At 68.8% G+C, this 57,517-nt stretch carries 54 protein-coding genes (1 of these 54 running past the window's edge); 25 read left to right on the top strand and 29 right to left on the bottom strand.

The window, feature by feature from the left end; all coding sequences use genetic code 11:
- Positions 1-35 precede the first annotated feature (35 nt).
- The 6 genes from EV141_RS00265 (at position 36) to EV141_RS00290 (ending at position 4,517) form a co-directional block, all read left to right on the top strand.
- Positions 36-662 (top strand): superoxide dismutase, encoded by a 627-nt coding sequence (locus tag EV141_RS00265; protein WP_130483990.1) that lies wholly within the window; start codon positions 36-38, stop codon positions 660-662.
- A 103-nt stretch (positions 663-765) separates the two neighbouring features.
- The gene (gap, locus tag EV141_RS00270) at positions 766-1,770 is read left to right on the top strand and encodes a type I glyceraldehyde-3-phosphate dehydrogenase (protein ID WP_130483991.1); all 1,005 of its coding nucleotides are present in this window, start codon (positions 766-768) and stop codon (positions 1,768-1,770) included.
- A 20-nt stretch (positions 1,771-1,790) separates the two neighbouring features.
- Positions 1,791-3,002, top strand: a complete 1,212-nt coding sequence (locus EV141_RS00275) for a phosphoglycerate kinase (protein ID WP_130483992.1) — start codon at positions 1,791-1,793, stop codon at positions 3,000-3,002.
- Positions 2,996-3,787 (top strand): triose-phosphate isomerase, encoded by a 792-nt coding sequence (gene tpiA, locus EV141_RS00280; protein ID WP_130483993.1) that lies wholly within the window; start codon positions 2,996-2,998, stop codon positions 3,785-3,787. Before EV141_RS00275 ends, tpiA begins: the two co-directional genes overlap by 7 nt.
- A gap of 101 nt (positions 3,788-3,888) precedes the next feature.
- The gene (secG, locus tag EV141_RS00285) at positions 3,889-4,137 is read left to right on the top strand and encodes a preprotein translocase subunit SecG (RefSeq protein ID WP_130483994.1); all 249 of its coding nucleotides are present in this window, start codon (positions 3,889-3,891) and stop codon (positions 4,135-4,137) included.
- An 11-nt stretch (positions 4,138-4,148) separates the two neighbouring features.
- Positions 4,149-4,517 carry an RNA polymerase-binding protein RbpA gene (locus tag EV141_RS00290; RefSeq protein WP_130483995.1) on the top strand — a complete coding sequence of 123 codons (369 nt, stop codon included), beginning with the start codon at positions 4,149-4,151 and terminating at the stop codon, positions 4,515-4,517.
- Between the two features lie 81 nt (positions 4,518-4,598).
- Here EV141_RS00290 and pgl read toward each other — a convergent pair whose 3' ends face one another.
- The 6 genes from pgl to tkt are packed head-to-tail and all read right to left on the bottom strand — an operon-like array spanning position 4,599 to position 12,807.
- Positions 4,599-5,441: a 6-phosphogluconolactonase gene (pgl, locus tag EV141_RS00295; RefSeq protein WP_130483996.1), complete on the bottom strand. Its 843-nt coding sequence runs from the start codon at positions 5,439-5,441 to the stop codon at positions 4,599-4,601.
- A gap of 34 nt (positions 5,442-5,475) precedes the next feature.
- A complete protein-coding gene (locus EV141_RS00300) occupies positions 5,476-6,408 on the bottom strand; it encodes a glucose-6-phosphate dehydrogenase assembly protein OpcA (protein WP_130483997.1) in 933 nt (310 codons plus the stop codon).
- Entirely contained in the window at positions 6,405-7,949 is a 1,545-nt protein-coding gene (zwf, locus tag EV141_RS00305) for a glucose-6-phosphate dehydrogenase (RefSeq protein ID WP_130483998.1), read from the bottom strand. The genes EV141_RS00300 and zwf overlap by 4 nt, the downstream gene beginning before the upstream one ends.
- 20 nt (positions 7,950-7,969) lie before the next feature.
- Positions 7,970-9,562, bottom strand: coding sequence for a glucose-6-phosphate isomerase (locus tag EV141_RS00310; RefSeq protein WP_130483999.1), 1,593 nt, complete (start codon positions 9,560-9,562; stop codon positions 7,970-7,972).
- Positions 9,559-10,668, bottom strand: a complete 1,110-nt coding sequence (tal, locus tag EV141_RS00315; RefSeq protein WP_130484000.1) for a transaldolase — start codon at positions 10,666-10,668, stop codon at positions 9,559-9,561. The genes EV141_RS00310 and tal overlap by 4 nt, the downstream gene beginning before the upstream one ends.
- Before the next feature lie 45 nt (positions 10,669-10,713).
- Positions 10,714-12,807: a transketolase gene (gene tkt, locus EV141_RS00320; RefSeq protein ID WP_130484001.1), complete on the bottom strand. Its 2,094-nt coding sequence runs from the start codon at positions 12,805-12,807 to the stop codon at positions 10,714-10,716.
- A gap of 272 nt (positions 12,808-13,079) precedes the next feature.
- Here tkt and EV141_RS00325 point away from each other — a divergent pair, with 272 nt between their 5' ends.
- The gene (locus EV141_RS00325) at positions 13,080-14,003 is read left to right on the top strand and encodes a heme o synthase (protein WP_130484002.1); all 924 of its coding nucleotides are present in this window, start codon (positions 13,080-13,082) and stop codon (positions 14,001-14,003) included.
- Here the strand turns inward: EV141_RS00325 and EV141_RS00330 are convergent.
- A complete protein-coding gene (locus EV141_RS00330; RefSeq protein WP_241968910.1) occupies positions 14,000-14,992 on the bottom strand; it encodes a COX15/CtaA family protein in 993 nt (330 codons plus the stop codon). The two genes, EV141_RS00325 and EV141_RS00330, sit on opposite strands and share 4 nt — an antisense overlap.
- A 223-nt stretch (positions 14,993-15,215) precedes the next feature.
- Between EV141_RS00330 and sufB the strand changes: the two genes are divergently transcribed.
- The 6 genes from sufB (at position 15,216) to EV141_RS00360 (ending at position 20,193) form a co-directional block, all read left to right on the top strand.
- The gene (gene sufB, locus EV141_RS00335; protein ID WP_130484004.1) at positions 15,216-16,634 is read left to right on the top strand and encodes a Fe-S cluster assembly protein SufB; all 1,419 of its coding nucleotides are present in this window, start codon (positions 15,216-15,218) and stop codon (positions 16,632-16,634) included.
- Positions 16,635-17,819, top strand: coding sequence for a Fe-S cluster assembly protein SufD (sufD, locus tag EV141_RS00340; protein WP_130484005.1), 1,185 nt, complete (start codon positions 16,635-16,637; stop codon positions 17,817-17,819).
- Positions 17,819-18,145 (top strand): Rieske (2Fe-2S) protein, encoded by a 327-nt coding sequence (locus EV141_RS00345; protein ID WP_130484006.1) that lies wholly within the window; start codon positions 17,819-17,821, stop codon positions 18,143-18,145. The genes sufD and EV141_RS00345 overlap by 1 nt, the downstream gene beginning before the upstream one ends.
- A gap of 69 nt (positions 18,146-18,214) precedes the next feature.
- The gene (gene sufC, locus EV141_RS00350) at positions 18,215-18,973 is read left to right on the top strand and encodes a Fe-S cluster assembly ATPase SufC (RefSeq protein WP_130484007.1); all 759 of its coding nucleotides are present in this window, start codon (positions 18,215-18,217) and stop codon (positions 18,971-18,973) included.
- A 9-nt stretch (positions 18,974-18,982) separates the two neighbouring features.
- Complete coding sequence (locus tag EV141_RS00355) at positions 18,983-19,312, top strand: metal-sulfur cluster assembly factor (protein ID WP_130484008.1); 330 nt, start codon at positions 18,983-18,985, stop codon at positions 19,310-19,312.
- A gap of 158 nt (positions 19,313-19,470) precedes the next feature.
- Positions 19,471-20,193 (top strand): alpha/beta fold hydrolase, encoded by a 723-nt coding sequence (locus EV141_RS00360; protein ID WP_157985469.1) that lies wholly within the window; start codon positions 19,471-19,473, stop codon positions 20,191-20,193.
- A 66-nt stretch (positions 20,194-20,259) separates the two neighbouring features.
- On the opposite strand, the gene EV141_RS00365 is transcribed toward EV141_RS00360, so the two are convergent.
- Positions 20,260-20,868 (bottom strand): biotin transporter BioY, encoded by a 609-nt coding sequence (locus tag EV141_RS00365; protein WP_130484010.1) that lies wholly within the window; start codon positions 20,866-20,868, stop codon positions 20,260-20,262.
- 127 nt (positions 20,869-20,995) lie between these two features.
- On the opposite strand from EV141_RS00365, the gene EV141_RS00370 reads away from it, so the two are divergent.
- Positions 20,996-22,594, top strand: coding sequence for an ABC-F family ATP-binding cassette domain-containing protein (locus EV141_RS00370; protein WP_130484011.1), 1,599 nt, complete (start codon positions 20,996-20,998; stop codon positions 22,592-22,594).
- Between the two features lie 60 nt (positions 22,595-22,654).
- On the opposite strand, the gene EV141_RS00375 is transcribed toward EV141_RS00370, so the two are convergent.
- The 3 genes from EV141_RS00375 to EV141_RS00385 are packed head-to-tail and all read right to left on the bottom strand — an operon-like array spanning position 22,655 to position 24,026.
- Positions 22,655-23,488 carry an SURF1 family cytochrome oxidase biogenesis protein gene (locus EV141_RS00375; RefSeq protein WP_130484012.1) on the bottom strand — a complete coding sequence of 278 codons (834 nt, stop codon included), beginning with the start codon at positions 23,486-23,488 and terminating at the stop codon, positions 22,655-22,657.
- Positions 23,489-23,490: 2 nt separating this feature from the next.
- Positions 23,491-23,742 (bottom strand): hypothetical protein, encoded by a 252-nt coding sequence (locus tag EV141_RS00380; protein WP_375880255.1) that lies wholly within the window; start codon positions 23,740-23,742, stop codon positions 23,491-23,493.
- On the bottom strand, positions 23,739-24,026 hold the full coding sequence (locus EV141_RS00385) for a DUF3099 domain-containing protein (protein WP_130484013.1): 288 nt from the start codon (positions 24,024-24,026) through the stop codon (positions 23,739-23,741). Before EV141_RS00385 ends, EV141_RS00380 begins: the two co-directional genes overlap by 4 nt.
- Before the next feature lie 46 nt (positions 24,027-24,072).
- Here EV141_RS00385 and fabG point away from each other — a divergent pair, with 46 nt between their 5' ends.
- Complete coding sequence (gene fabG, locus EV141_RS00390; protein ID WP_130484014.1) at positions 24,073-24,783, top strand: 3-oxoacyl-ACP reductase FabG; 711 nt, start codon at positions 24,073-24,075, stop codon at positions 24,781-24,783.
- Positions 24,784-24,808: 25 nt separating this feature from the next.
- Here fabG and serB read toward each other — a convergent pair whose 3' ends face one another.
- Together serB and glgC are read right to left on the bottom strand one after the other, a co-directional pair.
- The gene (serB, locus tag EV141_RS00395; RefSeq protein ID WP_130484015.1) at positions 24,809-25,447 is read right to left on the bottom strand and encodes a phosphoserine phosphatase SerB; all 639 of its coding nucleotides are present in this window, start codon (positions 25,445-25,447) and stop codon (positions 24,809-24,811) included.
- Positions 25,448-25,489: 42 nt separating this feature from the next.
- Complete coding sequence (gene glgC, locus EV141_RS00400) at positions 25,490-26,725, bottom strand: glucose-1-phosphate adenylyltransferase (RefSeq protein ID WP_130484016.1); 1,236 nt, start codon at positions 26,723-26,725, stop codon at positions 25,490-25,492.
- Between the two features lie 47 nt (positions 26,726-26,772).
- On the opposite strand from glgC, the gene glgA reads away from it, so the two are divergent.
- From glgA to EV141_RS00415, 3 genes are all read left to right on the top strand, one after another.
- The gene (gene glgA / locus EV141_RS00405; protein WP_130484017.1) at positions 26,773-27,954 is read left to right on the top strand and encodes a glycogen synthase; all 1,182 of its coding nucleotides are present in this window, start codon (positions 26,773-26,775) and stop codon (positions 27,952-27,954) included.
- Between the two features lie 29 nt (positions 27,955-27,983).
- Positions 27,984-28,766 carry an ABC transporter ATP-binding protein gene (locus EV141_RS00410; RefSeq protein ID WP_130484018.1) on the top strand — a complete coding sequence of 261 codons (783 nt, stop codon included), beginning with the start codon at positions 27,984-27,986 and terminating at the stop codon, positions 28,764-28,766.
- Positions 28,767-28,869: 103 nt separating this feature from the next.
- On the top strand, positions 28,870-29,118 hold the full coding sequence (locus tag EV141_RS00415) for a type B 50S ribosomal protein L31 (RefSeq protein WP_130280430.1): 249 nt from the start codon (positions 28,870-28,872) through the stop codon (positions 29,116-29,118).
- 66 nt (positions 29,119-29,184) lie between these two features.
- Here EV141_RS00415 and EV141_RS00420 read toward each other — a convergent pair whose 3' ends face one another.
- The gene (locus EV141_RS00420; RefSeq protein WP_130484019.1) at positions 29,185-29,877 is read right to left on the bottom strand and encodes a 3'-5' exonuclease; all 693 of its coding nucleotides are present in this window, start codon (positions 29,875-29,877) and stop codon (positions 29,185-29,187) included.
- A gap of 9 nt (positions 29,878-29,886) precedes the next feature.
- Positions 29,887-31,626, bottom strand: a complete 1,740-nt coding sequence (gene treS, locus EV141_RS00425) for a maltose alpha-D-glucosyltransferase (protein ID WP_130484020.1) — start codon at positions 31,624-31,626, stop codon at positions 29,887-29,889.
- 130 nt (positions 31,627-31,756) lie between these two features.
- On the opposite strand from treS, the gene EV141_RS00430 reads away from it, so the two are divergent.
- Complete coding sequence (locus EV141_RS00430; protein ID WP_130484021.1) at positions 31,757-32,641, top strand: alpha/beta fold hydrolase; 885 nt, start codon at positions 31,757-31,759, stop codon at positions 32,639-32,641.
- Positions 32,638-33,717, top strand: coding sequence for a glycosyltransferase family 4 protein (locus EV141_RS00435; RefSeq protein WP_130484022.1), 1,080 nt, complete (start codon positions 32,638-32,640; stop codon positions 33,715-33,717). The genes EV141_RS00430 and EV141_RS00435 overlap by 4 nt, the downstream gene beginning before the upstream one ends.
- A 12-nt stretch (positions 33,718-33,729) precedes the next feature.
- On the opposite strand, the gene EV141_RS00440 is transcribed toward EV141_RS00435, so the two are convergent.
- From EV141_RS00440 to EV141_RS00455, 4 genes are all read right to left on the bottom strand, one after another.
- The gene (locus EV141_RS00440; protein ID WP_130484023.1) at positions 33,730-34,197 is read right to left on the bottom strand and encodes a hypothetical protein; all 468 of its coding nucleotides are present in this window, start codon (positions 34,195-34,197) and stop codon (positions 33,730-33,732) included.
- Positions 34,198-34,290: 93 nt separating this feature from the next.
- Positions 34,291-34,782, bottom strand: coding sequence for a YbaK/EbsC family protein (locus EV141_RS00445; protein WP_198675482.1), 492 nt, complete (start codon positions 34,780-34,782; stop codon positions 34,291-34,293).
- Positions 34,782-35,435, bottom strand: a complete 654-nt coding sequence (locus tag EV141_RS00450) for a histidine phosphatase family protein (protein ID WP_130484024.1) — start codon at positions 35,433-35,435, stop codon at positions 34,782-34,784. The genes EV141_RS00445 and EV141_RS00450 overlap by 1 nt, the downstream gene beginning before the upstream one ends.
- A gap of 37 nt (positions 35,436-35,472) precedes the next feature.
- Positions 35,473-36,327 carry a Sir2 family NAD-dependent protein deacetylase gene (locus tag EV141_RS00455; RefSeq protein WP_130484025.1) on the bottom strand — a complete coding sequence of 285 codons (855 nt, stop codon included), beginning with the start codon at positions 36,325-36,327 and terminating at the stop codon, positions 35,473-35,475.
- 88 nt (positions 36,328-36,415) lie between these two features.
- On the opposite strand from EV141_RS00455, the gene EV141_RS00460 reads away from it, so the two are divergent.
- Positions 36,416-37,216: a TrmH family RNA methyltransferase gene (locus EV141_RS00460; protein ID WP_130484026.1), complete on the top strand. Its 801-nt coding sequence runs from the start codon at positions 36,416-36,418 to the stop codon at positions 37,214-37,216.
- Between the two features lie 26 nt (positions 37,217-37,242).
- Here the strand turns inward: EV141_RS00460 and EV141_RS00465 are convergent, their stop codons facing one another.
- The 5 genes from EV141_RS00465 to EV141_RS00485 form a co-directional block, all read right to left on the bottom strand.
- Positions 37,243-39,303 carry an alpha-galactosidase gene (locus tag EV141_RS00465; protein ID WP_241968911.1) on the bottom strand — a complete coding sequence of 687 codons (2,061 nt, stop codon included), beginning with the start codon at positions 39,301-39,303 and terminating at the stop codon, positions 37,243-37,245.
- A 68-nt stretch (positions 39,304-39,371) separates the two neighbouring features.
- Complete coding sequence (locus EV141_RS00470; protein ID WP_130484028.1) at positions 39,372-40,697, bottom strand: ABC transporter substrate-binding protein; 1,326 nt, start codon at positions 40,695-40,697, stop codon at positions 39,372-39,374.
- Positions 40,698-40,780: 83 nt separating this feature from the next.
- Complete coding sequence (locus tag EV141_RS00475; RefSeq protein WP_130484029.1) at positions 40,781-41,674, bottom strand: carbohydrate ABC transporter permease; 894 nt, start codon at positions 41,672-41,674, stop codon at positions 40,781-40,783.
- Positions 41,671-42,609, bottom strand: coding sequence for a carbohydrate ABC transporter permease (locus EV141_RS00480; RefSeq protein ID WP_130484030.1), 939 nt, complete (start codon positions 42,607-42,609; stop codon positions 41,671-41,673). The genes EV141_RS00475 and EV141_RS00480 overlap by 4 nt, the downstream gene beginning before the upstream one ends.
- Positions 42,606-44,657, bottom strand: coding sequence for a beta-galactosidase (locus EV141_RS00485; protein ID WP_241968912.1), 2,052 nt, complete (start codon positions 44,655-44,657; stop codon positions 42,606-42,608). The genes EV141_RS00480 and EV141_RS00485 overlap by 4 nt, the downstream gene beginning before the upstream one ends.
- A 219-nt stretch (positions 44,658-44,876) precedes the next feature.
- Between EV141_RS00485 and EV141_RS00490 the strand changes: the two genes are divergently transcribed.
- A complete protein-coding gene (locus EV141_RS00490) occupies positions 44,877-45,899 on the top strand; it encodes a LacI family DNA-binding transcriptional regulator (RefSeq protein WP_130484031.1) in 1,023 nt (340 codons plus the stop codon).
- A 13-nt stretch (positions 45,900-45,912) separates the two neighbouring features.
- On the opposite strand, the gene EV141_RS00495 is transcribed toward EV141_RS00490, so the two are convergent.
- Positions 45,913-46,698 (bottom strand): SGNH/GDSL hydrolase family protein, encoded by a 786-nt coding sequence (locus tag EV141_RS00495; RefSeq protein ID WP_130484032.1) that lies wholly within the window; start codon positions 46,696-46,698, stop codon positions 45,913-45,915.
- Between the two features lie 86 nt (positions 46,699-46,784).
- Here EV141_RS00495 and EV141_RS00500 point away from each other — a divergent pair, with 86 nt between their 5' ends.
- The 3 genes from EV141_RS00500 to EV141_RS00510 are packed head-to-tail and all read left to right on the top strand — an operon-like array spanning position 46,785 to position 51,004.
- Positions 46,785-48,047 (top strand): DNA polymerase IV, encoded by a 1,263-nt coding sequence (locus tag EV141_RS00500; protein WP_130484033.1) that lies wholly within the window; start codon positions 46,785-46,787, stop codon positions 48,045-48,047.
- Between the two features lie 12 nt (positions 48,048-48,059).
- Positions 48,060-49,847 carry a DEAD/DEAH box helicase gene (locus EV141_RS00505; protein WP_198675483.1) on the top strand — a complete coding sequence of 596 codons (1,788 nt, stop codon included), beginning with the start codon at positions 48,060-48,062 and terminating at the stop codon, positions 49,845-49,847.
- A 53-nt stretch (positions 49,848-49,900) separates the two neighbouring features.
- On the top strand, positions 49,901-51,004 hold the full coding sequence (locus EV141_RS00510; protein ID WP_241968913.1) for an alanine racemase: 1,104 nt from the start codon (positions 49,901-49,903) through the stop codon (positions 51,002-51,004).
- Positions 51,005-51,034: 30 nt separating this feature from the next.
- Here the strand turns inward: EV141_RS00510 and EV141_RS00515 are convergent, their stop codons facing one another.
- The 4 genes in view from EV141_RS00515 to EV141_RS00530 are tightly spaced (at most 53 nt apart) and all read right to left on the bottom strand, a layout consistent with a single transcriptional unit that may run on beyond the window.
- On the bottom strand, positions 51,035-51,736 hold the full coding sequence (locus tag EV141_RS00515; RefSeq protein WP_130484034.1) for a type 1 glutamine amidotransferase: 702 nt from the start codon (positions 51,734-51,736) through the stop codon (positions 51,035-51,037).
- A 30-nt stretch (positions 51,737-51,766) separates the two neighbouring features.
- The gene (locus EV141_RS00520) at positions 51,767-52,588 is read right to left on the bottom strand and encodes a DUF1206 domain-containing protein (protein ID WP_130484035.1); all 822 of its coding nucleotides are present in this window, start codon (positions 52,586-52,588) and stop codon (positions 51,767-51,769) included.
- Positions 52,589-52,641: 53 nt separating this feature from the next.
- Entirely contained in the window at positions 52,642-56,154 is a 3,513-nt protein-coding gene (locus EV141_RS00525) for an error-prone DNA polymerase (protein ID WP_130484036.1), read from the bottom strand.
- Between the two features lie 16 nt (positions 56,155-56,170).
- Positions 56,171-57,517 carry the 3' portion of a DNA polymerase Y family protein gene (locus EV141_RS00530; protein ID WP_130484037.1) on the bottom strand. 228 nt of this gene lie beyond the right edge of the window, so the window shows 1,347 of its 1,575 coding nt (coding positions 229-1,575); its start codon lies off the right edge, out of view; it ends in the stop codon at positions 56,171-56,173.

Here is a 57,517-nt window from a genome sequence, read left to right on the forward strand (position 1 = left end):
ACCCCGGCATCCGTTACGGAGGAGATGACCCGTTCATGACCACCTACAGCCTTCCCGATTTGGGCTACGACTACGCAGCCCTCGAGCCGCACATCAGCGCGCGCATCATGGAGCTTCACCACTCAAAGCACCACGCGGCCTACGTCGCCGGAGCGAACGCGGCACTCGACGGTCTTGCGGCCGCTCGCGAGTCGGGTGACTTCGCGAACATTAACCGACTTGAGAAGGATCTCGCGTTCCACCTCGGCGGCCACGTGAACCACTCGATCTTCTGGACCAACCTTTCGCCCGAGGGTGGCGACAAGCCAACCGGCGAGCTGGCTGCGGCCATCGACGAGTTCTTCGGCTCGTTCGACCAGTTCGTCGCGCACTTCACCGCAGCGTCGATGGGAATCCAGGGCTCGGGCTGGGGCGTGCTGTCGTGGGACCCGATCGGGCGCCGCCTCATCATCCAGCAGCTCTTCGACCAGCAGGGCAACACCGCGCAGGCGACGGTGCCGCTGCTGCAGCTCGACATGTGGGAGCACGCGTTCTACCTCGACTATGTGAACGTCAAGGCCGACTACGTGAAGGCCTTCTGGAACATCGTCAACTGGCAGAACGTGGCGGACCGCTTCGCCGCGGCCCGGTCGACGACGGACGGCCTCCTGCTACTGTCGTAAACGACGGCGACGCGGCCGGGGCGCCTCGCGCCCCGGCCGCCCGCGTCTCACCCCACCACCACACCGCAGCTACGGCTGCCCCCGCACCCCACAGGAGTTTCTCGTGAGCGTGAAGATCGGTATCAACGGCTTCGGTCGCATCGGCCGCAACTACTTCCGGGCGGCTCTCGCCCAGGGCAGTGACCTCGAGATCGTCGCCGTCAACGACTTGACCGACAATGCCGCTCTCGCACACCTGCTGAAGTACGACTCGATCACGGGCCGCCTCGACGCCGATGTGCAGCTCGAGGGCGACACGATTGTCGTCAACGGCAAGCCGATCACCGTGCTTGCCGATCGCGACCCGGCGAACCTGCCCTGGGGCGAGCTCGGCGTTGACATCGTGATCGAGTCGACCGGCTTCTTCACGAAGGCGGAGGCGGCGAAGAAGCACCTCGACGCCGGTGCCAAGAAGGTGCTGATCTCGGCTCCCGCGACCGGTGAAGACGCCACCTTCGTCGTCGGCGTGAACCACGAAGACTACGACCCCGCGAACCACCACATCATCTCAAATGCGTCGTGCACGACGAACTGCCTTGCCCCGCTCGCCAAGGTGTTCAACGACACCTTCGGCATCGAGCGTGGCCTCATGACTACGGTGCACGCCTACACGGCTGACCAGAACCTCCAGGACGGCCCGCACAGCGACCTGCGTCGCGCTCGCGCCGCCGCCGTCAACATCGTTCCCACCTCGACGGGTGCGGCGAAGGCGATCGGCCTTGTCCTGCCCGAGCTGAAGGGCAAGCTCGACGGCTTCGCGCTGCGCGTTCCGGTTCCCACCGGCTCCATCACCGACCTCACGGTCGAGGCGAGCCGCGAGGTGTCGGCCGACGAGATTCTCGCCGCCTACAGGGCTGCCGCCGAGGGCCCCATGAAGGGCATCCTCAAGTACACCGAAGACCCGATCGTTTCGAGTGACATCGTCACCGACCCGCATTCGTCGATCTTCGACGCCGGCCTGCTTCGCGTCAACGGCAACCAGGTCAAGCTCTCGGCGTGGTACGACAACGAGTGGGGCTACTCGAACCGTCTCGTCGACCTCACCGAGTACGTCGCCGAGCGCCTCTAAGCGCGGCCGGGGCTCCTGACGTGGCTCTGCGCACGATCGAATCCCTGGGTGAGCTCGCCGGCCGGCGAGTGATCCTGCGATGCGACCTGAACGTTCCGTTGTCGGACGGCCAGGTGACCGACGACGGCCGCATTCGCGCGTCCTTACCGACGATCAACGCGCTCGTTCACCGTGGGGCGAGGGTCGTGGTGATATCCCACCTCGGCCGCCCCGACGGCGAGCCCGACTCGCGCTACAGCCTGCGTCCGGTGGCGCAGCGCATGAGCGAGCTGCTGGGCGCACCGGTGACGTTCGCGAGTGACACGGTCGGCTCGGCGGCCCGCGAGGCGGTCGACGGCCTTGAGGATGGCCAGGTCGCCGTGCTCGAGAACCTCCGGTTCTCGCCCGACGAAACCAGCAAGAACGCGGATGATCGTGCTCGGTTCGCCGGACGGCTCGCCGAGCTCGGCGACGTCGTGGTCTCGGACGGCTTCGGCGTCGTGCACCGGAAGCAGGCCAGCGTTTACGAGCTCGTTCAGTCGCTGCCGAGCGCTGCCGGATCGTTGATCGCGGCTGAGCTCGACGTGCTTGACCGGTTGACCGAGAAGCCCGAGCGGCCGTACACGGTCGTCCTCGGCGGATCAAAGGTCTCCGACAAGCTCGGCGTCATCGCCCACCTCCTGCCTCGGGTCGACCGCCTGCTCGTCGGCGGGGGCATGCTCTTCACCTTCCTAAAGGCGCAGGGCCACGAGATTGGCGCGAGCCTCCTCGAAGAGGACCAGCTCGAGACGGTGCGGGGCTACCTGGCCGAGGCCGAGCAGCGCGGCGTCGAGATCGTGCTGCCGACCGATGTGGTTGTCGCCGAAGCCTTCGCCGCCGACGCGCCGCACACGGTGCAGGCTGCCGACGCGCTGACCGCAGGCCCCGCGGGTGAGGCGGGCATCGGGCTCGACATCGGACCCGAGACCGCTGCCCGCTTCGCCGAACTCATCGCCAGCTCGAAGACGGTGTTCTGGAACGGGCCCATGGGCGTGTTCGAGTTCCCGGCTTTCGCCGCCGGAACGAAGACCGTGGCCGAGGCGCTCACCCGCGTCGACGGCCTGGGTGTTGTCGGAGGCGGCGACTCGGCCGCCGCGGTGCGCGCCCTCGGTTTCCGCGACGAGCAGTTTGGCCACGTGTCCACGGGCGGTGGCGCGAGCCTGGAATTCCTCGAAGGTAAGAAGCTCCCCGGACTGGAGGTCCTCGGATGGTGACCACGCGTATCCCGCTGATTGCGGGTAACTGGAAAATGAACCTCGACCACCTGCAGGCGATCGCCACCGTGCAGAAGCTTGCGTGGACCCTGCGCGATAAGGGGCATCCGTTCAGCGAGGTCGAGGTTGCGGTGTTTCCGCCGTTCACCGACCTGCGCAGCGTGCAGACGCTCGTAGGCGCCGACTCGCTCGACGTGCGCTACGGCGGGCAAGACCTCTCCGAGCACGACGGCGGCGCGTACACCGGCGAGATCTCGGGTCAGTTCCTCGCGAAGCTCGACTGCCACTACGTGATCGTCGGACACTCCGAGCGGCGTGAGTACCACCACGAGGACGACGGCGTGGTCGCTCGCAAGACGGCCGCAGCGCTCAAGCACGGGGTGACGCCGGTCGTGTGCGTCGGTGAGACCGCCGCCGACCTCGAAGAGCACGGCGCCTCGGCTGTTCCGGTGGGCCAGCTGAAGGCCGTACTGGACGCGGTTGACGCGGCATCCGACATCGTCGTCGCGTACGAGCCCGTGTGGGCGATCGGCAGCGGCCAGGCAGCCACGCCCGAGCAGGCTCAGCAGGTTTGTCAGGCGCTCCGCGCGACCCTCGCTGAGGCGTGGGGCGACGAGGCGGCGGCCCGCACGCGCATCCTGTACGGCGGCAGCGTGAAGTCCAGCAACATTGCTGGCTTCATGGCCCAGAAGGATGTTGACGGCGCCCTCGTCGGTGGGGCCAGCCTCGACCCCGAAGAGTTCGCGGCCATCGCCCGGTTCCGCAATCACGTCGGCACCGTTTAGCGTTTCCTATTGATCCGCAGGCGCGGGGCCCGTCCCGGCGGGCGTCGCGCGCCTGCGCTAGAGTGGGACGTTGTTCCCCACCCCCCGGAAGGTTCTCTCCCGTGCAAATCCTTCAGGTCGTGCTTCAGGTCATCCTGGGCATCACCAGCCTGCTTCTGACGCTCATGATCCTGTTGCACCGCGGTCGCGGTGGCGGGCTCTCCGACATGTTCGGTGGCGGCGTCACGTCGAACCTCGGCGCATCAGGTGTGGCGGAACGCAACCTCAACCGCATCACGATCATTCTGGCCCTCGTCTGGGTTTCGACGATTGTGGTTCTCGGTCTGATCACCCGGTTTACCGGGCTGTAAGGAGCACCACCATGGTTTCTGGAGGAAGCGCCATTCGCGGGTCCCGCGTCGGCTCAGGCCCGATGGGCGAGCAAGACCGCGGCATTCACGCGGAGCGCGTCGCCATCTCGTATTGGGATGCGCTCGGCAACGAGACGGTTCGCTATTTTGCGGCCAACCTTCCCGACGAGGAGATCCCCGAGGTCATCGACTCGCCGCAGTCGGGCCTTCCCGCCGGCCGCGACAAGGACAACCCGCCGGCGATGCAGAAAAACGAGCCGTACAAGACGCACCTGGCGTACGTGAAAGAGCGCCGCACCGACGAGGAGGCGAAGCAGATCCTTGACGAGGCGCTGCAGAAGCTCCGCGAACGGCGCGGAACCGCATCCTCGACAAAGTAGCGTCGCCCGCACCCACGCAACGACCAACGCCCCGCCAGCTTCCTGCCGGCGGGGCGTTCGTCGTTGCTGTCTGAGGGTGTCTTACGAGCGCCGGTAGTCGCTGGGCTCCCAGCTCGACGGCATCCAGTCGTGGGTCTCCATGGCACCCGTCCAGTAGCTCGGCGGCGTGCGCAGCGACTCGGGAACATCGGCGGCGGCCTCGGTGTCGACGAAGAACACCGTGCGCTTCGTGCCGAGAGCGGCAGCCGCGGGAACCGAAGCCGGGTCTGCCTCGGCGAGTGCCAGGCCCAGGGCGGGCGCCTTGTCTGCTCCCGCGAGCACCAGCCAGACGCGCTCGGTTGCGCGAATGACCGGCACCGTGAGACTGAGGCGGCCGGCAGGGGGCTTCGGCGAGTCGTGCACCGCGATGACCGTGCGGTCGCTCACGAGGGGGCCGGGGCGCTCGGGGAAGAGCGAGGCGATGTGTCCGTCGGGGCCGACGCCGAGGAACATGATGGCGAAACGCGGATGCTCGGCGCCGTCGCGCCCGAAACGCGCCAATTCGGCGGCGTAGGCCTCGGCGGCCGCATCGAGCTCGAGCCCCTCGTCGCTGGCCGGGAACGGGTGCACGTTCTCAGCGGGAATCGCGATGTGGTCGATGAGTGCCGTGCGCGCCTGCGTCTCGTTGCGGTCGGCGTCACCGCGCGGCAGCCACCGTTCGTCGCCCCACCACAGGTGCACCGCATCCCAGTCGATGCTGTCGCGGGCGGGGGAGTGCGCGATCGCGGCGAGCACTTCGATGCCGACGGAGCCGCCCGTGAGAACGACGTGCGCCTCGCCCTCGTCGTCGATCAGGTCGATGAGCTTTGTCACGAAGCGGGCGGCCACGCTGCCCGCGAGCGTGGCGCGATCGGGATGGACGAGGACGCGTCGGTCGGTGGTCACGATGCCGGGAGAGCCTTTCGGGTGCGGGGGAGCCTCAGTGAGCGGACGCCCCCAGGGCGCCGAAGCCGCTGAGGATCACGTCGCCGAAGGCGTCGTCGGGGTCGAGCCTACGCAATTCCTCGGCGAGGCACTCGCGCAGTGGGCGCCGGGGGAGAGCGATCTCGTGCACCGGCTGGCCCGGTTGGGTCAGCGTCGCGATGCCCGGTTCGCTGCGGTCGAGCGTGATCGGTCCGCTCTCGCGGTGCAGCACGACGCGGTGGATACCGGTCGACGGGTGCTCGCCCGACACGGTGACCTCGACGGGCACGTCGAGGCGCGTGCTCAGCCAGGCGGCGAGCAGCACGGTTGACGGCGAGTCCTCCGCGCCGGCGACCTCGACACGCGTGATCGGCTCGAACGGAGGCTGGTCGAGCGCGGCAGCCAGCTGCGCGCGCCACAGGGTGAGGCGCGTCCACGCGAAATCGGTGTCACCGGGCTGGTAGCCGCCGGCGACGCGGCGCAGCGCATCCAGCGGGCTGTCGCTCGAGGCGGAGTCGGTGATGCGGCGCTGCGCGAGCGAGCCGAGCGGGGTCTGCCGCACGAGCGACGGGCACTCTTCTGGCCACCACGTGACGACTGGGGCATCGGGCAGCAGCAGGCCCGTGACGAGACCGCGCTGGTCGGTCGCCGTGGCCCCGTGGGCGCGCAGAATGATGACCTCGCTCGCGCCGGCGTCGCCGCCCACGCGAATTTCTGCATCCAGGCGCGATTCGGCGTCCGCACCATTGGTCGCGACGACGATGATCCGCATCGGATGCTCGCGCGAGGCGTCGTTCGCCGCCGAGATCGCGTCTTCTTCGCGACCGATTCCGGTGGCGATGATGAGCGTGAGCACGCGTCCCAGGGCAACGGCGCCGGCTTCATCACGGATGCGCACGAGCGTCTTCGACACCGCGCTCGCGGTCGTGTCGGGCAGGGGAATGATCACGGTCGCCTCCAGACGCGCCCGTCGCGGGCGAGCAACTCGTCGGCCGACGCGGGGCCCCACGTGCCCGGAGCGTACTGCTCGGGCTGGCCCTGCGTCGCCCAGAACTCTTCGATCGGGTCGAGAATCTTCCAGCTCAGCTCGACCTCTTCGTGGCGCGGGAACAGCGGCGGGTCGCCGAGCAGCACGTCGAGAATCAGGCGCTCATACGCCTCGGGGCTCGCCTCGGTGAAGGCGTGCCCGTAACCGAAGTCCATGGTGACGTCACGCACCTGCATGCCAGCACCGGGCACCTTCGAGCCGAAGCGGATCGTGACGCCCTCATCGGGCTGTACCCGAATCACGAGCGCGTTCTGGCCGAGCGCCGAGGTTTGCGACTCCGCGAACAGGTACTGCGGTGCCCGCTTGAACACGACGGCGATCTCGGTCACCCGGCGCCCGAGGCGCTTGCCCGCCCTCAGGTAGAACGGCACGCCCGCCCAGCGGCGCGTGCTGATGTCGAGCCGCATGGCCGCGTAGGTCTCGGTGACCGATTCGGGGTTCATGCCGTCTTCTTCGAGGAAGCCCGGCACCCACTCACCGCCCTGCCAGCCGCTCGAGTACTGGCCGCGAGCCGTGCCCGTCGCCAGGTCTTTCGGCAGCCGCACCGCCGACAGCACCTTCTCTTTCTCGGTGCGCAGGTCGGCCGCATCAAACGAGACGGGCTCTTCCATGGCGGTCAGCGCGAGTAGCTGCAGCAGGTGGTTTTGAATCACGTCGCGCGCGGCGCCGATACCGTCGTAGTAGCCAGCACGCCCTCCCACGCCGATGTCTTCGGCCATGGTGATCTGCACGTGGTCGACGTAGTTCGCGTTCCAGATCGGTTCGTAGAGCATGTTCGCGAAGCGCATCGCGAGGATGTTCTGCACCGTCTCTTTGCCGAGGTAGTGGTCGATGCGGAAAACGGCGTCCGGCGGGAACACCGATTCGACGACGTCGTTCAGCTCACGAGCGGTCTGCAGGTCGCTGCCGAAGGGCTTCTCGATGACGACACGACGCCACTGGCCTTCCTTCGCCTCGGCAAGGCCGCTGCGGCGCAGCTGCTCGGTGACGATGGGAAAAGACTTCGGCGGGATCGAGAGATAGAACGCGTGGTTGCCCATCGTGCCGCGCTCACGATCGAGCGCGTCGATGGTCTCGGCGAGCCTCTCGAATGCGCTGTCGTCGTCGAAGTCACCCTGAACGAAGCGGATGCCCGCCCGCAGTTGTCGCCAGACCTCCTCATCGAAGGGGGTGCGCGCGTACTGCCGAACGGCGTCGTGCACGACCTGTTCGAAGTCTTGGTCGTCCCAGTCACGCCGAGCGAAGCCCACGAGCCCGAAGCCGGGGGGCAGCAGCCCGCGGTTCGCGAGGTCGTACACGGCCGGCATCAGCTTCTTGCGCGACAGGTCACCCGTCACGCCGAAGATGATGAGGCTGCTCGGACCGGCGATGCGGTTGAGCCGCCGGTCGTCGGGGGAGCGCAGCGGGTTGTCACCCGGCGCGATCCGGTGCGGTGCACTCACGCGGTTCTTCTTTCTCGAGGTCAGACGATCGCGGCGATCAGGGCGGCGATGGCGTCGTCGGCGACCGTCAGCGTCAGGACCGGGCGGCCGTGGTCAGCCAGCACGCGGGCATCGCCCGCGGCCTGCGCGGCGATCAATTCACCAAAGGTGAAGGGACGACCCTCGATCTCGCGATCGCTCGCCGGCGTGCCCACGATCTGCAGGAAGACGCCGTGCGCGGGGCCACCCTTGTGGTACTGGCCCGTCGAGTGCAGGAAGCGCGGGCCCCAGCCGAACGTCACGGGACGCCCCGACTGCTCGGCGAGCGCGTGACGAATCACCTCGAGCTCGGGGTGGGCCAGCCGGTCGAGGTACGCCTGCACGGCGATGTAGCCATCGGCAGGTACCGCGTCGCGGAGGCGGGCGACCGCGTCGGCGACCGACGTCGTTCCCGCGACCAGCGCATCCGGACCGGTGACCGCGATTCCGCCGTCAATGACGGCGGGGGCAACGGGCTCGGGACGGTGGTCGAGCAGCCCGCGTGCGGCGATCTTCGCGCTTTCAACGTCGGGCTGGTCGAACGGGTTGATGCCGAGCAGACGGCCGGCGACCGCCGTCGCGTACTCCCATGTCATGAGCAGGGCGCCGAGTGACCCCGACACCTCGATCTCGTTGTCGCGCACTTCGCGCGTCTCGGCGCGGCTCGCCACGTGGCGCAGCACCTGCACGTCGGCGGCACCCGAGCTCAGTTCGGGAGCGTCGACGCCGGCGACGACCGGGAGCACACCGGTGCCCTCTTTACCGGTCGACTCGGCAACAAGCTGCTCCACCCAGTCGCCGAGCCCCACGATGTGGGTTCCGTCGGCGACGATGACGAGCTTGTCGCGGCGCGGCTCGGTGCCGGCGATCGCCGCGCCCAGGCGCAGGCCGGGGTTCTCGTCGACATCGACGGCGAGGGTGATCGAGGCGGCGTCCGCCTCGTCGAGCAGCGCGTCGAGATCGACGCCCGCGAGTCCGCTCGGCACGAGGCCGAACGCGGTGAGCGCGCTGTAGCGGCCGCCCACCGTGGGGTCGGCCGTGAATACCCGGTAGCCCGCCTCGTCAGACGCCTGATGCAGCGGCGAACCGGGGTCGGTCACGATGATGATGCGCTCGGTGGGGTCGATTCCGGATGCACGGAACGCGGTCTCGAACGCGCGCTTCTGGCTGTCGGTCTCGACCGTCGACCCCGACTTCGACGACACGACGACGGCCGTGCGCTCGATGTGCTGGTCGACGGCGGACGCGACCTGGTCGGGGTCGGTCGAGTCGAGCACAACGAGCGGAACGCCCGAGGTGCGGGTGATGACTTCGGGGGCCAGTGACGAGCCGCCCATGCCGCAGAGCACGATGCGGTCGACGCCGCGCTCGTGCAGTTGCGCGCGCAGTTCACTGATCTCGTCGACCAGGGGTCGCGATACGGACACCGCCTGCGTCCATCCCAGCCGCACCGATGCCTCCGACTCGGCTGCCTCGCCCCACAGGGTCGCGTCACCGTTCGTGATGCGGCTCGCGACGCGGTCGCTCACGAGCTGCGGAACGTGCCGCTCGATCGCCTCGAGGGCCGCCCCGCGGGCCTCGACGACCGCGCTCACCGAGCAGCCTCGAGCGCCGCGCTGACGGTGTCGAGGAGCTCGTTCCAGCTGACGATGAACTTCTCAACGCCCTCCTTCTCGAGCTTCGCCGTCACCTCGTCGTACGAGATGCCGAACGCCTCGAGGGCGGCCAAGACCTCCCGCGCCTCGTCGTAGCTGCCGCTGACCGTGTCGCCCGTGATGTCGCCGTGGTCGAACGTCGCCTCCAGCGTCTTCTCGGGCATGGTGTTGACGGTGTGGGCGACGGCGAGCTGCGTCACGTACAGAGTGTCGGGCAGCGACGGGTCCTTGACGCCCGTCGACGCCCACAGGGGGCGCTGCACGGTCGCGCCGGCGGCAAGCAACGCCTGAGCGCGGTCGGAGGCGAAGAGCTCTTCGAACGCCTCATACGCGAGTCGCGCGTTCGCGATGCCCGCCTTGCTCTTGAGTGCGAGCGCCTCAGGGGTGCCGAGCGCGTTCAGGCGGCCGTCAATCTCGCTGTCGACGCGCGAGACAAAGAACGACGCGACCGAGTGGATGCTCGACAGATCGTGGCCGGCGTCCTTCGCCTTCTCGAGACCCGCCAGGTAGGCCTCGACGACCTCGCGGTAGCGCTGCAGGCTGAAGATCAGGGTCACATTGACGCTGATGCCAGCCGCGATGGTCTCGGTAATGGCCTCAAGGCCCTCAACCGTCGCGGGGATCTTGATCATGGCGTTCGCGCGGTCGACCTTGGCCCACAGCTCGCGGGCCTGCTGTGCGGTGCCCGCGGCGTCGTGCGCAAGTCCCGGCTCAACCTCGATCGACACGCGGCCATCACGACCGCCGGTCGCCCGGGAGACCTCCGCGAAGATGTCGCTGGCCCGCGCGACGTCATCGGTCGTGATCTCAAAAACCGCCGAGGTGACATCCGCTCCCGCGGCGGCCAGATCGCGAATCTGCTCGTCGTAGGTCGTGCCGGTGGCGAGCGCCGCCGCGAAGATCGTCGGGTTGGTGGTGACACCGACGACGTTGCGCTCAGCGATCAGGCGCTCGAGGCTGCCCGAGGTGATGCGGTCGCGGGAGAGGTCATCGAGCCAGATGCTGACGCCGACATCGCTGAGTCGGGCGGTGGGTGTGCTGGTCATGAGAATCCTTGGCTTGTGTGGTGGCGGTCGGGGGCGAGGGCAGGGTCAGCCGGCGGCGAGGGTCTCTCGGGCGGCGGCGACAACCGCGTCGGTGGTGATGCCGAACTCGCGGAAGAGGGTCTGGTAGTCGGCACTGGCGCCGAAGTGGTCGATCGACACGATGCGGCCGCGGTCACCGACAAAACGGTGCCAGGTAAGCCCGAGCCCGGCCTCGACGGCGACGCGCGCCGTGACCGACGACGGCAAAACGCTCTCGCGGTACTCGGCGCTTTGCTCGTCGAACCACTCGACGCTCGGCATTGACACGACGCGGGCGTGAATGCCGTCGGCGGCGAGCTGCGCGCGCGCCTCGACGGCGAGCTGCACCTCAGAACCCGTGGCGATGAGAATCACGTCGGGCGATCCGTTTGCCCCCTCGGCGAGCACGTAGCCGCCACGGGCCGTGTGGGCGGCGGAGGCGAAGGTGTCGCCGCTCGCCTCACCCTCGCCGCGCTCGAACACCGGGATGTTCTGGCGCGTCAGGGCGAGCCCCACGGGGCGGTCGAAGCGCTCGAGAACGGCGAGCCAGGCGTGCGCCGTCTCGTTGGCGTCGGCGGGGCGCACGATCTCCAGGCCCGGGATGGCGCGGAGGGCCGCGAGCTGCTCGATCGGCTGGTGCGTCGGGCCGTCTTCGCCGAGCGCGACGGAGTCGTGGGTCCAGACGTAGGTGACGGGGATGCGCATGAGCGCCGCGAGGCGAACCGCGGGACGCATGTAGTCGCTGAAGATCAGGAAGGTTCCGCCGAACACGCGCGTGCGGCCGTGCAGGGCGATGCCGTTCAAGATCGCGCCCATGGCGTGCTCGCGAATACCGAAGTGCATGATGCGGCCGTACGGGTTTGCCGTCCACTCCTTGGTGGATCGGCCTTCGGGCACGAACGAGCCACCATCGTGGATGGTGGTGAGGTTCGACTCCGCGAGGTCCGCCGAGCCGCCCCAGAATTCGGGGAGGTGCGGGGCGATCGCGTTGATGACCTTGCCGCTGGCGGCGCGCGTCGACACGCTTGTTCCGCCCTCAAAGACGGGCAGAGCATCCGCGAGGCCGGCGGGCAGCTCACCCGCCTGCATGCGGTCGAACAGCGCCTTGTGCTCGGGGTGAGCGGCGGCCCAGGCGTCGAAACGCCGCTGCCAGGCGGCGTGACGCTCGCGACCACGGTCGACAGCCTGTCGAGCGTGGGCGATGACTTCCTCGTCGACGGCGAAGGTGGCCTCCGGGTCGAAGCCCATCGCCGACTTCGTCGCGGCGAGCTCGTCGGCGCCGAGCGCCGAGCCGTGGATCTTGCCGGTGTTCTGCTTCGTGGGGGCGGGCCAGCCGATGATCGTCTTCAGGACGATGAGGCTGGGCTTCCCCGTTTCGGCCTTCGCGGCCTCGATCGCGGCGTACAGCTCGTGCACGTCTTCGACGTACTCGCCCGTCTTCTTCCAGTCGACCTCGATGACCTGCCAGCCGTAGGCGCGGTAGCGCGCGGCGACGTCTTCGGTGAAGGCGATGTCGGTGTCGTCCTCAATCGAGATCTGGTTCGAGTCGTAGATCGCGATGAGGTTGCCGAGCTGCTGGTGGCCGGCGAGCGAGCCCGCCTCGCTCGTCACGCCCTCCTGAATGTCGCCGTCGCCCGCGATGACGTACACGAAGTGATCGAACACGCTCTCGCCGGCGGGCGTTTCGGGGTCGAGCAGCCCGCGCTCGAAGCGAGCGGCGTAGGCGAAGCCGACGGCGGAGGCGAGCCCCTGGCCGAGGGGCCCGGTCGTGATCTCCACGCCGTCGGTGTGGCCGTACTCGGGGTGCCCGGGGGTCTTCGAACCCCAGGTGCGCAGGGCCTTGAGGTCGTCAAGCTCGAGGCCGTAGCCGCCGAGGTACAACTGAACGTACTGGGTCAACGAGCTGTGGCCCGCCGACAAAATGAAGCGGTCGCGCCCCACCCAGTGCGGATCGCTCGGGTCGTGCTGCATCACCTTCTGGTGCAGGAGGTACGCCACGGGGGAGAGGCTCATGGCGGTGCCCGGGTGGCCGTTACCCACCTTCTCGACAGCATCTGCGGCAAGGAGTCGGCCGGTCTCTACGGCGCGGGCATCCAGGTCGTTCCAGGTCAGTTCGGTCATCTCGGCGAAACAGCCTTTCCTCGAATCGGCCGGCGGGCAGGGGCGCTCGTCCGGCATCGTCTCAGCCGTGCCCGGTCATCGGCGACCGTAACCGCGATCCAGCCGGGCGCGTAAGCACCCCCGTTCGAGAGACGGAATTCGGCGGTCTGCAGGCTCTGCCCAGTATAGGGATGCGGAGGGTGCGCTCACGCGTGGGTGACGGTTCGCGGCGGGCCGCTCAGGTGCGCTCCCGTAGACTGGCAGTGTCTGCTGCCCATCCAGATAGAGGAGACATGGACACAGCGCTCTCGTCGGTTGCCGCCCCCGCACGCCGATCGCTCCGACGGACCGTCGCCGCCTACGTGGCGCTAACGAAGCCGCGAGTGATCGAGCTGCTGCTCGTGACGACGGCTCCGGTGATGATTCTCGCCGAGGGTGGGCTTCCCAGCATCTGGCTCGTCCTCGCGACGCTCCTCGGCGGTTCGCTCGCCGCTGGCTCGGCCAACGCCTTCAACATGGTCATCGACCGTGACATCGACCGCCTCATGCGCCGCACCAAGAACCGCCCGCTGGTCACGGGCGAGCTGACCGCGCGTCAGGCCACCGTGTTTGCCTCGGCCATCGGTGTCGGGTCGATCGTGTGGCTCTGGGTCACGACGAACGGCCTCGCTGCCGCGCTCGCGTTCGCCGCAATCCTCTTCTATGTGGTGATCTACACGCTCGTCTTGAAGCGGCGCACCGAACAGAACATCATCTGGGGCGGCATCGCCGGATGCTTCCCGGTGGTGATTGGGTGGAGCGCCGTGACGGGCTCGCTCGATTGGGCCCCGATCATCCTCTTCCTCGTCGTTTTCCTCTGGACGCCGCCGCATTACTGGCCGCTGTCGATGCGGTACGAGGCGGACTACGCTGACGCGAGCGTGCCCATGTTGGCCGTCATGCGCGGCCGCACCGCCGTCGGCGTGCAGGTGATCCTCTACGCCTGGGCCACCGTCGCGATGTCGCTCCTGCTCATCCCGGTGGCGTCGATGGGCGCGTTGTACACGGCGGTTGCGCTGCTTGCGGGCGGCTGGTTCATCATCGAAAGCCACCGCCTGTACGGTCGGGCGTTGCGCGGTCTCGACGACGTGTCACCCATGAAGGTGTTCCACGCCAGCATCACGTACCTGACGCTCGTCTTTGTGGCCGTCGGCGTCGACCCGCTGCTGCCCTTCTAGACGCGAGCGGCGTCGGCCGGGCGCGCGCCGTCGGCGTCGAGCAACTCGGCCGCCGGCACTTCCCGAGCGCCGGGGCGCTGCAGCACGAGCACCAGCGTCATCACCGCGACGAGGATGCACGCGAGCACCATGTGGACGCCGACGAGGATCACGGGAAGCCCGAGACGGGCCTGCGCGATACCGATCGCGATTTGCAGGGCCTCAACCGCCAACAGGGCCAGCGTTGCGCGACGCAGGCCAACGCGACCCGTGCTCAGAGCCCAAGCGGCGAGCGCGAGAGACAGCACAGCCGTGGCATACGCGGGCCATGAGTGGAGGTGCTGCAGGAATTCCGAGTCGAGCCCGTTGCGGGCCGCGCCTCCATCGCCCGCGTGCGGCCCTGAGCCGGTGACAAGAATGCCGATGAGCACGGTGACCCAGACGCCGACAGCGGTGACGGCCGCGATAGCGCGGAACCGTGCATCCACAACGAATGAATCGACCTTCTTGCCGCGATAGACCCGGGCGACGAAAACGGTGGCGAGCGCGACGAGTACCGCCGACACGACGAAGTGCAGGCCAACGACGTAGGGGTTCAGGTTGGTCAACACGGTGATGCCGCCGATGACCGCCTGAACCGGAATGCCGAGGCCGAGCGCCACGGTGAGGCGCAACAGCTCGGGACGCTCGCGGCGCATCCGCACTACGAACAGGAACGCGAGAATCGCGATGATGACGAGAACGAAGGTGAGGAGTCGGTTACCGAACTCGACGATGCCGTGAATGCCCATCTCGGGAGTCGCGACGAACGAGTCCTCCGTGCACCGCGGCCAGGTGGGGCAGCCGAGGCCCGAGCCGGTGAGCCGCACCGCGCCGCCCGTGCCGACGATGAGGGTCTGGCTGATGAGCGACAACCACGCGATCACGCGAACGCGACGACTGACCTCGGTCGGGAGCCACCCCACGAAGCGGCCGACGATGAACCCGACTACCTGAACCACGCGAACCACGGCGCGCACCCCTCGTTCTCAGCGGGAGCGCGGTAGACTTTCAGCGCTCCCCATCAGTGTTGATCGCGGGCGTCGCCGCCACACCGCGATGGCGTCCACCCGCCGAAGCCCAGTGTACGTGGGGCTTCTTGAGCATCAGCCCCGTGCGCGTTGGCAACCTGCCGCGCGAGGGAATGCGCCCCGCACCGCCCCGGTTTGATCGGGCGAGAGAGAGGAACGAGACATGTCTGACGTGCTCATCGACCGTCCGGAACTAGACGGGCTCGGCCAGTACGAGTTTGGCTGGTCCGACAGCGACGCCGCCGGTGCCTCCGCGAAACGCGGCATCGACGAAGAGGTCGTCACCGACATCTCGAACAAGAAGAGCGAGCCGGCCTGGATGCTGGAGCGCCGTCTGAAGGGCTACCAGCTCTTCCAGCGCAAGCCCATGCCGACCTGGGGCAGCGACCTCTCGGGCATCGACTTCGACAACATCAAGTACTTCGTCCGCTCGACCGAGAAGCAGGCGACCAGCTGGGAAGAGCTGCCCGACGACATCAAGGCCACCTACGAGAAGCTCGGCATTCCCGAGGCCGAGCGCCAGCGTCTCGTGGCGGGCGTCGCCGCCCAGTATGAGTCGGAGGTCGTGTACCACCAGATTCGGGAAGACCTCGAGCAGCAGGGTGTCATCTTCATGGACACCGACACCGCGCTCAAGGAGCACCCCGAGTTCTTCGAAGAGTACTTCGGCACCGTGATCCCCGCGGGCGACAACAAGTTCGCCGCGCTGAACACTGCCGTGTGGTCGGGTGGCTCGTTCGTCTACGTGCCGCCGGGCGTGCACGTCGAGATTCCGCTGCAGGCCTACTTCCGCATCAACACCGAGAACATGGGCCAGTTCGAGCGCACACTGATCATCGCCGACGAGGGCTCGTACGTGCACTACATCGAGGGCTGCACGGCCCCCATCTACAAGAGCGACTCGCTGCACTCGGCCGTCGTCGAGATCATCGTGAAGAAGAACGCCCGCGTTCGTTACACGACGATTCAGAACTGGTCGAACAACGTCTACAACCTCGTCACGAAGCGCGCGGTCGCCCACGAGGGCGCCACCATGGAGTGGGTTGACGGCAACATCGGCTCGAAGGTCACGATGAAGTACCCGTCGATCTTCCTCATGGGCGAGCACGCCAAGGGTGAGACCCTCTCGGTTGCCTTTGCCGGCCCGGGCCAGCACCAGGACGCGGGCGCCAAGATGATTCACATGGCGCCGCACACGACGTCGTCGATCGTCTCGAAGTCGATCGCTCGCGGCGGCGGTCGCGCGGGCTACCGCGGCGAGGTGCGCGTCGATCAGAACGCCCACCACTCGGCGAATACCGTGCGCTGTGACGCGCTGCTCGTCGACACCATTTCGCGCTCCGACACCTACCCCGCGATCGACATCCGCGTCGACGACGTGCAACTCGGTCACGAGGCGACGGTGTCGCGCGTCAGCGAGGAGCAGCTGTTCTACCTGCAGTCGCGCGGGCTTCCCGAAGACGAGGCGATGGCCATGATCGTTCGCGGTTTCATCGAGCCCATCGCCCGCGAGCTGCCCATGGAATACGCCCTCGAGCTCAACAAGCTCATCGAGATGAGCATGGAAGGATCCGTCGGCTAAATGAGTTCCGCCACCGACACTGCCCCCGTTATCCCCGGCGCGCAGGCGCACTCGCACGGCCCGGGTTCGCCCGTTCCCGTGCAGACGCGTTCCGCGCGCTTCCGATCGACCGACCCGACGGCTTTTCCGGCCGTCACGGGGCGTGAGGTCGACTGGAAGCTGACGCCGGTCGACCGCATCCGCGACCTGATCGACGGCGAGCTCGACGGCTCCCCGATCACGACGACCGTTACCGAGGCGGCCGGGGTCACGACCGAATGGGTCGGAACCGAGGATGCTCGCATCGGCTCCGCGGGAACGCCGGAAGACCGCGCATCGGCAAACGCGTGGGCGAGCACCGCGAAGGCGCTCGTCGTCACGGTCAGCTCGGAGGAGCGCGTGGAGGTGACGATCGACCGCACGGGCGCCGATCACGCACCCCGCGCATCCCACCTCGTCATCAACGCGAAGCCGAACGCCCGCGGGCTCGTCGTGATCGACAACCGCGGCAGCGCCCGCCTCAGCGAGAACGTCGAGATCGTCGTCGAAGACGGCGCCGAGCTCACGGTCGTCAGCCTGCAAGAGTGGGACGACGAGAGCGTTCACCTCTCGGCGCAGTTCGCGCGAATCGACAAGAGCGCCACGCTCAATCACTTTGTGGTCTCGCTCGGTGGCTCGATTGTGCGCGTCAACCCGTCGGCCGCACTCGCCGGCGAAGGGGCCACCGGCAAGCTGTACGGCCTGTACTTCAGTGACGCCGGCCAGCACCTCGAGCAGCAGGTTTTCGTGCACCACATCGCGCCCCACACCGTCAGCGACGTTCTCTACAAGGGCGCACTGAACGGCAAGGGTGCGCGCACCGTCTGGATCGGCGACGTGTTGATCGGACGGGACGCGACGGGCACCGATTCCTACGAAGCGAACCGCAACCTCGTGCTCAGCGACGGAACGCGCGCCGACTCGATCCCGAACCTCGAGATTGAGACGGGCGACATTGCCGGGGCCGGCCACGCCAGCGCCACCGGTCGTTTCGACGATGAGCAGCTGTTCTACCTGCGTTCGCGAGGTATCAGCGAAGAAGAGTCACGGCGCCTTGTCGTGCTGGGCTTCCTGCTTGAGATCGTGCAGAAGATCGGTCAAGAGTCGCTCGAAGAGCGCCTCATCGCCGCCGTCGAGCGTGAGCTCGAGGCTGTGGAGTCGATCTGATGGCCGCCCAGCGTGTCTGCGCCGAGGCCGAGCTGGCCGTGTCGACCGCGATGAAGGTCGTGCTTGACGGCAAGCCCATCGCCGTCGTCAAGGACTCCGCTGGCCAGGTGCACGCCATCGGCGACACATGCACCCACGGTGACATTTCGCTGAGCGAGGGTTTCGTCGAAGACTCGACCCTCGAATGCTGGGCGCACGGCTCGAAGTTTGAGCTCGCCACGGGCAAGCCTCTGAACTTTCCGGCGTACGAGCCGGTGCCGGTCTATACCGTCACCGTCGACGGTGGCGACGTCTTTGTCGACCCCGACGCCGTCATCACCCCGTAAGCGGCCACGCCGCACCCCGATTTGTGCCCCTCAGGGCCCCCACGAGACCTAAGAGAAAAGACGAGAACTATGGCCACGTTGACCATCAAGGACCTCCACGTCAGCATCGAGACCGACCAGGGCCCGAAGCCGATCCTGCGCGGCGTTGACCTCACCATCAACCAGGGTGAGATTCACGCCATCATGGGCCCCAACGGCTCGGGCAAGTCGACCCTCGCCTACACGATCGCTGGTCACCCGCGTTACACGGTCGACTCGGGCTCGATCGAGCTTGACGGCGAGAACGTGCTCGAGATGAGCGTCGACGAGCGTGCGAAAGCCGGGCTCTTCCTGGCGATGCAGTACCCGGTCGAGATTCCGGGCGTCACCGTCTCGAACTTCTTGCGCACCGCAAAGACGGCACTCGACGGCGAGGCGCCGCCCGTGCGCACCTGGATCAAGGACCTCCGCGGGTCGATGGATGCCATGCAGATGGACAAGACCTTCGCTGAGCGCAACGTCAACGAGGGCTTCTCCGGCGGTGAGAAGAAGCGTCACGAGATCGTTCAGCTCGAACTGCTGAAGCCGAAGTTCGCGGTGCTCGACGAGACCGACTCGGGCCTCGACGTCGACGCGCTGAAGGTCGTGTCGGAGGGCGTTAACCGCGTCAAGGAGAGCACGGGGCTCGGTGTCCTGCTCATCACGCACTACACCCGCATTCTTCGCTACATCACCCCCGACTTCGTGCACGTCTTCGTCGACGGCAAGATCGCCGAAGAGGGCGGCCCTGAGCTGGCCGACCGCCTCGAAGATGAGGGTTACGTGCGCTACCAGCAGGCGACGGCGTAGGCTGACGGCATGCCCACCGCACTCGAGCCGGCCCTGTTCGACGAGGTCGAAGAGGGTCTGAAGAACGTCGTTGACCCCGAACTGGGCGTCAACATCGTCGACCTGGGTCTGGTCTACGACCTGGCCTGGGACGAGGAAGCCGACGCGCTCATCCTGTCGATGACGCTGACGAGCGCCGGCTGCCCCCTGACCGATGTGATCGAAGAGTCGGTCGCCAACTCGCTGGACGGCATCGTCAAGCAGTTCCGCATCAACTGGGTCTGGATGCCCCCGTGGGGCCCCGAGCGCATCACCGACGACGGTCGCGACATGATGCGCGCATTGGGCTTTAGTATCTGACGGTCCGGTGGACCGTCAGGCCCAATGCGCCGCCGAAGGCGGTTGGGATTCAGCATCTGATTTCTTGCGCTGAGCTGCCGGTCGCCGGGCGGCTCGTTATTGAGCGCGACGGCTGTGCCGTCGTCGCTCATCGCTTCGGGGTGTCCGGATCGCCTCTCGTGATTCTCCACGGGTTGGCGGGGAGCGCAACGGAGTTCATCGCAACGGCCAACGCGTTGTCAGCGAGCCACCGTATCCTGCTGATTGATCAGCGTGGTCACGGATGCTCGACGCGCGTTCCCGATAACCTCTCTCGACGGGCGTTCGTCGACGACGTCGTTGCCCACATTGAGGGCTTTGCCGACGAACAGGTGACTCTCGTGGGCCAGTCCATGGGCGGGAACACGGCGCTGCTCGTCGCCCAGACCCGACCCGATCTTGTGCGTCACCTCGTCATGGTTGAGGCGCATCCCCATGGCGATGACGGGGGAGTGAACGGGCAGGCGCTGGAGGAATACTTTCAGTCGTGGTCGGTGCCCTTCGTCGACCGTCAGCAGGCTGTCGCTGCGCTGGGCGACTCAGCGCTGGCGCGTGCCTGGGCAGCAGATTTCGAGCATGTGGAGGCAGGCTTCTCTCCACGCTTCGACCCGGCGGTTATGCGCAAGGTGATCGAGCCCGTTCATCGACCGCACACCGCCGAGTGGCGCGAACTGAGCGTGCCCGTCACCGCCATGGTTGGCGAGCACGGGGTGCTCTCCGCTGATCGGCGAGCGTCACTGAGGGAGGAGCAACCCACCGTTGAGGTCGTGGAGATCGCGGGCGCGGGTCACGACCCGCACCTCGACGCGCCCGACGCCTGGATGGCCGAACTTCGTGCCGTGCTCATGCGCGCCGCGGGGTGAACGCACGCCCACAGAAATGAGGGCCCCGCCGATACGCCGGCGGGGCCCTTCTCCTCTGTGGCGTGACTACGCGTCGCGGCGCTTCTCGACGGCCTTCCACGCCAGCGGCAGCAGGGCCGCGGCGATCGCGGCCTTGATGAGCCCGCCAATGATGAAGGGGTAGAAGCCGCCGATGAGCACGCTCTGCGCGTCGTTCGGCAGGCCGAGCTGCCCGAGCGACAGGGCGAGCCAGGGCAGGCCGACCGCGAAGACCACCAGCGAACCACCGATGAACGTCACCGCGGGCTTGAGCCAGCCGCGGTCCCACTCGCGCTCAGCGGCCCAGCCGACGATGGCTGCCGCGAGGATGAAACCGAGAATGTAGCCGCCGGTGGGGCCGGCAATGACGGCCCAGCCGCTGGCCGCGTCGCTGAAGATCGGGAGCCCCAGGCCTCCGACGACGGCGTACAGCGCCATCGAGATCGCTCCGCGGGCCGCGCCGAGCGAGGCGCCGACGAGGAGCACGGCGAGGGTCTGTCCGGTGACGGGCACGGGCCACAGCGGAATGGCAACCTGGGCAAGCAACGCCGTGACGGCGACACCGGCCGTGACGGCACTGATGTCGGCGACGATTCCGCGAGGAAGGACGCGGTCGATGAGAACGGGGCGCGATGCGGCCAGAGAGATGCTGGACATGAAGCTCCTCGGTGGTGTCGGGAGACGGGCGGTGGCGGTCGGCGGTTCAGGCCGACCCCCGTAGACTATCCGGCTGGCCCCCGTGTGGGCCGCCTATCGAACCCCACCAAAGAAACGGACGATCGCTGTGCTCGTAGTGCAAGACCTGGAGATTCGGGTCGGTGCGCGCCTGCTCATGGAGAACGTCTCGTTCCGCGTCGCCCCCGGCGACAAGATCGGGCTCGTTGGGCGCAACGGTGCGGGCAAGACGACGCTGACGAAGGCACTCGCGGGGGAGGCGCTGCCGACCGGCGGCACGATCACGCGGGGCGGCGAGATCGGCTACCTGCCCCAAGACCCGCGCGCCGGCGACCCCGAGCAGCTCGCCCGCACGCGCATCCTTGATGCCCGCGGCCTCGGCACGATCGTCGCCGACATGACGACGGCGAGCGAAGAGATGGCGAGCAGCGACCCCGCCGTCTCCGAGCGCGCGATGCGCCGCTACAGCCGCCTCACCGACCAGTTCCAGTCGCTCGGCGGCTACGCGGCCGAAGCCGAGGCGGCGGCCATCGCCAGCAACCTGTCGCTGCCCGACCGCATTCTCAGCCAGCCGCTGAAGACGCTGTCGGGCGGTCAGCGTCGCCGCATCGAACTCGCGCGCATCCTGTTTTCTGCCGCCGAGACGATGATTCTCGACGAGCCGACGAACCACCTCGACGCCGACTCTGTTGTCTGGCTCCGCGACTTCTTGAAGGCCTACTCGGGCGGCGTGATCGTCATCAGCCACGACGTGCACCTCGTCGAAGAGACCGTCAATCGCGTGTTCTACCTCGACGCGAACCGCCAGGTCATCGACATCTACAACATGGGCTGGAAGCACTACCTGCGCCAGCGCGAAGCCGACGAAGAGCGCCGCAAGAAGGAGCGCGTCAACGTCGAGAAGAAGGCCACCGCCCTGCAGCTGCAGGCCGCGCGCTTCGGCGCCAAAGCGTCAAAGGCGGCCGCCGCCCACCAGATGGTGGCGCGCGCCGAGCGGATGCTCTCCGGCCTCGACGAGGTCCGTGCGGTTGACCGCGTGGCGAAGCTCCGCTTCCCCGAGCCCGCGCCCGTCGGGAAGACCCCGCTGCAGGCCAAGAACCTGTCGAAGAGCTACGGCTCGCTCGAGATCTTCACCGCCGTCGACCTCGCCGTCGACCGCGGCTCACGCGTCGTAATTCTCGGCCTCAACGGCGCGGGCAAGACGACTCTGCTGCGCATCCTCGCGGGCGTCGACCAGCCCGACACGGGCCAGCTCGAACCCGGTCACGGCCTGCGCGTCGGCTACTACGCGCAGGAGCACGAGACCCTCGATGTGAACCGAAGCGTGCTCGCCAACATGATGAGCGCATCCGAATCGATCACGGAGCGCGAGGCGCGCAGCGTGCTCGGCTCCTTCCTGTTCGTCGGCGACGACGTGCAGAAGCCGGCTGGCGTGCTCTCGGGCGGCGAGAAGACCCGCCTGTCGCTCGCCATGCTCGTCGTGTCGAAGGCGAACCTGCTGCTGCTCGACGAGCCGACGAACAACCTCGACCCGGCCAGCCGCGAAGAGATCTTGGGTGCGCTGTCGACCTACAGCGGCTCGGTCATTCTCGTCAGCCACGACGAGGGCGCGGTCGAGGCGCTGAACCCCGAGCGCGTGCTGATCATGCCCGACGGGGTCGAAGACCTCTGGACGGCCGATTACGCCGAGCTGATTTCGCTCGCCTGATCGCCTGATCGCCTGATCGGATGCGCGGGGCGCGTTCGCAGCGAATCGCGCCGCCGCCGACTACCGCGCCCTCGCGTCAAGCAGCGCGTCTTCTTCCTCGTCGTCGGTCGGTCCGGAGCGCCGGCGCTTGGGAGCCGGGATTGGCTCGCCCGTCTCGTCGGAGCGCTGAATGCGGATCTCTTGGCGGATCGCCCAGCCGAAGCCGATGAATCCGAGGATCGCGAACAGGTACCACTGGAAGGTGTAGCTGAGGTGCGGTCCCTCGTCGATGATCGGCCGGAGTGCCGCCTGAGGCCGCGTTGCCGGGGCGGGTGTCTCGGTGTCGAGCTGCAGGTAGGCGCCCTCGACGACGTCGTCGCCGAGATCGTCGGAGATCGTGGGGAGGTGGATCGTCGCGATCTGGCCCTCGGGTGCGCCGCGGCCCGGAATTGTCGGCTCGCCGGGTCGTATGCGCCCAATCACCTCGATCGGGCCGGTCGGTGCGGCAGGGACGACGTCGGGAGAGTCTTGGCTCGATCCGACGGGGAGCCAGCCGCGATTGACGATCACGATGTCTCCCGCCGGCGTCAGCAGGGGCACAATCACCTCGAAGCCCGGCTGTCCGGCGCGCGGACGCGCCCGCACGAGTAGCTGCTCGTCGACGAGGTATTCGCCGCTCACGGCAACCGGCTGCCACTCGACGTCGGCGTCAAGCTCATCGCGGTCCGGCAGCGCCTCGTCGAGCGTCACCGGTGCGGCGTCGTAGTTGTTCTCGATGCGTTCGATTGCCGCGACAGCCTCTTCGCGGCGGTTCCACTGCCAGACCCCGAGCAGCGAGCACACGATCGCGAAAACGACGGTGACGGCGAGGTAGCCCAGCCACCGCCTGCTCGCCGCGACCTTCCAGATGCTCACAGTCAGCCATTCTCCCCGACGGGGTCGGGCAGCTCATCGATGACGACGCCGGCGGGGGTGAGGGCGACGGGGAAACCGCGCTGCTCGACGAAGTCGTACAGGTAATCGCGGTGCTCATCGCACGCGAGCCACACCTTTACCCGCGTCGCGTCGTGAATCTTCGGGTTGCGCCAGTTGACCGACCAGGTGGCGTCGCTGCGGCACCCGGCGCGTGAGCACCGCATCCCCGAGATCTCACCCGGGAAGCCGATCACGACGGGCGGCCGTCGTTGAGCAGCACGATCGACCCGGGCCGCTCAACGTCGGCTCCGGGGGTGCGCGTCACCTGGTTGCCGGCGATCACGGCAAAGTACGGGATGAAGACGGCGCCGAGCGCGGGGATCAGCGCCCACCAGCCGGGCGTGAAGAAGCAGGCCATGATGCACAGCACGCGGATGCCCATCGAGACGGCGTATTTGATCATGCGCGACTTGCGTTCGTCGTCGGGGGCGTCACCCAGAGACGTGATCGCGGCGGAGGATGCGGCTTTCTGCTTCATCGTGCAGAAATCGTAACCACGCCGCCTGCTAATAGGCTTTGTGGCCATGGGTACTGAACGCAACGTCCTTGTCACCGGCGGCAACCGCGGCATCGGCCGCGCCATCGCCGAGGAGTTTCTCGCGGCGGGTCACCGCGTCGCCGTCACCGCGCGATCGGGAGAGGGGCCCGCTGGCGCGCTGACCGTGCGCGCCGACGTCACCGACGCCGCGTCGCTCGACGCCGCCTTCACCGCGGTGGAGGCCGAATACGGCCCGGTCGAGGTCGTCGTGGCCAACGCCGGCATCACCCGCGACACGCTGCTGCTGCGCATGAGCGAGGACGACTTCACCGAGGTGATCGACACGAACTTGACGGGCGCGTTCCGCACCGTCAAGCGCGCATCCAAAGGGATGCTGAAGGCACGTTTCGGCCGCATCATTCTGATTTCGAGCGTGGTCGGCCTCTACGGCTCGGCCGGCCAGGTCAACTATTCGGCGTCGAAGGCGGCCCTTGTGGGCATGGCGCGATCACTGACCCGCGAGCTGGGGGGCCGCGGCATCACAGCGAACGTCGTCGCACCCGGCTTTATCGAGACCGACATGACGGCAGCACTGCCCGATGAGCAGCAGGCGCAGTACAAGGCGTCGATTCCGGCGGGTCGCTTCGCGAGCCCGAGCGAGGTTGCCCGCGTCGTGACCTGGATTGCCGGCGACGACGCTGGCTACATCTCGGGCGCCGTGATCCCCGTCGACGGTGGCCTTGGGATGGGCCACTAGGCGACAGACAGCGGCCGCGACGCAGCTAGCCGCGCAGGCCGAGGAGCGGCAGTACCGCGCTGAGATCCCGACGGTCGACGCTCACGTGTGCCCGCGCGCGCACAATCGGTTTGGCGCAGAAGGCGACCGACAGCGTGGCTGCCTCCATCATGGCCAAGTCGTTTGCACCGTCGCCGACCGCGACCACGCGCGAGCGCGGCACCGCGAAGCGCTCGGCCCACTCCGCGAGCGCGGCCGCCTTTGCGGCGGCGTCGATGACGGGGCCAGTGGTTCGCCCGGTGAGTCGCGCATCCTCGATGTCGAGCCGATTGGCGCGATGCGCATCGAGACCGAGTTCTTCGGCGATGGGGTCGAGCAACTCGTGAAAGCCGCCCGAGACGACAGCGACGGCGCCGCCCGCCGCGTGAACACCGGCGACGAGTTCCCGGGCGCCCGGAGTGAGGCTGATGCGCTGGGCCGCGGCCGTGAGGCGGTCGAGGGGGAGGCCCGCGAGCGCGCCCACGCGCTCGGCGAGGCTCGCCGCAAAGTCGAGCTCGCCCGCCATGGCCCGCTCAGTGATAGCGGCCACACGTTCACCGGCGCCCGCCTCGTCGGCGATGAGTTCGATCGCCTCCTCGTTGATGAGGGTCGAGTCGACGTCGAGCACCACGAGTAGCCGAGCCATACCGATTGCGCCCTTCCTGTGCCCGCGGGCGCGGGCGGCGGATCAGGTGACGGTCTGGCCCTTGCCGACCACCACGATGCCGGTCTCGGTCACCGTGAACCCGCGAGCCCGATCGGCGGCGTGGTCAACGCCCACCTGAGCTCCGGGGGCGACGACGACCTCCTTGTCAAGAATAGCCCGCTGCACGACGGCGCCCGCGCCGATCTGAGCCTTGTCGAACACGATCGAGTCGACGATGCGCGCCGACTCGGCGACGACGCCTGAGCCCAGCACGCTGCGCTCGACGTGGGTGCCCGAGAGAACCGAACCGAGAGACACGATCGAGTCGACAACGGCTCCCACTTCGCCCGAGGCATCGCGCACGAACTTCGCGGGCGGCAGGTTCAACTGCTGGGTGAAGATCGGCCACTCGGCGTTGTACAGGTTGAAGACCGGCAGGGCTGAAATGAGGTCTTGGTGGGCGTCGAAGAACGACTCAATCGTTCCGACGTCGCGCCAGTAGTACTTGTCGCGGTCGGTCGAGCCGGGCACGGCGTTGCGATTCAGGTCGTAGACGTAGGCCTCACCACGATCGACGAAGGCGGGCACGATGTCGCCGCCCATGTCGTGGTCAGAGTTGTCGAGGTCGGCGTCGCGCGTGACCGCGTCGATCAGCACATCGGCGTCGAACACGTAGTTGCCCATCGAGGCGAGAATCTCGTGCGGCGAGTCGGCAAGCCCCATTGCGTCTTTCGGCTTCTCGCGGAAGGCGGCGATGCGCTGCGGGTTCGCCGGGTCAGTTTCGATCACCCCGAACTGGTCGGCGAGCGAGATGGGCTGCCGAATGCCGGCGACCGTCACGCCCGCGCCGTTCTCGATGTGGGCGTCGATCATCTGCCGGAAGTCCATGCGGTAGACGTGGTCGGCACCCACCACGACGACGATGTCGGGCTTCTCGTCGCGGATCAGGTTCAGGCTTTGGAAGATCGCGTCGGCCGAGCCCGAGAACCAGCGCTTGCCCACGCGCTGCTGCGCGGGCACGGAGGCAACGTACGCGTTGAGCATGCCCGACAGGCGCCAGGTCTGCGAGATGTGGCGGTCGAGCGAGTGGCTCTTGTACTGCGTGAGCACGACGACCTGCCGAAGCCCCGAGTTGATGAGGTTCGACAGCGCGAAGTCGATCAATCGATACCCGCCCGCAAACGGCACGCCGGGCTTGGCCCGGTCGACGGTGAGGGGCATCAGGCGCTTGCCTTCGCCGCCGGCGAGCACGATTCCGAAGATCTTGGGGGAGGCCATGAGACCCACAGTAGGCGAGGCACGGGCGCCGTACTAGGGTCATCCGCATGCGCGTCGACGTGATTTCCCGTGAGTATCCGCCCGAGATCTATGGCGGGGCCGGCGTGCACGTCGCCGAGCTCGTTCGCGCGCTGCGCACGCGCCTCGACGTGCGCGTTCGCTGCTTCGGGCAGCCGCGCCAGGAGGCCGAAACCCACGCGTATCTCGTGCCCGGCGCGCTGTCGAGTGCCAACCCCGCACTCGCGACGCTGGGGGTCGACCTCGCGATCGCCGACGACGTCGAGGGCGCCGACCTCGTGCACTCGCACACCTGGTACGCGAACGCCGCGGGCCACCTGGCGCAGCTGCTGCACGACGTTCCGCACGTCGTCACGGCACACAGTCTCGAACCGCTGCGGCCGTGGAAGGCCGAGCAGCTCGGCGGCGGTTATCGCGTCTCGAGCTGGATCGAGAAGACCGCCTTCGAGTCGGCCAACGCGGTGATCGCGGTGAGCGACGGCATGCGCCGCGACATTCTTCGCTGCTACCCGAGCCTCGACGAGGCGAAGGTCACGACGATTCACAACGGCATCGACCTGGAGCGCTGGCAGCGCACCATCGACCACGACGCCGTGCGCGGTCTGGGCATCGACCCCGACCGTCCGACGGTCGTGTTCGTGGGCCGTATCACCCGCCAGAAGGGGCTGCCGTACCTGCTCGAGGCGGCACGCCGACTGCCCACGGACGTGCAGTTGGTGCTGTGCGCCGGCGCTCCCGATACGCCCGAGATTCTTCGCGAGGTGCAGAACGGCGTCGCCGCCCTGCAAACGGAGCGCACGGGTGTCGTCTGGATCGAACGGATGCTCGCCCCACGTGAGCTCGCCGCCGTGCTCTCGCACGCGACCGCTTTCGTTTGCCCGAGCGTCTACGAGCCGCTCGGCATCGTGAACCTCGAGGCCATGGCGTGCGGAGTTGCCGTCGTTGGTACCCACACCGGCGGCATCCCCGAGGTGGTCGATGATGGTGTGACGGGGCGCCTCGTGCCCATCGAGCAGGTCGACGACGGCACGGGCACGCCGCTCGACCCGGAGCGCTTTGTGAGCGACCTGGCGCGCATCCTGACCGAGGTCGTCTCTGACCCTGAGGCCGCAGCCCGCATGGGCGAGGCGGGGCGCCGCCGTGCCGAAGAGATGTTTGCCTGGGATCGCATCGCCGAACGCACCGACGCGCTCTACCGCAGCCTGGTCTAGCCGCGCCGGTGCCCTAGGCTGGGGGCACCATGGCGCGCGTTCTCGACTTCGACGATGTTTCTCTCGTGCGGGGCGACACCCGCATCCTTGACGGCGTTCACTGGCAGGTCGAGGACGACCAGCGGTGGGTCGTGCTCGGCCCGAACGGTGCCGGCAAGACCACACTGCTGCAGCTGGCGGCCTCCCACCTGCACCCGAGTTCGGGTGTGGTGCGCGTGCTCGACGAAGAACTGGGCCACAGCGATGTGCGCGAACTGCGCCCCCGCATCGGTTTCGCGTCGACGGCTCTTGCCCGCCAGATTCCCGGCGATGAGCGCGTGCTCGACGCGGTCATGACCGCCGCCCACTCGGTAACCGGCCGCTGGAACGAAGAGTACGAAGAGGTCGACGAGCGCCGCGCCCACCGGGTTCTGCGCGAGTGGAAGCTCGACCAGTTTGCCGAGCGCACTTTCGGCACCCTGAGCGACGGCGAGCAGAAGCGCGTGCAGATCGCGCGCTCGATCATGACCGACCCCGAGATGCTGCTGCTCGACGAGCCCGCCGCGAGCCTCGACCTCGGTGCCCGCGAAGAACTCGTGCAGTTGCTCGGCGCCTACGCCTCCGAACCGAGCTCGCCGGCGATGGTGATGGTCACACACCACGTCGAAGAGATCCCCGCCGGCTTCACGCACGCGCTCCTGCTTTCGGCGGGGCACGTCGTCTCCGCCGGAACGCTCGACGAGGTGCTGACGAGCGAGCGACTCAGCGAGGCGTTCGGGCTCGCATTGAACGTCTGGCGCGAGGGCGACCGTTTCGTCGCCCGTGCCGCGTAGCACCGCGAGTGCTCTGCTAGACTCGTGTGTCGGCCACATGGCCGTTCACGCGTGCCCCGAACAGCGGGGAATTCCACTTCTCACACACCACAAGGACCAACGAATGAAGGCTGACACCCACCCCGACTACGCTCCCGTCGTTTTCCGCGACCTGGCGTCGGGCGAGACCTACCTCACCCGTTCGACGGTCACGAGCGACAAGACGATCGAACTCGATGGCGTGACCTACCCCGTCATCGACGTCGAAATCTCGGCCGCCTCGCACCCGTTCTACACGGGCAAGCAGCGCATCATGGACTCGGCCGGTCGCGTCGAGAAGTTCAACCAGCGCTTCAAGAACTTCGGCGCGTAACACCCGCCACGAACGAAGGGCCCCGCATTGTGCGGGGCCCTTCGTCGTTGGTACGGCGTGGGAGTTCTACAACGCGCGCATCGGCCAGCCGCGATCGGCGGTGAAGTTCTGGTCTTTGGATGCGCGCATCCATGATTCGAAGCTGTCGGCCTGCTGCTGATGCCAGAGCGCCTGCTGCGCGTGCAGTTCGGTGAGCGTCGCGGGCAATTCACCGCTGTAGCGCTCGATGATCGCGCGAGCCACGTGGCCGGCGCCGATCGCGTCGACGCTGGCATCGTGCGCGCCGTCGAGCGTCACGCCATAGTGCGCGCACGCGGCCTCGAGGGTGCGCTTGCCCTTGCGGTAGCGGTCGACCGCCTTGTCGATGACCAGCGGGTCGATGACCACCGTGGGGGGCACGAAGGGGCCCGCGTGGTGCCGCCTGGCCTCGTGCTTGAGCAGGGTCAGGTCGTACGGCGCGTTGTAGACCACGAGCGGGAGACCGTCGGCCGCGCGCGCGGCGAGCTCGTCGACGATTTCGCGCACGACAAGGCTTGCTGAGCGCCCCTCCGCCCGAGCGCGCTCGGTGGTCACGCCGTGAATCGCCGCAGCCCCCGCGGGAATCTCTACCCCCGGGTCGGCGAGCCACGAGCGGCTCGAAATGAGCGCGCCGTCGGCGCTCAGGACGCCGACGAACGCCGTGACGATGCGGGCCGTCGTCACGTCGACGCCGGTCGTCTCGAGGTCGAAGACGGCGAGTGCCGGGGCAGAGATGCTCATGGGCGCAGGCTACGCCTGGCCACCGACACCGGCAGCCCCAGGGACGGGGCGCTCGATGTGCAGCCAGAAGAAGCTCTGGGTGCCGAGCGTGAGCGTGACCGTGCCGTCGGCATCGACCGTCGGGAACTTCGCACCGCCGAACAGGTCGAACAGCTCGGCATTCGCGTCGGGTGAACCGAGGTCGATCGTCGCCGAGGTGGGGTTGTGCGCGAACGAGAACACACACAGCACGCGCTCGGGGCGGTCGCCCATGGGCGAGCCGGAGCCCTCGTACTCGCGCACGAACGCGAGCACCGACTCGTTGTTGGTCTCGAGCACGCGGATCGTGCCGAGGCCGAACGCCGGGTGGGCCTTCCGCACGTGAATGACGTTGCGCACCCAGTGCAGCAGCGAGCGGGGCTGCGCGAGCTGGGTTTCGACGTTGACCTGGTTGTAGTGGAAGACCAGCGACTGCACGACGGGAAGGTAGAGCTTTCCGGGGTCGGCGTGCGAGAAGCCCGAGTTGCGGTCGGGGGTCCACTGCATGGGCGTGCGCGAGCTGTCGCGGTCGGGCAACCAAATGTTGTCGCCCATGCCAATCTCGTCGCCGTAGTAGAGGAACGGGCTGCCGTTCAGGCTGAACAGCAGCGCGTGGGCGAGTTCGAGCTCGGCACGCGAGTTGTCGAGCAGCGGCGCGAGACGACGACGAATACCGATGTTGGCGCGCATCCGCGGGTCGTAGGCGTACCAGCCATACATCGCCTGCCGGTACTCCTCGCTCACCATCTCGAGCGTGAGCTCGTCGTGGTTGCGCAGGAAGACGCCCCAGGCAGAGCCTTCCGGCGCATTCGTCTCTTCCGAGAGTTGGCGCTGCAACTCGGTGGCCTGCTGACTGCGCAGCGCGTAGAAGATGCGGGGCATGACGGGGAAGTCGAAAGCCATGTGGCACTCGGGCTCGTCGTTCGTGCCGAAGAATTCGACGACCTCGTGCGGCCACTGGTTCGCCTCGGCGATCAGCACCCGACCCGGGTACTCGGTGTCGACCATCTGGCGCAGCCTCTTGATGAAGGCGTGCGTCTCGGGCTCGCTCTCGCCCGTGCCGCCGTCGGATTCGTAGAGGTACGGAATCGCGTCGAGGCGGAAACCGTCGACCCCGAGGTCGGCCCAGAACCGCACGACGTCGAAGATCTCGTCGTGCACCTTCGGGTTTTCGAAGTTCAGGTCGGGCTGGTGTGAGAAGAAACGGTGCCAGTAGAACTGCCGGCGCTCGGAATCGAACGCCCAGTTCGACTCTTCGGTGTCGACGAAGATGATGCGTACGTCTTCGTACTTCTCGTCGGTGTCGCTCCAGACGTAGTAGTCGCCGTACGGGCCCTCGGGGTCGCTGCGCGAGGCCTGGAACCACGGGTGCTGGTCAGAGGTGTGGTTGATCACGAGGTCGATGACGATGCGCATGTTGCGCTCGTGCGCCTTCGTCACGAGCTCGCGGAACTCGTCGATCGTGCCGAACTCGGGCAGGATCGCGCGGTAGTCGCTGACGTCGTAGCCGCCATCGCGCAGCGGCGACTGGAAGAACGGCGGCAACCACAGCGCGTCGACACCCAACCACTGCAGGTAGTCAAGCTTCGAGATCAGGCCGGCAAGGTCACCCGTGCCGTCGCCGTTCGAGTCAACGAACGAGCGCACCATCACCTCATAGAAGACGCTGCGGCGGTGCCACTGCGGGTCGAGGGTGAGCCCGGGAAGGGTGATGGGTGCGGTGAAGTTCACAGCGCTCCTAGACAAACGGCGGGGTGGGTCAACACCCCACTGTAGACGGCACCTCGAACCGTTTCGAGCGCGCGGGGCCGCCGTTTCACGAGCCGTTCTCGGCACTGCCCGCGCCCTAGACTGGGCCGCGATGTCGACCCCAGCCCCGCACGCCGCGCTGCTCGCCGCCGTTCCGCGCCGCGAGCGCGCCGTTGAGGTGCTCGGCGCCCGCACTCACCTCGTCGAATACGGTCCGGAGGAGGCGGCGACCACCCTCGTCGTCGTGCACGGTTTCCGCGGCGACCATCACGGGCTGGAACCGGTGGTGGCGCGCCTGCCGCAGCTGCGCATCCTCGCCCCCGATCTGCCCGGATTCGGGCAGTCGGCGCCGTTCCCCGACCGCGCCCACGACATTGACGGCTACGCAGCCTGGCTGGCCGCCTTCCTCGAGGCTGAGGGGCTCACCGGCAGCGCCGTGCTGGTCGGGCACTCGTTTGGCACGATCGTCGTGAGCGCTGCGGTGGCGGCGGGCACCCCGACACCCGCTGTGGTGCTCGTCAACCCGATCGGCGCTCCGGCGCTGTCGGGGCCGCGCGGCCTCCTCACTCGGGGTGCGGTCGCGTTCTACCGACTCGGCGCCGTGCTTCCCGAGAAGCCCGGTTTTGCCGTGCTGCGCAGCCGCCTCATCACCCGCGTCATGAGCGTCACCATGGCGAAGACCCGCGATAAGGGCCTGCGCCGCTGGATCCACGCCGAGCACGACCGCTACTTCTCGGGGTTCGCGAACCGCGACATGCTGCTGGAGGCGTTCCGTGCATCCGTCTCGCACGATGTGTCGGAGTTCGCCGAGCGGGTCACTCCCCGCACGCTCCTGGTCGCGGCGACCCGCGACGACATCACGCCCATTGAGGTGCAGCGGCGCCTCGTGACGCGATTCCCGGATGCGCGTCTCGTCGAGGTCGCGGACGTCGGCCACCTGATTCACTACGAAAAGCCGGCCGAGGCGGCCGCCGCGATCGCGGAGTTCCTGGCGTGAGGGTCGCCGTCGACTGCCGCTACACCCGGCTCGAACGGCACGACGGCATCAGCCGCTTCACCGCGTCGCTGACGGCAGCGCTGGCCCGTCGGCTCGGGCCCGACGACGAGCTCGTGATGCTCGTGAGCGACGAGCGACAGCTGACGATGCTGCCCGAACTGCCGCACGCGCTCATCTCGAGCCCGACGAGTGCGCGTGAACCGCTGGTCGCGCGGCAGGTCAACCGCCTCGCCCCCGACGTCGTGTTCAGCCCTATGCAGACGATGGGCGCGTTCGGCCGCCGCTACCCGCTCGCTCTCACCGTGCACGATCTCATCTACTTCACGCACCGCACGCCGCCGCGCGATCTGCCCGCGCCCGTGCGCTTGCTCTGGCGGCTGTACCACCTCGCGTGGTGGCCGCAGCGGCTGCTGCTGAATCGGGCGGATGCTGTGGTCACGGTCTCCGAGACCACCCGCGCCCTCATCGCGCGGCACCGTTTGACGCGGCGCCCCGTCACGGTCGTGCCGAACGCGGCCGACGCGGTGCCTGCGCGGGAACGCACGCGGCCGGACGGCGTCGAGCTCGTCTACATGGGCTCATTCATGCCGTACAAGGGTGTCGACACGCTCGTGGCGGCACTGCACCACCTGCCGGGTGCGCGGCTTCACCTGCTGAGCCGGATCCCGGCGGGCGAGCGCGATCGGCTCACCGCGGTAGCTCCCGCTGGCTCGCTCGTGGTGCACGACGGCGTTGATGACGCTGAATACGCGGGTCTACTGGATGGTGCCACCGCGCTCGTGCACGCCTCGCGCGAGGAGGGCTTCGGGATACCTCTCGTGGAGGCGATGGGGCGGGGAACGCCGATCGTCGTGGCGGACACGGAGATCTTCCGCGAGATCGGCGGCGAGACGGCCCTGTACTTTCCGGTCGACGATGCCGAGGGCCTCGCCGCGGCCGTGCGTCGGCTGACCCAGCCGGGGGAGTGGGAGCGCCGCAGCGCGGCCGGGCCCGCCGAGGCGGCGCGCTTCGACTGGGATGCGAGTGCGGCTGCGCTCGAGACGTTGCTGAGGACGTTGGCGGCGACGCGCCGCTAGCGGTCGAGACGGCTACGACGCGGGTTGGACGGTGTGGAGAACGATAATGGCGTCCTCATCGGTCAGACAGAACCCCGCGGTCGCCGCCCAGTAACCGTCTGGTCCTTCGATGGCGATGAGCTCGTCGACCGGCATCAGCGTTGCCGGGCCCGTGACGGGGTCTCCCGCCTCGATCGTGGTGCCGTCACGCGTGATGACCACATCGCCGTCCATACGGAAGCCCGCGGGCCAAATCACAAAGCGATCGCGGTCGCCGGCGGCGAGGCGAAAGCAACCGTCGTTGCCGACGACGAGGGGCGCATCGACGTCGATCGCGTCACCGCTGTACGACTCGCCGGCGAGTTGGACGGGAAGTCCGGGCCCTCCGAGGGTGTCGTTCGCCACCTCTGCGGAGCAGGCGGCAAGTGGCGTGACCACCAGCGCCAGCGAGATGAGCGCCCACGCGCGAAAAGGTGCGGGACGCGCGGTGATGCTGGGCATGGCTGACTGTACTGCGTTGCGGGCACCGTCTGTGCGTAGGCGGTGCCCCGATGCCCAGCGTTTTCGCGGCTGGCGCCGATTGACCCGCTGTCGCTAGAACGCGACGGCCGCCACGCGGCCGCCTGACCACTCGATGAGTTGGGGCAGAGTGAGCGGGAAGTTGTCGTAGGCGCTTCCGGCCGCGGCCCACAGGACATCGAAACGGTCGAACGACGCGTCGATCAGCGTCGGCACCGGCGACGGGTGGCCGATGGGCGGCACGCCGCCGATCGAGAAGCCGGTTGCCTGCTTGACGGTGCGGGCGTCAGCCTTCTCGATTCGCGCATCCGTCGCCTGCGCCAGCAGCGCGAGATCGGCGCGCCGGTCGCCGGGAACGAGCACGAGCACCGCTTCGCGCAGCTCATCACCGCCGTCGGCGGGCGCGCGCACCGCGACGAAGACGAGCGACTTCACGATCTGGCCCTCGTCGACGCCGAGGGCCGCCGCGGCCTCGGCCGCCGTGTGCGTCGAGTCGGGCATGCGCCGAATGTCGAGGTCGAGGTGGGCGGTCGCGGCCCGGAAACGCTCGAGACCGGAGGGTGCCACTAGTGGTCGCCTCCGGCGGCCTCGCGCTCGTCTTCGCGGTGCGCGAGCGGGTTCTGCTCGTCGTAGTCGTCGGCGTACGGGAAGATCGACTGCTCGTCGAGCGGGTCGTCGAAGACCACGAGTTCGAGGCCGCCATCGGCGTGCTGGAACGAGTGGATCGAGCCGTTCGTGATCGGCTCGCGGTGGTGGCCCGGCGCGACCGACTCGAGCACGCTGCGAATGACGCCGCCGTGTGCGACGACGATGATCGCCTCGCCGGGGTGCGCATCGGCCAGCCGGTGGAGGCCCGCGATGACGCGCTCGGCAACGGCCTCGCGGGTCTCGCGGCCGGGCACGTCGACGCCCTCGGGGAACCGCGCGTCGAGTTCGGCGCCCGTGAGCCCCTCCGCCTCGCCGTAGTTGCGCTCGACGAACGACGCGTCGTGCTCGACGTCGCCGAGGCCCGCCTCTCGCGCGATGATCTGGGCGGTCTCGGATGCGCGCGACAGCGGCGAGGCCACGATGCGGCTCCAGGCGCGCCCCGCCAGCAACTGGCCGGCGGCCGCGGCCTGGGCACGGCCCGTGTCGTTGAGCGGGATGTCGGTGGCTCCCTGGATGCGGCGGGCGCGGTTCCAGTCAGTTTCTCCGTGGCGCACGAGCGCAAAGACGGTCATCGGTCCCTTCCGCGCGGCCGGATCTCGGCCGCGAAGGTCAGGGCAGGAGCGCGTCGCGCAGGAGGGCGAGCGTCTCGGAAGTGCCCGCGTCGATCTTAACGGCGGCGCGCGCGTCAGCCTTCGTTACTCCCCGGTTGACGATGATGACGGGGATGCGGCGCTTCTGGGCAAGGCCCACGAGCCGCACGCCCGAGTTCACGACGAGCGAGGAGCCGAGCACCACGAGCGCGTCGGCGCGGGCGACGATGCTGCGCGCCTCCTCGAACTTCACGGGCGGCACGAACTCGCCAAAGAACACGATGTCGGGCTTGAGGGTGCCCCCGCAGACGGTGCACTCGGGAACCGCGAAGCGCGACACGTCGTCGACCTCGGCGTCACCGTCGGGGTTGACGCGGCTCGCGGCAGACTCGTCGAACCACGGGTTCAGCACGCTGATGCGCTCAGCGACCGCCTCGCGTGAGAACGCCTGACCGCAGTGCAGGCACACGACGCGATCCATCGAGCCGTGCAGGTCAACGACCCGCTGGGAACCGGCGCGCACGTGCAGGCCGTCGACGTTTTGGGTGACCACGCCGGTGACGAGACCGGCCTGTTCGAGCTCGGCGAGCATCCGATGACCCGAATTGGGGCGCGACGTCGCGAACCGCGACCAGCCCAGGTGACTGCCCGCCCAGTAGCGCTTGCGGTACGGCTCGTCGGCGAGGAACTGACTGTAGGTCATCGGGGTGCGCACGGGGGCACCGGCACCGCGGTAATCGGGAATGCCCGAGTCGGTGCTGACGCCGGCGCCCGTCAACGCGGCAATGCGGCGGCCCTTCAGCAGTTCGGCGGCGCGGGCGAGCTCGGCGAGGGCCTCATCGCCAAGGGCGAGGGCGGGTGCGGTGCTCGTCACGGTCGGTCTCCGATTCGTGGTGCTGGTCTCGAAACTAAACGCGCGCGGTTTCAGATATGTTTCCGGGGGCTGATAGGGAGGCAACTCGGTGCAGATTCGCGAGTTCGACGCGCTCGATGACCCGGCGCTCGACGACTATGCCCGGCTCACCGACGTGGCCCTGCGCCGCGCCATCGAGCCAGAGGGCGGGCTGTACCTCGCCGAGTCGTTGACGGTGATCGGCAGGGCCTTGGCCGCCGGCCACCAGCCGCGCAGCGTGCTCACCTCGGCCCGCTGGCTGCCCGAACTCGAGCGGCTGCTCGACGGTCACGACGTGCCCGTGTACGTCGGCTCGCCCGCCGCTCTCGAAGAACTCACGGGCTTTCACCTGCACCGTGGCGCGCTCGCCAGCATGCACCGACCCACGCTGCCCGAGCCCGCGGAGCTCTTGCGCGATGCCCGCCGGGTGGTCGTGATCGAGAACGTGGTCGACCACACCAACATTGGGGCGATCTTCCGTTCGGTCGCGGGCCTCGGCGCTGACGCCGTCTTCGTGACCGCCGACGCGGCCGACCCGCTCTACCGCCGCAGCGTGCGCGTCTCGATGGGGACCGTGCTGCAGGTGCCGTGGACGCGCCTTCCCGAATGGGATGCGGCGCGCGCGCTCTTCACGGACGCTGGCTTCCAGCTCGCCGCGCTCGCGCTCGCCGACAACGCCGTTGACCTGCGGTCTTATGCGGCGGCGGCGCCCGAGCGGGTGGCCGTGGTCGTCGGTTCGGAGGGGGATGGGCTGTCGCGCCGGGCGCTGGCCGCCGCCGACACCGTCGTGACCATCCCGATGGGGCACGGAGTCGACTCGCTCAACGTCGCCGCGGCCGCGGCCGTCGCGCTGTACGCGCTGCAGGTCTAGGGGCTCGGCGCTCGGCACTCGAACGCTCAGGGCGTGTCGACCGCGGTCGCGCGCAGCAGGATCGCCTGTTCGGGGGCGAGCAGCGGCACGGGCACGCCGAACTCGGCCAGCGCCCGGCCCGTCAACTCGATCGACCCGGCCTGCCACCACGCCGGAGGGGCGTCCTGCACCACGTGCGCGGGGCCGCCCACCTCGATCGCTTCCAGTCGGTACACGCGGTCGGATGCAAGGCTCGGCAGGCGCAAGCGGGGCGGGGTGGCGACCGGCGACGCCGTGAGCTGGACCAGCGCGATGAGGGCGCGGGCGGCATCCTGATCGACGACGGCGTGCACGACGCGGTCGTCGCCCGGCTCGTCGGTGCGGACGACGCGGCCGCCGTGCAGCAGCTCGCGTTCGTCGCGATAGAGCGCGGCCCAGTCAGCGATCTTGCGGCGCTCGTCGTCACTCGTGCGGGTGAGGTCCCACTCGATGCCGGCATGGCCGAACAGCGCCGTCACGAGGCGCAGCGAGAGGGCGTGGGTGCGACCCGTGATGTGGGCGCGATGTGAACCCACGTGCCCACCGAGCAGCTCGGGGGGCATGAGGATGCTCGTGTAGCGCTGGATCGACTGACGCTCGAGGGCATCGTTCGTGTCGGAGGTCCAGAAGCGGTGCACGCGGCGAGCGATGCCGAGGTCGATGCGGGCGCCGCCCGATGCGCACGACTCGATGGCGACGTCGGGGTGGGCCGCGCGCAGTCGGTCGAGGAGGGCGTACAGCGCGCGCGTCTGCTGCGCGGCAGACCCGGCGTGCAGCGCGCGATTGTGGTCCCACTTGAGGAAGCGAATCGGGTACTCGCTCAGCACGGCATCCAGGGCGGCGAACACGTGATCGGCGGCCCCGTCGGCGGTCAGATCGAGTGAGTGCTGCCAGCGCCACGTGGGCGGAAACTGCGCCGTGTCGTCGCCGGCGGCGAGCACCCACTCGGGGTGGTCGTGGGCGAGAGCACTGTTGGGGCTGACCTTCTCGGGTTCGACCCAGAGCCCAAACTGCATGCCGCGCGCGTGCACGGCGTCGATCAGCGGGTGCAGCCCGTCTGGCCAGCGCTCGGGGTCGACGGTCCAGTCGCCGAGAGCGCGTTTGTCATCGGTGCGCCCGGCGAACCAGCCGTCGTCGAGCACGAAGCGTTCGACACCCACTTCGGCTGCGGCGTCGACCAGCGGCGCGAGCTTCTCGAGGGACTGGTCGAAGTAGACGGCCTCCCAGGTGTTCAACATGACGGGTCGCTCGGCCGGGGGAGACAGCCGCCGAACGAAGGGGTGCAGCCGCTCGCTCAGGCCATCGAGGCCCGCGGCGGAGAACGCGAAGACCGTGTCGGGCGCGTCGTACCGTTCGCCCGCCTCGAGCACGACGTCGCCCGACTCGAGCAGCTCGGCGGCAATGAGGCGGCGATCGCCCGCGGGGAGGCTTTCGAGGCCCGTCACGCTATCGCCGCTCCAGGCGTGGTGCAGGGCCCAGACCTCGCCCGAGCGGAAGGAGAAGCCGGGCGTGCCGACCACGGTGAGGAACGGGGCGTCGTGGCCGGGGCGGCCGTGGCGCTGCTCGCGAACGGTCAGGCCGTCGCGCACGCGCCCGCGCTGGGGGCGGCGCTCGTACGCCCAGAGCCCAGTGAAGTCGAGCAGCTCGCTCGCTCGGGCCGGAACGGGCGCGGAGGCGGCCACGCGGTCGATCGCGACGCGGGTGTCGCCCGCCGTGGTGGCCAGCGCGATCGTGACGATTCCCTCGGGGCTGAGCGCGAGCATCCATTCGATTGCGGCAAAGGAGCCGGCGTCATCGAGGGCGTCGATGACGACCCGGATGCTCGTGGCGTTGACGAGCTCGACGGCGCGCGTCGCGAAGCGGGTGGCGAATCGCGAGGCGGGCGCATCGGCGCGGTGGGCCCGGAACGTGGGCCAGCCGCCAAAACCGTCGGACCGGTTCGCGAACAGCGACGGCACGACGGGGATATCGGGGGAGCTGGGCGGCACCGCCTGCGCCGACGCGAGGGAGGCGAGCTGCGGTTCTCTGAGGGAACCGAGGTCGCCGCCCCAGTGAAAGAGGCGGGGCACGCCCGTGCCGCGGGCGTCGAGCAGAACGCTGACACCCGCGGCACGGAGGTGATGGAGTGTGATGGTGCTTACTCCTGGACGGGGATGCTCGCTGCCTGCAGGGCCGCGATGGTCGACTGCTGACCGGCGGTCAGAGCGTCCATGAGCGTACCGCTGCCGGAGATGGCTCCGGAGAAGCCGTCAGCCACGTCGTTGTAGACCTGCGTCATCGTCGGGCCCCACACGAAGTTGGGGTCAACGTTGGTGCCGGCCTCGGCGAAGACCTGGTAGATCTCCTGGCCACCGTAGAACTCGACGCCCTCGGCGAAGACCGGAAGGTTCGCACCCTCGATGGTCGCCGGGTAGATCTGGGCGGTGCGGTTCATGGCGGTGAGCGCGTCAGCGTCGGTGTTCAGCCACAGAGCGAACTGAGCGGCCTCGTACGGGTGCTCCGAGCCCTTCAGCACAGCGGTGGTCGAGCCACCCCAGTTGCCGGCGGCGCTGGCGCCCTCTTCCCACTGCGGCATCGGGGCGACGGCCCAGTTGCCGGCGGTGTCGGGAGCGCCGCTGAGGATGGTGTTCGCACCCCAGACAGCCGAAACCCAGGTCCAGACCTCGGAGTTGTTGAACGCGGCGTTCCACTCATCGGTCCACGGCGGGTTCGCCGACACGAGGTCGTTTTCGAGCAGGCCCTGCCAGTACTCGGCCACCATGAGCGACTCTTCGCCCTCAAGGTTGACCTGCCAGCTGTCGCCGTCGTTCGAGAACCACTGGCCACCGGTCTGCCAGACGAAGCCGGCGAACTGGTTGATGTCGCTCTGCGAGAAGTTGGTGATGTAGCCACCCTCGCCGCGGATCACCTCGGCAGCTGCCTGGTACTCCTCCCACGTGGTCGGCACCTCGATGCCGGCCGCCTCGAAGAGGTCGGCGCGGTAGAACATGGCCATGGGGCCGGTGTCCTGCGGAATCGCGTACACCGCGTCCTCTTCGCCGAAGGTGACCTGGCTCCAGGTCCAGTCGACGAACTGGCTCTCTGCCTCGAGGATTCCCTCGCAGGCGGCAATGTTCTCGAGGCCGTCCTGCACGCGGAAGTTCGGCATCGCGTCGTACTCGATCTGGCCGAGGTCGGGCGCGTTGCCGGCCTCGAGCTGGTTGAAGAAGTTCTGGTACGTGCCCCCCAGGCCGTTCGGGCCGGTCTGCACGTTGACCTGAATGTCGGGGTTCTCTTCGTTCCAGATGGCTACGGCCTCATCGATGCCGGGCAGCCAGCTGGTGAAGTCCAGCTCGACGGGTCCGTCGCTCGGGGCGCAGTCGCCAGAGGCTCCGTCGCCTCCGGTACCGGTCGAGCAGGCGGTGAGGGCGAGCGTGGCCGCGGCCGCGAGGGCCCCGGCGCGCGCAATGCGGGAGATCGCCATGCGTCTTTCCTATCTCTTGGTGGTGTTGGTGGTGAGGGCGGCCGGGCGCAGGGGGCCCGACTCGGGTTCGCTGACCGGCAGGCTCACTTGAGCCCGCCGTTTGCCAGCCCGGACTGCCAGAACCGCTGCAGACCGAGGAACGTGATGATGAGGGGAATGATCGAGATCAGCGAGCCGATGATGACGAGCGCGCGGATGTCGGGGATCTGGCTCACCTGGGTGTTCCAGACGTAGAGGCCGAGCGTGACCGGGAACAGCTCTTCGTCGCGCAGCATGATCAGCGGCAGGAAGAAGTTGTTCCAGATCGCGACGAACTGGAACAGGAAGATCGTCACGAGGGCGGGCGCCATCATGCGGGTCGACACGGTAAAGAACGTGCGGATCTCGCCGGCGCCGTCGATGCGCGCCGCCTCGATGATCTCGTCGGGCACGCTCGCCGCGGCGTAGATGCGGGAGAGGTAGACGCCGAACGGGCTCACGAGACTTGGCAGGAAGACCGCCCAGTAGGTGTTGGTCGCCCCGACCTGGCTGAAGATCAGGAACAGCGGCAGGGCCAGCGCCGTCGCGGGCACCAGCACACCGCCGAGAATCAGGTTGAAGAGGGCGTTGCGGCCCCAGAACGTGTACTTCGCGATCGCGTAGCCGGTCATCGCCGCGAACAGCGTCGCGATGGCGGCACCCAGACCCGCGTACAGCGCGCTGTTCAGCAGCCACTGCAGGAAGACCCCGTTGCGGTAATCGAACAGTGCCTGGATGTTCTCGAAGAGGTTGAATTCGGCGAACCACAGCGGTGCGGTGGTCGTGAAATCGCCGCGGCTCTTTGTCGAGGCGACAAACAGCCACCAGATGGGTGTCAGGAAGTACAGCGTCGCGATGCCCATGACGGCCATAGCCAGCACGCGCGATGAGATCGACTCCTGCACCGGGCTGCGGCCACGGCGGCGCTCGGTCGCGGCGGGATCGGTCACGGCGGTCATGCTTGGGTCCTCTTCTGGGTCAGCTTCAGCACGGTGAACGAGAGGATGAACGTGGCCAGCGCCAGCACGACCGACATGGCCGCCGCGAGAGACACGTTCGGCACCGAGGCCGTCGAGTAGATGAGCAGGTTCGGCGTGAAGTCGCTCGTCACGGTCGAGGTGAAGCTTCGGAAGACCTGCGGTTCGGCGAGCAGCTGCAACGTGCCGATGATCGAGAAGATGCCGGTGAGGACCAGAGCGGGCACCACCAGCGGAATCTTGATCGACCACGCGATGCGCACCTGGCCGGCGCCGTCGAGCCGGGCGGCCTCGTAGATTTCTTGCGGGATCGCGAGCAGGGCCGAGTAGATGATCAGCATGTTGTAGCCGACGTAGACCCAGGTGACAACGTTGGCGATCGACCACAGGACGAACTCGCCCGAGAGGAACGGCACGGCTCGCGTGAGGTCGGTGAAGGGAGAGAGGTTTGGCGAGTAGAGAAAGCCCCACATGATCGCCGCAATGACGCCGGGCACCGCGTAGGGAGCGAAGAACGCCAGGCGGAAGAACTTGGTACCGCGCACGAGCGGCGAGTCGAGCAGCAGCGCGAGGATCAGCGCGATGCCGAGCATGATCGGAACCTGCACGACGCCGAACAGCATCACGCGACTGATCGACTGCCAGAACGCCTCGTTTTCGAACACCGAGATGTACTGACTGAAGCCGCCGAAGACCTGTCGCGCGGCTCCGAACGTGCCGTCCCGCTCGACGACAAGAGTCGACTGGTATACCGCGTAGCCGATCGGGATCACGTAGAACAGCGCGAACAGCACGCCGAACGGCGCGAGGAAGAAGGCGAGCGCGCCGCGGTGGCGCACAGCCTTCGAGGCCTGCTTCGCGCCGCCCTTCCGTGCGGGCGACGCGCCGGTCTGCGGTGACCGGGTTGTCGTAGTCATGCGGACTCCTTCTCGTGCTCGACGGTGAGCGGGGTGCGGACGACGACGGCGGTGCCGGGAGCGACCGGGGCGCCGGAGGTTATGTGCTCGCCCGTCAGCAGGTCGATTCCGGCGACGGGTGCCGCAATCGCGTCTGCACCGTGGTTGATGAGGAAGGTGTAGCGGTTCTGAGGGCCCCGACGCACCACCAGGTCGGCGTCGGGACCCACCGCGGTGGTGGTAACCGCGGCAGCCTCGCACACCTGGGACAGCAGGCGGGCGAGAGCGTCCCCGTCGAGCATCGTGCCGACGTACCAGGCCGATGCGTCGCCGATCTGGCGACGCGTGACGGCGGGACGTCCGGCGGCGGGCCCCGAAAGGAATGTGTCGTGAGCAACGGCGGTACCGAGACGGATGCTGTCGGCCCAGATGCGCGCATCCGCCCCGCTCGCGAGACGCACCGTCTCGTTCGCGGCGAGCGGCTGGAACTCGTCAATAACGATGCCCAGAAGCTCGCGGAAGGCGCCGGGGTAGCCGCCCAGCCGGATGGCGTCGGTCTCGTCGGCGATGCCGCTAAACGGGGTGATGACGACGTGGGTGCCGGCCGCGACGGCGGCCTCAACGGCGGCGACGTCGGCGTCGCTCGGGGCGTAGAACGTCGGCAGGATCACGAGCTCGTACCCCGTGAGTTCGCCGCCCGGGCGCACCATGTCGACCGTGACCCCGAGAGCACGCAGGGCGTTCGCGTAGCGGTGCGCCTCGCTCAGGTAGGACAGCAGCGAGGTGGGGTGCGCCTCACCCTCGGCGGCCCACCACTGCTGCCAGCCGACGACCATCGCGACGCTCGCCTCGACGCGGCTGCCGGTGACCTCATCGAGACGGTCGAGCATGCCGGACAGGGCGACGGAGGAGCGCCACCCGTCGGAGTCGGTGCCGCCGTGGGGGAGGAGGGCCGAGTGAAACTTCTCGGCGCCCCGCTGCGATTGGCGCCACTGGAAGAAGCAGATGCTGTCGGCGCCGCGCGCCACGTGCGTCAGCGCGGTCAGCTGCAGTTCGGCCGGCGACTTGGCGTGGTTGACGGGCTGCCAGCTCACGGCGCTCGTGGAGGTCTCCATGAGCATCCAGGGGCCGCCGTCGGCGAGCCCGCGTGTGAGGTCAGCGCTGAAGGCAAGCTCGGCGATCGGGTCGTCGAGGCGGTGGTCGAGGTAGTGGTCGTTCGCGATGAGGTCGAGATCGGCCGTCCAGCTCCAGTAGTCCTGCGTCTGGATGTGCGCGGTGACCATGAGGTTGGTGGTGACGGGCGCGCTCGAGTGGCGTTCGATCACCGCACGCTCGGCACGGTAGTAGTCGAGCAGAGCGTCGGAGCTGAAGCGCTGGAAGTCGAGCTGGTGCGCGGGGTTTCCGGCCGAGCGGGTGCGGCGCGGCGGCACGACATCGCCCCACTGGCTGTAGCGCTGGCTCCAAAAGGCCGTTCCCCAGGCGTGGTTCAGAGCCTCAATCGTGCCGTAGTGGGCCTCGAGCCAGCGACGGAACGCGTGGGCCGACGTCTCGCAGTAGCAGTGCGCGTTGTGGCAGCCGAGCTCGTTCGAGACGTGCCACAGGGCCAGAGCGGGGTGCTCGCCGTAGCGTTCGGCGACGCGCTCGACGAGGGCAAGCGCGTGCTCGCGGAAAACGGGGGAGCTCGGGCACCACGCCTGGCGGCCGCCCGGCCATGCCGTGACGCCGTCAGCGTCGACCGGCAGGATCGACGGCTCGATGCGCGACAGCCACGGCGGCGCCGAGGAGGTGCCGGTGCCGAGGTTGAGGCGGATCCCCGCCTCGTGCAGCAAGGCGATGATCGCGTCGAGGTTCGTGAAGTCGTACGTGCCCGGCTCTGTTTCGAGCTGCGCCCAGCCGAAGATGTTGATCGCCACGAGGTCAACGCCGAGCTCGCGCATGAGGGCGACGTCTTCGCGCCAGACCTCTGGGCTCCACTGCTCGGGGTTGTAGTCGCAGCCGAGCAGAACGTGGCCCGCCGGATAGCCGCGCACCAGCTCGGGTGCGGTGCGGGTGGCGGGGGTGATGCTCACGGCAGCCCTTTCGGTCTGGGAGGTCAACGACGGTGTTGCTCCGCCTCGTGGTCTCTCACCCCATCGCCCTCGGCGGTCGTTCTGTGAACGTGCACAGAGAGCGATGAAGAAAAAGACCCCGGAGGATCTGTGAGCGCTCACAGAATAAGAACGGGCTGCAGCGCGTGTCAACCACCAATTGGCAATCGGCGTGTCGCGCCGCGTGGATACACTGACCCCGTGTCTGAGACCCGCACCCGCCCAAAGCGCGCCACGATCTTCGACGTGGCCGCCGAGGCGGGGGTGTCGCGCGGCACCGTGTCGCGCGTGCTGAACGGCGAACCATACGTGTCGCAGTCGGCCCGCGAAGCGATTGAGGCCGCGATCGACAAGGTCGGCTACGTGCGCAACACGGCAGCCCGCAACCTGGCGACTCAGACGTCGGGGGCCGTCGCGCTGATCGTGCACGAGCCGCATGCGGTCTTCGTCGAAGACCCCAACATCGGCGCAATCTTGCTCGGCACCAACACCGCGCTGAGCGATGCCGACTACCAACTCGTCTCGCTGATCATCGACAGCGATCGCGACACCGACCGCGTGGTCTCGTATCTGGGAGGGGGCTTCGTCGATGGCGCCATCGTGGTGTCGGCCCGCGAAGACGACCCGATCACGGCGGCGCTCGAGCGCCTGCACATTCCCACCGTTCTCGTCGGTCGCCCCGAAACGGCGCCGGAGTTACCGTCGGTCTCGATCGACAACCGCACTGCCGCCCGCGACATCACCGAGCGGCTCGTGAGCACCGGTCGCCGGCGCATCGGCATGATCGCGGCCGCACTCGACCGCGACTCGGGTCGCGATCGTCTCGCCGGCTTCCGGGATGCTCTGGGCGACGCGTTCGATGACGCACTCGTCGTCGAGGTCCCCCTGTATTCGTTCCATTCCGGCCAGGAGGGCATGCGGCAGTTGCTCCGCCGCGCGCCCGATCTCGACGGAATCTTCGCGGCATCGGACGCGATCGCGGCGGGCGCGGTCGACGTCCTCAAGGAGGCCGGGAAGCGCATCCCGAACGATGTCGGCGTCGTGGGCTTCGACGACAGCGCGTGGGCCTTGCGGTGCCAGCCGGCGCTGTCGACCGTGCGGCAGCCCGCCGGCGCGCTGGGCGCCCGAGCCGCCGAACTGGTGCTCGACGAGATTCGCCGCGGCGAGCGCCAGCGCGGTGTCGTGCTGCTGCCGACGGAAGTGGTCTGGCGGGACTCGGCCTAAGCCGGCACCACAGCTAGTCGCGCGTGCCGCGGGGGTGCGCCAGGGTCGAGCGCTTCGCCTGAATGAGGTCGCCAGACGACTGGTGGCGAATGCGGCGCAGTACCCACGGCACGAGATACTCGCGCGCCCAGCCGATGTCGTCGGTGCGGGCCTTGCGCCACGACTGACGGGGCAGCGGCTCGGGGTGGCGCGGTTCGAGACCGTGATCGATGCCGAGCGCCTCAAGCATCGCGATCGCGATGGTGTGATGGCCGAGCGGCGAAAAGTGCAGGCGGTCGCGATCCCACATCTGCGGATCGCGCAACTGACGCAGCGCCCACATGTCGACGACGATCGCGTCGTGCCTCGCGGCCACGGCCCGCAGGTTCTCGTTGTAGATCGCGACCTTGCCGCGAATGCGCCGCATCACCGGCGTCATGCCGATGTCGGGGCCGTTGAACATCACGACGGTCGCGTCGTCGCGCCGCAGACGCGCCACGGCGTCATCAAAGCGGCTCGCCACCTCGTCGGGGTCGGTGCCGGGGCGGATGATGTCGTTGCCGCCGCCGGAGATGCTGATGAGGTCGGGCCGAAGCTCGAGCGCCGGCTCGATCTGCTCGTCGGTGATCTGCCCGAGCAGGCGGCCGCGAATGGCGAGGTTGGCGTACGCGAAGTCATCGGTCTGGTCGGCGAGCACCTCGGCGACGCGGTCGGCCCAGCCGCGGTGGCCGCCCGGGCTCTGGGGCTCAGGGTCGCCGATGCCCTCGGTGAACGAGTCACCAATTGCCACGTAGCGAGACCAGGGGTGGAGCTGAGTCATACCCACCAGCGTGGCAGATGGGCTGGTCAGGGCGCATCCGCCGCGCGACGGACTCCCACGTCAGACCGCGGTGCGAGGATCATCGGGTGAGCAAGCAGGACGGATCGAGGCGGCAGGTCACCGAGCAGCCGAGCGATGACGCGAGTGCGCGCATCCTGCATCTCGATATGGACGCCTTTTTCGCGTCGGTCGAACTGCTCGACAAACCCGAACTTCGCGGCAAGCCCGTCATCGTCGGGCATCGCGGGCACCGCTCGGTCGTGACGGCCGCCACCTACGAGGCGCGGGCCTTCGGGGTGAACTCAGCGATGCCGATGGCGGTGGCCCTGCGACGCTGCCCGCAGGCCGTCGTGCTTGAGCCGCACTACGACCGCTACGTGCACTTTTCGAAGCGGGTGATGGACATCCTCGGCGACGTGACGCCGCTCGTCGAGCCACTCAGCATCGACGAAGCGTTTCTCGACGTCGGCGGCTCGCGCGCGCTGTTCGGGCCGCCGTGGCACATCGGGCGGATGCTGCGCGAGCGCATCAGGGACGACACCGGCCTCGTCGCCTCGGTGGGCGCCGCGTCGACCAAGTTCGTCGCGAAGCTCGCCTCCTCGCGCGCGAAGCCCGACGGGCTGCTCGTGGTGCCGCACGAGCAGACACTGAGCTTCCTGCACCCGCTGCCGATCAGCGCGCTCTGGGGCGTCGGGAAGGCGACGGAGGAGCGCCTCGCGCGGCTGGGTCTGCGCACCGTCGGCGACGTCGCGAACACTCCCGTTGATGCGCTGCGGCGCGCGATCGGCGAGGCCGGCGCGGCGAAACTGCACGCACTTGCCTGGGCGCGCGACCCGCGCTCCGTCACCCCCGAGCGCGCCGAGAAGTCGATCGGCCACGAGTCAACCTACGAGCGCGACCTGCTCGAGCAGGAGGCCATCGACCGCGAGCTGCTGCGGCTCGCCGACGGCGTGGCGCGGCGCCTGCGGCGGGCCGGCTTCGTCGCGCGCACGATCGCCGTCAAGGTGCGCTTCGGCGACTTCACCACGCTGACGCGCTCGCAGACGCTCGGCGAGCCGACTGACGTCGCGCAGCGCATCGCGCAGGAGGCGCGAGCGCTGTTTCGGGCGGCGCACACCGACGGTCGGGGCATCCGCCTGCTGGGCGTCCGCGGTGAGAACCTGCTGCCCACCGGGCAGGTCGAGCGGGGTCTCTGGGACGACGACGAGGGCTGGCGCGAGACGGAGGAAACGATGGATGCGCTCACCGCGCGCTTCGGGAACGCCGCGATCCAGCGGGCGAGCCATTTGGGCTCAGAGGGGCGCCGGCGCTCGGCTCGGTCGAGCCGCGATGTCAGTCCCAGCGACTAGGGTTTTGTCACCGTGACAGCCTCCTTCCGCGCCGCCCCACACGTGGGCACCTTCGCGGCCGAGCACCTGTCTCCCTCCTACCCCGAGCGCGCCGCCCGCGGTACCGCGAGTCGTCTGCGCGCCTGGCAGGCCGAGGCGCTCGACCGCTACTTTGAGACCGAACCACGTGACTTCTTGGCCGCGGCCACGCCGGGGGCCGGCAAGACCACCTTCGCCCTGAGGCTCGCGACCGAACTGCTCGCGCGCCGCACCGTCGACCGCGTGATGGTGGTCGCCCCTACCGAGCACCTCAAGAAGCAGTGGGCCGACGCCGCGCACCGCGTCGGTATTCGCCTCGACCCCGGTTTTCGCAACTCGTCGGGCGGCATCGCGCGTGCTTTTCACGGTGTCGCCGTGACGTACGCGCAGGTGGCAGCAAAGCCGTACCTGCACCAGACCCTCACCGACCAGGTGCCGACGCTCGTCATTCTCGACGAGGTGCACCACGGCGGCGACGCCCTCAGCTGGGGAGACGCCATTCGCGACGCCTACGCCGGGGCGACGCGCCGGCTGTCCCTCACCGGCACCCCCTTCCGCAGCGACACCGCGCCCATTCCCTTCGTGCGCTACGAGCCGAACGATGAGGGCATCCGCATGTCGGCGACCGACTACAACTACGGCTACGGGCGGGCCCTTCGCGACGGCGTCGTTCGCCCCGTGCTCTTCATGAGCTACGCCGGGCGCATGCGGTGGCGCACCACCACCGGCGATGAGATGGAGGCGGTGCTCGGGCAAGACGACACCAGCGACGTCACCTCGCAGGCCTGGCGCACGGCCCTTGACCCCGAGGGGCAGTGGATGCGAGGGGTGCTCGAGGCAGCCGATCGTCGCCTCACCGAGGTACGGCACCACGTGCCCGATGCCGGCGGCCTCGTCATCGCGACCGACCAGACCGTGGCTCGGGCGTATGCGGCGCTGCTGCACCAGATCACGGGCGAGGCCCCCACGGTCGTTCTGAGTGACGAGCAGGGCGCCTCCGAGCGCATCGAGTCGTTCAGTGCAGGCGATTCGCGGTGGCTTGTCGCCGTGCGCATGGTGTCGGAGGGCGTGGATGTTCCGCGACTGTGCGTCGGCGTCTACGCAACCAGCGCATCCACGCCCCTGTTCTTCGCCCAGGCAATTGGTCGGTTCGTGCGGGCGCGTCGGCGCGGTGAAACGGCGAGCATCTTCATTCCCAGCGTGAAGCCGATCCTGCGGCTGGCGAACGAGCTCGAGCGTGAACGCGACCACGCGCTCGACCGCGAGGGGGCGGGCGACGGTGACCTTCTCGACGACTCGCTGATCGACGACGCGAACCGCGACGAGAAGGCGAGTGACGACCTCCTCGCCGAGTACACCTTCGCCGCGCTCGAATCGACCGTGACCTTCGACAAGGTGGTGTACGAGGGCGCCGAGTTTGGGCAGCAAGCCGAGGTGGGCAGCCTGGAAGAGCTCGACTTCTTGGGGCTACCGGGCATTCTCGAACCCGACGAGGTGACGGAGCTGCTGCGCCATCGGCAGGCCCGTCAAGCGCGCCGAGCCGCCGAGCGTCCGCCCACCGCTCCCGTGTCGACGCCCGAACCGATGTACCGCTCGCTGAAAGAGCAGCGCAGCCTGCTCAACAGCCTCGTGGGCCTGCGCGCGAAGCTCACCGGTCAGCCCCACGGCCACATTCACGCCGAGCTGCGTCGCATCTGCGGTGGGCCAGCTGTCGGGCAAGCAACGGTGGCGCAGCTGCAGGCCCGTATCGAGCTGCTGCGGCGCCAAATGCAGAGCAACTAGGGCTCGCACGGGGTAGGGGTCCCTTCTGCGGCAGTCTGCGGCAGGATGGCCCCGTGCGCGATACCCCGTATGCCCGCATTGACGTCGCCGTGCTCGAGCAGAACCTCGCGCGAATGGCGGCTTACGCGCGAGCGCGCGGAGTGGCCCTGCGCCCCCACGCGAAGACCCACAAGTCGCCCGACATCGCCGCGCGGCAGCTCGCTCACGGCGCCGTGGGGCTCACCGTTGCGACGGTGGCCGAGGCCGAGGTGTTCGCCGCGCACGGCGTGGATGACCTCTTCATCGCCTACCCGCTGTGGCTCGACGGACCGCGAGCGGCGCGGCTTGCGGGTCTCCTCACGCGTGGCCTGCGGCTGCGCGTCGGGGTGGATTCGGTGGAGGGCGTTCGGATGCTCGCCGACGCGACCGCAGACGTCGACCGCTCGCGACTGTCGGTCGCGATCGAGGTCGACTGCGGGCATCACCGCAGCGGCATAGAGCCGCACGCGGCCGGCGAACTGGCGCAGCGGGCCCACGATTCTGGACTAACGGTCGACGGCGTGTTCACCTTCCCCGGTCAGTCGTATACGCCAGACGGCATGAGCGAGGCCGCCATGGACGAGCGGCGTGCGCTCCGCGTCGCGCGGGACAGCGTGACCGCCGCGGGCCTGCCGTGTCCGCTCGTGAGCGGAGGGTCGACACCGACCACGGCCCGGGATGAACTCGCTGTCGAATCTGACGACGTGCTCACCGAACTTCGCCCCGGCGTCTACGCCCTCGGAGACGCACAACAGTGGGAGCTCGGGGTGATCGAACCCGCGTCCATCGCGTTCGGCGTCGTGACGACCATCGTCAGCCGGCGGGATGGGGAAGACGGAGCAGCGCGCCTCATCGTGGATGCGGGCAGCAAGGCGCTCGCGAGCGACCGCGCCAGCTGGGCGAGCGGGTATGGGCGCGTTGTCGAGCATCCGGATGCGCGGATCGTCGCGCTCTCGGAGCATCACGCGACCATCGTGGTGCCTCACGGCGCCGCATCGGATCTCGCCCTCGGCGAGCGGCTGACCGTGGTGCCGAACCACGTGTGTACCGCCGTCAACCTCGTTGACGAGCTCGTCGCCGTCGGCCGACACGGCGACGAGGAACTCTGGGTCGTCGCGGCGCGCGGGGCGAACACCTAGCGCGGTACTGCCGCAGCGAGCGGCTGTGCCCTACTGATCGGCGCGCGCCGTCGCGAGCTCGGCGGCGCGGTCGAAGAAGCGCTCAAACACACCGCGGCCGGTGAGCACGACCTGATCGGCGCGCGCGGGGTCGAGCTCGGCGTCGTCGGGGAAGTCGTCGCGCAGTGACTGCACCTCGGCGCCGCCCATCTCGAGGTGGAACTGGATGCCGTACAGACACGAACCCAGCCGGAACGCCTGCTGCGCATATTGCGGGCTCGTCGCGAGGTGCACCGCGCCTTCGGGGAGGGCGTAGGTGTCTTCGTGCCAGTGCATCGCCTCAAAGCGCGGCCCCGCCGGGCCGAGCACCGGGTCGGCGAGGCCGTCTGCCGTGAGGTCGACGGGCCCCAGGCCGTCTTCGCTGCCGTTGTCGCCGTCGAGCAGCTCACCCCCGCCGGCGATGGCCAAGAGTTGCGCGCCGAGGCACACGCCGAGCACGGGCAGGTCGCGCTCGATCGCGGCGGCGAGCAGCGCGCGCTGCCCGGCCAGCGACGGATGCTGGTCATCGTCGAGCGCGCCCATTGCGCCCCCGAGAACGATGATTCCCTCGTAGGCGTCGAGCGCATCCACGCTGGGTACCGGTTCGCCCTGATCGGTGCGAACGATGCGCAACTCGATGCCGCGCTCGTTGGCGACGTCACCGACCGCGGCGGGGCCTTCGAACCACATCTGCTGGATCACGAGCCAGGTCATGTGCTCACCCTAGAGTTTGTCGCCGCCGGTTCAGTCGAGGCGGGCGTAGCGGGCGCGGGCGACGCAGTACACGCCGTACGCGATGAGCCCCAGGGCGACGACGAACAGCACGGCGGCACCGAACGGCAACTCGAGCAGCGAGCGCAGCGCGCCGTCGAGGCCGGTGGAGCGGGCCGAGTCGGAGGCGACGGCCGCGCTGATGACCAAGACGCCGAGGGCGAGGAGGGCGATTCCCTTCGCGATGTATCCTCCGATGCCCAGCGCGGTGACGACCCGGCCGACGGTGCCTCGCGGCGTGGTGATGTCGTCGAGGAAGTCGCGCTTGATGCCCTTCGCGATGAAGTAGACGCCGATTGCGAGCACGACGAGGCCGGCAATCACCACGAGAATCACTCCGGCCGGTGCCTGCAGCAGGGTGGCGGTCGCGCTCTGCGCATCGCCCGACGAGCTCGACGAGCCGCCGAGCGCGATGCGCACCGCGGTCGCCGCGAGCGCGAGATAGGTCAGCCCCTTGGCGACTGCGATACCCACGTGCTTGGCGGTGTCGTCGGCCGGCCGGTCGAGGATTCCGTCGACGATGAGCCACAGCCCCAGCGCGGCGAGACCGAGGGCGACGACCCAGATCAGGATGCCCCCAGACGGTGTGGAGGCGAGGCCCTGCAGGGCGCCGCTCGGGTCGGCGTCGCCGCCCCCGCCGCCGGGGGCGATGAGCCCGAGCGCGATGAAGCCGATGAGGATGTGCAGGAGGCCGTTGACGGCGAAGCCTCCGCGGGCGAGCCCTCGCCAGACGCGACTGTCGCGCAGGTGGTGGGCGCTCGCGTGGGCGGGTGATCGGGATGTGCGGGGGGACATGCCGCGAGAGTAGTGCCGTGAGAGGCCGCATGGAGCGAACGTTCGGGCTGTGCTCAGCGGAAGTCGCGGCTCGGCATCGTTGCCTTCAGCGACAGTGCCTCGACGCGGTCGGCGACGACGTTGACGACTCCCTCGGGCGAGCGCTCGAGAATGCCGCGCACGATGAGTGCCCGACTCTCGCGCACCGTGCGCCGGTAGCGGCCCCAGAGCCCCACCGAGCAGATGATGTTGGCGAGCCCCGTCTCGTCTTCGAGGTTCAAGAAGGTGATGCCGCTCGCGGTCGCGGGTCGCTGTCGGTGGGTGACGACGCCGGCGACCTCGATGCGCCTGCCCGGTTCTGCGCTGCGCAGCTCGCGGGCACTCAGCACTCCCCGAGCCCGCAGGCGATCGCGGGCGTAGCGCACGGGGTGGTCGCCGGGGGCAACGCCGGTCGAGACCAGGTCGGCGACCATGCGCTCGGCGGGTTCAAGGTCGTCGAACAGGGGTGGCTGCACGGCGACGACGCTGCCGGGGAGAAACTCGGGTCGCGCCTGGGCTGCTGCCCCGGCCGCCCACAGCGCCTCACGCCGGGTCATGCCCCACACCTCGAAGGCGCCGGCCGTGGCGAGCGACTCGACCTGGGCGGCGGTGAGCCCCGTGCGATACACGAGGTCGGTGAGGTCGCGGTACGGCCCGTGCCGCTCGCGTTCGGCGATGACCTTCTCGGCCGTGTCCTTCCCGAGCCCCGACACTGCTCCGATGCCCATGCGCACCGCGAGTTCGCCGTCGCGGCGGTGGGGGATGAGGTCGTCGAGTTCACCGTCGGGGGAGTCGGGTCGGAAGACTGGCACGGGGGGTTGTGCGCGATTCGTGCAGGAGCGGAGCCCCGTCGGCGAGGCGCTGTGCGCATCCGCCGGAAGGGGCGAGAACGGGTCGTCGACCGTGAGGTCGACCCGTTCGAGGCCCGCCTCGACGCCGGAGCGCACAATGCAGGGCCCACGCACTTCGACGCCGTGCCGTTCGGCGTCGGCGGTGAGCGAGGCGGGGGAGTAGAAGCCCATCGGCTGGGCGCGCAGCAGGGAGGCGAGGAAGACGCCGGGGTAGTGCAGCTTGATCCACGAGCTCGCGTAGACGAGCAGGCCGAAGCTCAGCGAGTGGCTTTCGGCGAAACCAAAGTTCGCGAACGCCTGAATGCGGGCGTAGATCTCGTCGGCAAGCCGCCCGGTGATGCCGTTCGAGGCCATGCCGGCGTAGAGGGTTTCACGCAGCGACTCGATGCGTTCGAGGCCGCGCTTTGAGCCCATGGCGCGGCGCAGCAGGTCGGCGTCGTCGCCCGTGCAGCCGCCGACCGCCATGGCGATCTGCATGAGCTGTTCTTGAAAGATGGGTACCCCGAGGGTGCGTTCGAGCGGCTCGACGAGCTTCGGGTGGTCGTAGACGATCGGCTCTTCGCCGAGCTTGCGCTTGACGAAGGGATGCACGGCGCCGCCCTGGATGGGACCGGGCCGGATGAGCGCGATCTGCACGACGAGGTCGTAGAACTTTCGGGGTTGCAGGCGCGGCAAGAGCCCCATCTGGGCGCGACTTTCGACCTGGAAGACGCCGATCGAGTCGGCGCGGCACAGCATGTCGTAGGTGGTCTGTTCTTCTTTCGGGATCGTCGCGAGCTCCCACCGCTCGCCGAGGTGGTCGTCGATCAGGTCGAACGCGTACTGCAGGGCGGCGAGCATGCCGAGGCCGAGCAGGTCGAACTTGACGAGACCCATCCAGGCGCAGTCGTCTTTGTCCCACTGCAGCACGGTGCGCTTCGTCATGCGGGCGTGCTCGATGGGCACGATCTCGCCGACGGGCCGGTCGGTGAGCACCATGCCGCCCGAGTGGATGCCGAGGTGCCGCGGGTAGGTGAGCACCTGCTGGGCGAGGCCGACGACGGCGTCGGGAATGTCGTGGTCATCGCTCGACAGCACGGCGCCCCAGCGCTCGACCTGGCGGCTCCAGGCGTCTTGCTGGCCGGTCGAGTAGCCGAGCGCCTTCGCCATGTCGCGCACGGCGTTCTTCGGTCGGTAGCTGATGACGTTGGCGACCTGGGCGGCGTTGCGCCTGCCGTACGTGTCGTAGACGTACTGGATGACCTCTTCGCGCCGGTCGGAGTCGAAGTCGACGTCGATGTCGGGTTCTTCGTCGCGCAGTGCCGAGAGGAAGCGTTCGAAGGGCAGCTTGTAGTAGATCGAGTCGACGGCCGTGATGTTGAGCAGGTAGCAAACGGCCGAGTTCGCGGCAGAGCCGCGACCCTGGCAGAGAATGCCGCGCGAGCGGGCGAAGCGCACGATGTCGTGCACGATGAGGAAGTAGCCGGGGAAGTCTTTCTGCTCGATCACCTCGAGCTCACGCGCAATGCGCGCCCGGTCGGCGTCGGAGGCGTCGGGGTATTTCTGCGGAACCGCCTGCCAGACGAGCTCGCGCAGCCAGCTCATGGGGGTGTGACCCTCGGGCACGGGCAGCTTCGGCAGCTTCGGTTTCGCCTGCCGCAGCGAGAAGCCGAGTTCGCGGGCCAACTCGACGCTGCGCGCGACCGCGCCCGGGTACCGAGAGAACAGGCGCTGCATTTCGGCGCCGCTGCGAAGGTGCGCGGTGCCGGCGGCGGGCAGCCAGCCGTCCATGTCGTCGAGGCTGCGCCGCGCGCGCAGGGCCGCGAAGGCGCTGGCGAGCGGGTAGCGGGCGGGGTGCGCGTAGTGCACGGCGCCGGTGGCAACGATCGGCAGCCCCCGCTCGGCGGCGAGGGCGGTGAGCGCGTCGTTGTAGACGGTGTCGAGCGGGCGCCCGTGGTCGAACAGCTCGACGACGACGTTCTGCCGCCCGAAGCGTTCGACGAGCGCGTCGAGCTCACGCCCGGCCGCATCGACGGATGCGCGGCTCGGCACCGTCTGCCCGTTCGGGTCACCGGCGGTCAGCGCCGTGCGCACGGTGCCTTTGCGACAGCCGGTCAGGATCAGCCAGTGGTCGCCAGCGGTTGCGTCGCCACCCCGACCGGCGTGCTCGGCGAGCACGTCGAGCTCGTAGCGCGGGCGCCCCTTCGCGCCGCCGGCGAGCTGCCCGTCGGTGAGGGCGGCGGCCAGCCGGTGGTAGCCCTCCTGCCCGCGGGCGAGCACGAGCAGGTGGGTGCCTTCGGGGTCGGGCTCGCCCATCTGGGGTTTGGTGAGCCCGAGCGACAACTCGGCACCGAACACCGTGGTGAGGCCGTACGGTTCGGCGGCCTCAGCCATGCGCACGACGCCGTAGAAGCCGTCGTGGTCGGTGAGCGCGAGCCCCGTGAGGCCGAGGCGCGCGGCCTCTTCGAGCAGCTCTTCGGGGCTCGACGCCCCGTCGAGAAACGAGAAGCTTGAGTGCGCGTGCAACTCGGCGTACGGCACAGTCGTTTCGGGGTCGGGCTGTTCGACCTGGGCCGGTCGGTAGGGGGCGCGCTTGTTCGACCAGGCGGGGGAGTCGCTGCCGTCGCCCACCGTGGGTAGCGCGGGGTTGGGACGGTTGCCCGAGCGCAGGGTGCGCTCGAGTTCGCTCCACGGAATCGGCGGGTTGTGCCAGCCCATCAGTGCTCGCCAGCCATTAGTCGTACCGCGCTTCTGCCCACCAGCTGCCGCCGTCGAGCACGAGCAGCCAGGCGATGCCGGCCTCGTCGACGACCTGCAGCCGGTAGATCTTCTGGCGCTGGGCGGTGTCCCACCAGCGTTCGTCGAGCGGCCACGGCCCCGCCCACGAGCGGATCGGCCGCGTCGCCCCACCCGCGCCGGGGGCGAATGCGGCGGGCACACTGGTGACGCGCAACCGGTCGTCGATGAGCACAACGTCGCCGCGCCCGTCGATGACAGTGACGGCGTGCCGGCTCGGGAACACGGTGGCGGGGGCCGGCTGTGGCAGCGCCCCCGGCCAGGGCCGGTCGAGGGGTCGTTGGTGCACGGCGCGGTCACCCCACGGCACGAGGATGCGCCGTTCGGCGAGCGTGCGCCCGCCGGCGCGCTGCGCGGTCACGACCGACTCGTGGCCGAGCATGCTTTGCACGCGCGACAGGGCGTGGTGCACGCGGTCGTCGGGGCCCGCGCCCCAGAGCCCCGGCTCGTGGTTGACGGTCGCATCGACACTGTCGGGGGCGATGCGCACCCGGGTGACGGGTGAGGCGAGCCCTGGCCCGAGCGCCGCGTCAGGCTTCTGGCCGAGCCGGCGCGTGGACCCGCTGAGCTGCCAGCGCACCCGGTCGACGATCTCGCTCGCCCGGAAGGCCCGCGGGTGCAGCCACACCCGGTCAGATTCGCGCCCCGTCTCGTCGGTGACGCTCACCCGCACGGCGGTTGCCACAAGCCGCCGTGCCGCGAGCTGTTCCACGACGTCGTCGGCGAGCTGTCGCACGGCGAACGCGATCTGGTCGACGCGGTCGAGGGGTGGTTCGAGCTCGATGACCCGCTCAAGGTCGTCGGGCGGAGTTCTCGGGATGATCGGGGTCGCGTCGGCTGCCCCGGCGAGCGCGTGCGCGTGGGCACCCGCTGGCCCGAACCGCTCACGCACGGCCGTTGCGGGCAGCACCGTGAACGCTCCGAGGGTGCGCACCCCGAGTCGGGCGAGCAGGGTCGCAAGCTCGGGGTCGGCGAGCGTCGACACGGGCAGCGGCGCGAGGTAGGCCGCGGCCGCCCCCTCGGCGACGATGCGCACCGGCGAGTTGGGCCGCGTGTCGCGGGCCGCGCGGTCGGCGGCGAACGGGCCGTCGGAGACCCCGACGCGCGCATCCATCACGCCCTCGTCGATGACCGCGCCGATCAGAGCAAGCGCTGCGGCCTTTTCGCCGCCGTAGTAGCGGGCGGGGCCCCGCGCGGCAAGCGCGACGAGGCCGGGCCGCACGATCTGCACGCCAGCAGCGCGCTCTTCGATCGCGTCGATGAGGGGGGCGAAATGCCGGTGGTC

The organism is Microcella putealis (genome assembly GCF_004216575.1).
Taxonomy (GTDB): domain Bacteria; phylum Actinomycetota; class Actinomycetes; order Actinomycetales; family Microbacteriaceae; genus Microcella; species Microcella putealis.

Coding starts and splice junctions, on each gene's coding strand:
- EV141_RS00520 (WP_130484035.1), bottom strand. CDS start 52,588: ATGTCCCCCCGCACATCCCGATCACCCGCCCACGCGAGCGCCCACCAC.
- EV141_RS00410 (WP_130484018.1), top strand. CDS start 27,984: ATGGCGCGCGTTCTCGACTTCGACGATGTTTCTCTCGTGCGGGGCGAC.
- EV141_RS00450 (WP_130484024.1), bottom strand. CDS start 35,435: ATGACCGTCTTTGCGCTCGTGCGCCACGGAGAAACTGACTGGAACCGC.
- EV141_RS00385 (WP_130484013.1), bottom strand. CDS start 24,026: ATGAAGCAGAAAGCCGCATCCTCCGCCGCGATCACGTCTCTGGGTGAC.
- EV141_RS00525 (WP_130484036.1), bottom strand. CDS start 56,154: ATGGGCTGGCACAACCCGCCGATTCCGTGGAGCGAACTCGAGCGCACC.
- EV141_RS00290 (WP_130483995.1), top strand. CDS start 4,149: ATGGTTTCTGGAGGAAGCGCCATTCGCGGGTCCCGCGTCGGCTCAGGC.
- EV141_RS00430 (WP_130484021.1), top strand. CDS start 31,757: ATGTCGACCCCAGCCCCGCACGCCGCGCTGCTCGCCGCCGTTCCGCGC.
- EV141_RS00265 (WP_130483990.1), top strand. CDS start 36: ATGACCACCTACAGCCTTCCCGATTTGGGCTACGACTACGCAGCCCTC.
- EV141_RS00515 (WP_130484034.1), bottom strand. CDS start 51,736: ATGACCTGGCTCGTGATCCAGCAGATGTGGTTCGAAGGCCCCGCCGCG.
- sufD (WP_130484005.1), top strand. CDS start 16,635: ATGAGTTCCGCCACCGACACTGCCCCCGTTATCCCCGGCGCGCAGGCG.
- tal (WP_130484000.1), bottom strand. CDS start 10,668: ATGACCAGCACACCCACCGCCCGACTCAGCGATGTCGGCGTCAGCATC.
- glgA (WP_130484017.1), top strand. CDS start 26,773: ATGCGCGTCGACGTGATTTCCCGTGAGTATCCGCCCGAGATCTATGGC.
- EV141_RS00440 (WP_130484023.1), bottom strand. CDS start 34,197: ATGCCCAGCATCACCGCGCGTCCCGCACCTTTTCGCGCGTGGGCGCTC.
- EV141_RS00345 (WP_130484006.1), top strand. CDS start 17,819: ATGGCCGCCCAGCGTGTCTGCGCCGAGGCCGAGCTGGCCGTGTCGACC.
- EV141_RS00495 (WP_130484032.1), bottom strand. CDS start 46,698: ATGACTCAGCTCCACCCCTGGTCTCGCTACGTGGCAATTGGTGACTCG.
- EV141_RS00325 (WP_130484002.1), top strand. CDS start 13,080: ATGGACACAGCGCTCTCGTCGGTTGCCGCCCCCGCACGCCGATCGCTC.
- tkt (WP_130484001.1), bottom strand. CDS start 12,807: ATGACCGAACTGACCTGGAACGACCTGGATGCCCGCGCCGTAGAGACC.
- EV141_RS00355 (WP_130484008.1), top strand. CDS start 18,983: ATGCCCACCGCACTCGAGCCGGCCCTGTTCGACGAGGTCGAAGAGGGT.
- EV141_RS00475 (WP_130484029.1), bottom strand. CDS start 41,674: ATGACCGCCGTGACCGATCCCGCCGCGACCGAGCGCCGCCGTGGCCGC.
- sufB (WP_130484004.1), top strand. CDS start 15,216: ATGTCTGACGTGCTCATCGACCGTCCGGAACTAGACGGGCTCGGCCAG.
- serB (WP_130484015.1), bottom strand. CDS start 25,447: ATGGCTCGGCTACTCGTGGTGCTCGACGTCGACTCGACCCTCATCAAC.
- EV141_RS00420 (WP_130484019.1), bottom strand. CDS start 29,877: ATGAGCATCTCTGCCCCGGCACTCGCCGTCTTCGACCTCGAGACGACC.
- EV141_RS00415 (WP_130280430.1), top strand. CDS start 28,870: ATGAAGGCTGACACCCACCCCGACTACGCTCCCGTCGTTTTCCGCGAC.
- tpiA (WP_130483993.1), top strand. CDS start 2,996: ATGGTGACCACGCGTATCCCGCTGATTGCGGGTAACTGGAAAATGAAC.
- fabG (WP_130484014.1), top strand. CDS start 24,073: ATGGGTACTGAACGCAACGTCCTTGTCACCGGCGGCAACCGCGGCATC.
- EV141_RS00365 (WP_130484010.1), bottom strand. CDS start 20,868: ATGTCCAGCATCTCTCTGGCCGCATCGCGCCCCGTTCTCATCGACCGC.
- glgC (WP_130484016.1), bottom strand. CDS start 26,725: ATGGCCTCCCCCAAGATCTTCGGAATCGTGCTCGCCGGCGGCGAAGGC.
- sufC (WP_130484007.1), top strand. CDS start 18,215: ATGGCCACGTTGACCATCAAGGACCTCCACGTCAGCATCGAGACCGAC.
- EV141_RS00480 (WP_130484030.1), bottom strand. CDS start 42,609: ATGACTACGACAACCCGGTCACCGCAGACCGGCGCGTCGCCCGCACGG.
- EV141_RS00470 (WP_130484028.1), bottom strand. CDS start 40,697: ATGGCGATCTCCCGCATTGCGCGCGCCGGGGCCCTCGCGGCCGCGGCC.